Annotated in this window: 54 protein-coding genes and 2 pseudogenes (2 of these 56 only partly in view); 28 read left to right on the forward strand and 28 right to left on the reverse strand. The window is 59.5% G+C overall.

The window, feature by feature from the left end:
* Together IPJ12_13130 and IPJ12_13135 are read left to right on the forward strand one after the other, a co-directional pair.
* Positions 1-1,409, forward strand: a pseudogene (locus IPJ12_13130) (IS21 family transposase); it begins 96 nt to the left of the window's first position.
* The gene (locus IPJ12_13135; protein ID MBK7648066.1) at positions 1,399-2,142 is read left to right on the forward strand and encodes an ATP-binding protein; all 744 of its coding nucleotides are present in this window, start codon (positions 1,399-1,401) and stop codon (positions 2,140-2,142) included. Before IPJ12_13130 ends, IPJ12_13135 begins: the two are co-directional and overlap by 11 nt.
* Before the next feature lie 274 nt (positions 2,143-2,416).
* Here IPJ12_13135 and IPJ12_13140 read toward each other — a convergent pair whose 3' ends face one another.
* Positions 2,417-2,770 (reverse strand): hypothetical protein, encoded by a 354-nt coding sequence (locus IPJ12_13140; GenBank protein ID MBK7648067.1) that lies wholly within the window; start codon positions 2,768-2,770, stop codon positions 2,417-2,419.
* 542 nt (positions 2,771-3,312) lie between these two features.
* Positions 3,313-3,882: an OmpA family protein gene (locus IPJ12_13145; protein MBK7648068.1), complete on the reverse strand. Its 570-nt coding sequence runs from the start codon at positions 3,880-3,882 to the stop codon at positions 3,313-3,315.
* 175 nt (positions 3,883-4,057) lie between these two features.
* Here IPJ12_13145 and IPJ12_13150 point away from each other — a divergent pair, with 175 nt between their 5' ends.
* From IPJ12_13150 to grxD, 9 genes are all read left to right on the forward strand, one after another.
* Positions 4,058-5,056, forward strand: a complete 999-nt coding sequence (locus IPJ12_13150) for a sulfate ABC transporter substrate-binding protein (protein MBK7648069.1) — start codon at positions 4,058-4,060, stop codon at positions 5,054-5,056.
* Between the two features lie 98 nt (positions 5,057-5,154).
* Positions 5,155-6,030: a sulfate ABC transporter permease subunit CysT gene (cysT, locus tag IPJ12_13155; GenBank protein MBK7648070.1), complete on the forward strand. Its 876-nt coding sequence runs from the start codon at positions 5,155-5,157 to the stop codon at positions 6,028-6,030.
* Positions 6,027-6,890: a sulfate ABC transporter permease subunit CysW gene (cysW, locus tag IPJ12_13160; GenBank protein ID MBK7648071.1), complete on the forward strand. Its 864-nt coding sequence runs from the start codon at positions 6,027-6,029 to the stop codon at positions 6,888-6,890. The genes cysT and cysW overlap by 4 nt, the downstream gene beginning before the upstream one ends.
* The gene (locus IPJ12_13165) at positions 6,890-7,957 is read left to right on the forward strand and encodes a sulfate ABC transporter ATP-binding protein (protein ID MBK7648072.1); all 1,068 of its coding nucleotides are present in this window, start codon (positions 6,890-6,892) and stop codon (positions 7,955-7,957) included. Before cysW ends, IPJ12_13165 begins: the two co-directional genes overlap by 1 nt.
* Before the next feature lie 72 nt (positions 7,958-8,029).
* A complete protein-coding gene (locus IPJ12_13170) occupies positions 8,030-9,280 on the forward strand; it encodes a glutamyl-tRNA reductase (GenBank protein MBK7648073.1) in 1,251 nt (416 codons plus the stop codon).
* 42 nt (positions 9,281-9,322) lie between these two features.
* Entirely contained in the window at positions 9,323-10,405 is a 1,083-nt protein-coding gene (gene prfA / locus IPJ12_13175; GenBank protein MBK7648074.1) for a peptide chain release factor 1, read from the forward strand.
* Between the two features lie 331 nt (positions 10,406-10,736).
* The gene (locus IPJ12_13180) at positions 10,737-11,423 is read left to right on the forward strand and encodes a winged helix-turn-helix domain-containing protein (protein ID MBK7648075.1); all 687 of its coding nucleotides are present in this window, start codon (positions 10,737-10,739) and stop codon (positions 11,421-11,423) included.
* A gap of 101 nt (positions 11,424-11,524) precedes the next feature.
* A complete protein-coding gene (prmC, locus tag IPJ12_13185; protein MBK7648076.1) occupies positions 11,525-12,370 on the forward strand; it encodes a peptide chain release factor N(5)-glutamine methyltransferase in 846 nt (281 codons plus the stop codon).
* Between the two features lie 12 nt (positions 12,371-12,382).
* Positions 12,383-12,703, forward strand: a complete 321-nt coding sequence (gene grxD, locus IPJ12_13190) for a Grx4 family monothiol glutaredoxin (protein MBK7648077.1) — start codon at positions 12,383-12,385, stop codon at positions 12,701-12,703.
* Between the two features lie 67 nt (positions 12,704-12,770).
* On the opposite strand, the gene IPJ12_13195 is transcribed toward grxD, so the two are convergent.
* Positions 12,771-13,148 (reverse strand): OsmC family protein, encoded by a 378-nt coding sequence (locus IPJ12_13195; protein MBK7648078.1) that lies wholly within the window; start codon positions 13,146-13,148, stop codon positions 12,771-12,773.
* A gap of 139 nt (positions 13,149-13,287) precedes the next feature.
* Positions 13,288-14,676, reverse strand: a complete 1,389-nt coding sequence (gene argH, locus IPJ12_13200) for an argininosuccinate lyase (protein MBK7648079.1) — start codon at positions 14,674-14,676, stop codon at positions 13,288-13,290.
* Between the two features lie 44 nt (positions 14,677-14,720).
* On the opposite strand from argH, the gene IPJ12_13205 reads away from it, so the two are divergent.
* On the forward strand, positions 14,721-15,746 hold the full coding sequence (locus tag IPJ12_13205; protein MBK7648080.1) for a histidine kinase: 1,026 nt from the start codon (positions 14,721-14,723) through the stop codon (positions 15,744-15,746).
* Complete coding sequence (locus IPJ12_13210; protein MBK7648081.1) at positions 15,713-16,498, forward strand: response regulator transcription factor; 786 nt, start codon at positions 15,713-15,715, stop codon at positions 16,496-16,498. Before IPJ12_13205 ends, IPJ12_13210 begins: the two co-directional genes overlap by 34 nt.
* An 18-nt stretch (positions 16,499-16,516) precedes the next feature.
* Here IPJ12_13210 and IPJ12_13215 read toward each other — a convergent pair whose 3' ends face one another.
* On the reverse strand, positions 16,517-17,188 hold the full coding sequence (locus tag IPJ12_13215; GenBank protein ID MBK7648082.1) for a mechanosensitive ion channel family protein: 672 nt from the start codon (positions 17,186-17,188) through the stop codon (positions 16,517-16,519).
* A gap of 387 nt (positions 17,189-17,575) precedes the next feature.
* On the opposite strand from IPJ12_13215, the gene ggpS reads away from it, so the two are divergent.
* Both ggpS and IPJ12_13225 read left to right on the forward strand, forming a co-directional pair.
* Positions 17,576-19,813: a glucosylglycerol-phosphate synthase gene (gene ggpS / locus IPJ12_13220; protein MBK7648083.1), complete on the forward strand. Its 2,238-nt coding sequence runs from the start codon at positions 17,576-17,578 to the stop codon at positions 19,811-19,813.
* A 211-nt stretch (positions 19,814-20,024) separates the two neighbouring features.
* A complete protein-coding gene (locus tag IPJ12_13225) occupies positions 20,025-20,543 on the forward strand; it encodes a glutaredoxin family protein (protein ID MBK7648084.1) in 519 nt (172 codons plus the stop codon).
* A gap of 96 nt (positions 20,544-20,639) precedes the next feature.
* On the opposite strand, the gene IPJ12_13230 is transcribed toward IPJ12_13225, so the two are convergent.
* From IPJ12_13230 to IPJ12_13260, 7 genes are all read right to left on the reverse strand, one after another.
* A complete protein-coding gene (locus tag IPJ12_13230) occupies positions 20,640-20,738 on the reverse strand; it encodes a PEP-CTERM sorting domain-containing protein (GenBank protein ID MBK7648085.1) in 99 nt (32 codons plus the stop codon).
* A 624-nt stretch (positions 20,739-21,362) separates the two neighbouring features.
* Positions 21,363-23,957, reverse strand: a complete 2,595-nt coding sequence (gene pepN / locus IPJ12_13235; GenBank protein ID MBK7648086.1) for an aminopeptidase N — start codon at positions 23,955-23,957, stop codon at positions 21,363-21,365.
* A gap of 102 nt (positions 23,958-24,059) precedes the next feature.
* The gene (locus IPJ12_13240) at positions 24,060-25,814 is read right to left on the reverse strand and encodes a ubiquinone biosynthesis protein UbiB (protein ID MBK7648087.1); all 1,755 of its coding nucleotides are present in this window, start codon (positions 25,812-25,814) and stop codon (positions 24,060-24,062) included.
* Entirely contained in the window at positions 25,814-26,506 is a 693-nt protein-coding gene (locus IPJ12_13245) for a hypothetical protein (GenBank protein MBK7648088.1), read from the reverse strand. Before IPJ12_13245 ends, IPJ12_13240 begins: the two co-directional genes overlap by 1 nt.
* Positions 26,507-26,815: 309 nt before the next feature.
* The gene (locus IPJ12_13250) at positions 26,816-27,334 is read right to left on the reverse strand and encodes a hypothetical protein (protein MBK7648089.1); all 519 of its coding nucleotides are present in this window, start codon (positions 27,332-27,334) and stop codon (positions 26,816-26,818) included.
* Between the two features lie 111 nt (positions 27,335-27,445).
* A complete protein-coding gene (locus tag IPJ12_13255; GenBank protein ID MBK7648090.1) occupies positions 27,446-28,051 on the reverse strand; it encodes a methyltransferase domain-containing protein in 606 nt (201 codons plus the stop codon).
* The gene (locus IPJ12_13260; protein MBK7648091.1) at positions 28,048-28,530 is read right to left on the reverse strand and encodes a thioredoxin family protein; all 483 of its coding nucleotides are present in this window, start codon (positions 28,528-28,530) and stop codon (positions 28,048-28,050) included. Before IPJ12_13260 ends, IPJ12_13255 begins: the two co-directional genes overlap by 4 nt.
* Here IPJ12_13260 and hemC point away from each other — a divergent pair.
* From hemC to IPJ12_13280, 4 genes are read left to right on the forward strand one after another with little or no spacing between them, the layout of a single operon-like run.
* Entirely contained in the window at positions 28,529-29,464 is a 936-nt protein-coding gene (gene hemC, locus IPJ12_13265) for a hydroxymethylbilane synthase (GenBank protein ID MBK7648092.1), read from the forward strand. The genes IPJ12_13260 and hemC overlap by 2 nt on opposite strands.
* On the forward strand, positions 29,461-30,243 hold the full coding sequence (locus IPJ12_13270) for a uroporphyrinogen-III synthase (GenBank protein MBK7648093.1): 783 nt from the start codon (positions 29,461-29,463) through the stop codon (positions 30,241-30,243). The genes hemC and IPJ12_13270 overlap by 4 nt, the downstream gene beginning before the upstream one ends.
* Complete coding sequence (locus tag IPJ12_13275) at positions 30,240-31,283, forward strand: uroporphyrinogen-III C-methyltransferase (GenBank protein MBK7648094.1); 1,044 nt, start codon at positions 30,240-30,242, stop codon at positions 31,281-31,283. The genes IPJ12_13270 and IPJ12_13275 overlap by 4 nt, the downstream gene beginning before the upstream one ends.
* Positions 31,280-32,464, forward strand: a complete 1,185-nt coding sequence (locus IPJ12_13280) for a heme biosynthesis protein HemY (protein ID MBK7648095.1) — start codon at positions 31,280-31,282, stop codon at positions 32,462-32,464. The genes IPJ12_13275 and IPJ12_13280 overlap by 4 nt, the downstream gene beginning before the upstream one ends.
* Positions 32,465-32,488: 24 nt before the next feature.
* On the opposite strand, the gene hemF is transcribed toward IPJ12_13280, so the two are convergent.
* From hemF to IPJ12_13335, 11 genes are all read right to left on the reverse strand, one after another.
* Complete coding sequence (gene hemF, locus IPJ12_13285) at positions 32,489-33,385, reverse strand: oxygen-dependent coproporphyrinogen oxidase (protein ID MBK7648096.1); 897 nt, start codon at positions 33,383-33,385, stop codon at positions 32,489-32,491.
* 15 nt (positions 33,386-33,400) lie between these two features.
* Positions 33,401-35,035 carry a GGDEF domain-containing protein gene (locus IPJ12_13290; GenBank protein ID MBK7648097.1) on the reverse strand — a complete coding sequence of 545 codons (1,635 nt, stop codon included), beginning with the start codon at positions 35,033-35,035 and terminating at the stop codon, positions 33,401-33,403.
* Between the two features lie 12 nt (positions 35,036-35,047).
* Positions 35,048-36,325 carry a phosphoribosylamine--glycine ligase gene (purD, locus tag IPJ12_13295; GenBank protein ID MBK7648098.1) on the reverse strand — a complete coding sequence of 426 codons (1,278 nt, stop codon included), beginning with the start codon at positions 36,323-36,325 and terminating at the stop codon, positions 35,048-35,050.
* Between the two features lie 26 nt (positions 36,326-36,351).
* Positions 36,352-37,944, reverse strand: a complete 1,593-nt coding sequence (gene purH / locus IPJ12_13300; protein MBK7648099.1) for a bifunctional phosphoribosylaminoimidazolecarboxamide formyltransferase/IMP cyclohydrolase — start codon at positions 37,942-37,944, stop codon at positions 36,352-36,354.
* 5 nt (positions 37,945-37,949) lie between these two features.
* Positions 37,950-38,183 (reverse strand): Fis family transcriptional regulator, encoded by a 234-nt coding sequence (locus IPJ12_13305; protein ID MBK7648100.1) that lies wholly within the window; start codon positions 38,181-38,183, stop codon positions 37,950-37,952.
* Positions 38,180-39,193, reverse strand: a complete 1,014-nt coding sequence (gene dusB, locus IPJ12_13310; protein ID MBK7648101.1) for a tRNA dihydrouridine synthase DusB — start codon at positions 39,191-39,193, stop codon at positions 38,180-38,182. Before dusB ends, IPJ12_13305 begins: the two co-directional genes overlap by 4 nt.
* 69 nt (positions 39,194-39,262) lie before the next feature.
* Complete coding sequence (locus IPJ12_13315; protein MBK7648102.1) at positions 39,263-40,135, reverse strand: 1,4-dihydroxy-2-naphthoate polyprenyltransferase; 873 nt, start codon at positions 40,133-40,135, stop codon at positions 39,263-39,265.
* 81 nt (positions 40,136-40,216) lie between these two features.
* Complete coding sequence (locus tag IPJ12_13320) at positions 40,217-41,362, reverse strand: FAD-dependent monooxygenase (GenBank protein MBK7648103.1); 1,146 nt, start codon at positions 41,360-41,362, stop codon at positions 40,217-40,219.
* A complete protein-coding gene (locus IPJ12_13325; GenBank protein MBK7648104.1) occupies positions 41,355-42,653 on the reverse strand; it encodes an aminopeptidase P N-terminal domain-containing protein in 1,299 nt (432 codons plus the stop codon). The genes IPJ12_13320 and IPJ12_13325 overlap by 8 nt, the downstream gene beginning before the upstream one ends.
* Positions 42,650-43,333, reverse strand: a complete 684-nt coding sequence (locus tag IPJ12_13330; GenBank protein ID MBK7648105.1) for a nucleotidyltransferase family protein — start codon at positions 43,331-43,333, stop codon at positions 42,650-42,652. The genes IPJ12_13325 and IPJ12_13330 overlap by 4 nt, the downstream gene beginning before the upstream one ends.
* On the reverse strand, positions 43,334-44,356 hold the full coding sequence (locus IPJ12_13335) for a phosphotransferase (GenBank protein ID MBK7648106.1): 1,023 nt from the start codon (positions 44,354-44,356) through the stop codon (positions 43,334-43,336).
* Between the two features lie 91 nt (positions 44,357-44,447).
* Here IPJ12_13335 and IPJ12_13340 point away from each other — a divergent pair, with 91 nt between their 5' ends.
* Genes IPJ12_13340 through rsmA form a run of 4 tightly spaced genes read left to right on the forward strand, consistent with a single transcriptional unit; the run spans position 44,448 to position 50,048 of the window.
* Positions 44,448-46,979, forward strand: a complete 2,532-nt coding sequence (locus IPJ12_13340) for an LPS-assembly protein LptD (GenBank protein ID MBK7648107.1) — start codon at positions 44,448-44,450, stop codon at positions 46,977-46,979.
* Complete coding sequence (locus tag IPJ12_13345; GenBank protein ID MBK7648108.1) at positions 46,976-48,292, forward strand: peptidylprolyl isomerase; 1,317 nt, start codon at positions 46,976-46,978, stop codon at positions 48,290-48,292. The genes IPJ12_13340 and IPJ12_13345 overlap by 4 nt, the downstream gene beginning before the upstream one ends.
* Positions 48,292-49,281: a 4-hydroxythreonine-4-phosphate dehydrogenase PdxA gene (pdxA, locus tag IPJ12_13350; protein MBK7648109.1), complete on the forward strand. Its 990-nt coding sequence runs from the start codon at positions 48,292-48,294 to the stop codon at positions 49,279-49,281. Before IPJ12_13345 ends, pdxA begins: the two co-directional genes overlap by 1 nt.
* Positions 49,278-50,048 carry a 16S rRNA (adenine(1518)-N(6)/adenine(1519)-N(6))-dimethyltransferase RsmA gene (gene rsmA / locus IPJ12_13355; GenBank protein ID MBK7648110.1) on the forward strand — a complete coding sequence of 257 codons (771 nt, stop codon included), beginning with the start codon at positions 49,278-49,280 and terminating at the stop codon, positions 50,046-50,048. Before pdxA ends, rsmA begins: the two co-directional genes overlap by 4 nt.
* A gap of 134 nt (positions 50,049-50,182) precedes the next feature.
* Here rsmA and IPJ12_13360 read toward each other — a convergent pair whose 3' ends face one another.
* The 4 genes from IPJ12_13360 to IPJ12_13375 all read right to left on the reverse strand — a co-directional run bounded on the left by IPJ12_13360 (position 50,183) and on the right by IPJ12_13375 (position 52,093).
* A complete protein-coding gene (locus IPJ12_13360; protein MBK7648111.1) occupies positions 50,183-50,374 on the reverse strand; it encodes a DUF2892 domain-containing protein in 192 nt (63 codons plus the stop codon).
* A gap of 72 nt (positions 50,375-50,446) precedes the next feature.
* Complete coding sequence (locus tag IPJ12_13365) at positions 50,447-51,115, reverse strand: Crp/Fnr family transcriptional regulator (protein MBK7648112.1); 669 nt, start codon at positions 51,113-51,115, stop codon at positions 50,447-50,449.
* 25 nt (positions 51,116-51,140) lie between these two features.
* Positions 51,141-51,905, reverse strand: a complete 765-nt coding sequence (xth, locus tag IPJ12_13370; protein ID MBK7648113.1) for an exodeoxyribonuclease III — start codon at positions 51,903-51,905, stop codon at positions 51,141-51,143.
* The gene (locus IPJ12_13375) at positions 51,902-52,093 is read right to left on the reverse strand and encodes a hypothetical protein (GenBank protein ID MBK7648114.1); all 192 of its coding nucleotides are present in this window, start codon (positions 52,091-52,093) and stop codon (positions 51,902-51,904) included. The genes xth and IPJ12_13375 overlap by 4 nt, the downstream gene beginning before the upstream one ends.
* Positions 52,094-52,166: 73 nt before the next feature.
* Between IPJ12_13375 and IPJ12_13380 the strand changes: the two genes are divergently transcribed.
* Positions 52,167-52,355 carry a hypothetical protein gene (locus tag IPJ12_13380; protein MBK7648115.1) on the forward strand — a complete coding sequence of 63 codons (189 nt, stop codon included), beginning with the start codon at positions 52,167-52,169 and terminating at the stop codon, positions 52,353-52,355.
* Between the two features lie 69 nt (positions 52,356-52,424).
* Here IPJ12_13380 and IPJ12_13385 read toward each other — a convergent pair.
* Positions 52,425-52,949: pseudogene (locus tag IPJ12_13385) on the reverse strand (endonuclease/exonuclease/phosphatase family protein).
* A gap of 397 nt (positions 52,950-53,346) precedes the next feature.
* On the opposite strand from IPJ12_13385, the gene IPJ12_13390 reads away from it, so the two are divergent.
* The 4 genes from IPJ12_13390 to IPJ12_13405 form a co-directional block, all read left to right on the forward strand.
* Positions 53,347-53,577, forward strand: a complete 231-nt coding sequence (locus tag IPJ12_13390; GenBank protein ID MBK7648116.1) for a transcriptional regulator — start codon at positions 53,347-53,349, stop codon at positions 53,575-53,577.
* A gap of 112 nt (positions 53,578-53,689) precedes the next feature.
* Positions 53,690-54,271: a hypothetical protein gene (locus IPJ12_13395; GenBank protein ID MBK7648117.1), complete on the forward strand. Its 582-nt coding sequence runs from the start codon at positions 53,690-53,692 to the stop codon at positions 54,269-54,271.
* The gene (locus tag IPJ12_13400) at positions 54,261-55,775 is read left to right on the forward strand and encodes a DEAD/DEAH box helicase (protein MBK7648118.1); all 1,515 of its coding nucleotides are present in this window, start codon (positions 54,261-54,263) and stop codon (positions 55,773-55,775) included. The genes IPJ12_13395 and IPJ12_13400 overlap by 11 nt, the downstream gene beginning before the upstream one ends.
* Positions 55,762-56,318, forward strand: the 5' portion of a protein-coding gene (locus IPJ12_13405) for a toprim domain-containing protein (protein MBK7648119.1). The gene runs 376 nt beyond the window's last position; 557 of the gene's 933 nt are visible here — the first part of the coding sequence; the start codon lies at positions 55,762-55,764; the stop codon falls past the right edge of the window. Before IPJ12_13400 ends, IPJ12_13405 begins: the two co-directional genes overlap by 14 nt.

The raw sequence follows: 56,318 nt of genomic DNA on the forward strand, positions 1-56,318 counted from the left end.
CCGACGGTGCGCAAGCACCTGGCTACCGAGGTCGAACCGGTCTACGTTCGTCAGCAACAAGCAGCCCCGAAACTGGGTGCATTCCAATCGGTACTGGAAAGCTGGCTGGTCACCGAGCGCCACCTTCCGAAGGGGCAACGGCGCACCGCCCAGCGACTCTTTGAAGGCTTGCAGACCGAGGGGTATCGCGGCGCCTACGACAGCGTTCAGCGCTTCGTAAAGCAGTGGAAGTCGGCACAAACGAGGCCGACGATCAAGGAAGCCTTCGTCCCGCTGGTCTTTGCCCCCGGTGACGCCTGCCAGTTTGACTGGAGCCAGGAACACGTCGAGATCGGCGGCGCTGCGCTGACCATCAAGGTCGCGCACTTCCGGCTCGCCTACAGCCGACAGATGTTTGTTGCCGCCTATCCCTGCGAAACACAGGAAATGGTCCTTGATGCCCACAACCGCGCCTTTGCCTTCTTCGGTGGCGTGCCCAATCGCCTGATTTACGACAATCTGAAGACGGTGGTCGACACCATTCTGGTCGGCAAGGATAGGCACTTCAATCGCCGCTTCATGGCGCTGGCCAACCACTACCTGTTCGAACCGGTGGCCTGCACGCCAGCCTCCGGCTGGGAGAAAGGACAAATCGAGAACCAGGTCGGCAACGTGCGTGAATGGCTATTCACGCCGAAAGCCCGCTTCGAGAGCTTTGCAGCGCTGAACGACTGGCTGGCCACCCGCTGCCGGGAATTGGCGGAACGCAAGCATCCGGTCGAAACGACCCGCACCATTGCTGACTGCTTTCTTAGGAAGGCCCCAGCCTGCGGGCTATCACCAGCACCTTCGATGGCTACGTCGAACAGATGATGCGCGTTTCCAGCACCTGCCTGGTCCGCGTTGAGCGAAATCGCTACAGCGTGCCGGCCGACTTTGCTGGCAAGGTAGTCTCGGTGCGTTTATACGCCGACAAGGTACGGATCGTTGCGGAGAGCAAAGTCATTGCCGACCATGAACGGCGATTCGGGCGTGATCAACTGATCTGCGACCCCTGGCATTACCTGCCGGTACTTGAGAAGAAGCCGGGGTCGCTGCGTAATGGTGCCCCATTTATCGGCTGGGATTTGCCGGTGCCGATTCAGTTGGTGCGAGATCGTGTGCTGAAGCAGCCGAAAGGTGATCGGGCCTTTGTAGAACTGCTACTGGCTGCTCGCGAAGTCGGGCTGGAAGCCCTGCAAGTGGCGTGCGAATTGACACTGGATGGCGGCGTGATTACCGCGGCCGTCGTCATGAATGAACTGAGGCGGCTGACCGCGCCACCGCAGCCCAAGGCGATCAGTTTGCCGGAACAACTGCGTTTGCAGGTCGAACCGCAGGCTGATTGCAGTCGTTATGACCGTCTGCGCGGAGGCCAGTATGTCCATTGACCGACTGGCCCAACTGAAATCCCTGCACCTCTACGGCATGGCAGCCGCGTGGTCCGAGTTGCTGGCAGAAGGCACACGCCGGCCGATGCAGCCGGAAGCCTGGCTGGATCGCTTGATTGACGCTGAACAGGCGGATCGGCAAGTACGCAGCCTGCGCTACCAGATGAAAGCAGCACGCTTCCCGATTCATCGCGATCTCACGGGCATCGACTGGACAGAGACGCCACTGCCGCAGGCGCAGATTGAGCAACTGGCGACTGCCACCTTCATGGAGAGCGCCCACAACCTGATTCTGGTCGGTGGCACAGGGACGGGGAAGACCCACCTGGCAACTGCGCTCGGTGTTGCAGCCATCCATCAGCGAAAACGGGTGCGTTTCTTCAATGCGGTGGATCTGGTAAAACCAACTCGAGCGGGAAAACTACTGGGAAAGAGCGGCACCTTGGCCAAACAGTTGGTGCTGTTTGATGCGGTCATTCTCGATGAGCTTGGCTATTTGCCGTTCCCGGTGTCGGGTGGGGCGCTGCTGTTTCATCTGATCAGCCAGCTCTATGAGAAGACCTCGCTGATCATCACAACCAACCTGTCATTCGGTGAATGGGTGACCGTGTTCGGCGATCCAAAAATGACCACGGCCTTGCTCGACCGCATCACGCATCACTGCGAAATCCTCGAAACCGGCAACGATTCCTACCGCTTCAAACAGCGGAAAAAATCAGTCAAATCAGACTGAGCAACTGGGAAAATTTGGACGCTGACAACTGGAAACTATTGGACGCTGATTGACAGCGGCCTTCATTGAATTCTCTGATGCGTTCGACCACATCAGGTTTATTGGCTGCATTCACAGAACGCTCCGCCGAGCCTTCGTGAATTCGGCTCGGCCATTTCGACAGGCGATTACCAGCATTCAGGTCGATCTCGCTGCTCGCAGGCTGCGAGCGTGGCGGCGGCAGAGAGGATAGTGAAATTTTGCTTGAACATCATCAATCGAGTCCGAGAGGTTTTCAGTCTGATGAAAGGTTCTGGGCGCTGCCGGGTGCAGCTTCCGACCAGAGCGCCTTGCCGAACGCTTTCCAGGCTGCACCGCCGTGGCTTTCAAAACCATAGTCAGCGCTCTCGGCCATGGTCTTGAGCATGATGCCGGCGAGCCCGAACAGGTTGATTTTGGCGCGTAGCCGGTAATCGCCCGGGTTGGATGCAGCTAACTTCAAGTCGTCCTGCAGGTGGCTCAGCGCTTCTCGGGCGAGTGAGCGTACCTGATGCTCATCGGACCAGTCGATACCGAGAACAACGCCCATGCGTTCAATTTCATGTTCGATTTCTTGGGTGCTCGCACTGTAGTTTTCATACCCTGCCATCGGAAGTCTCTTTGAATTGAAGGCCTGCCTCCGGTGTTCCAGGAGGCATGTCCAGTGGGGTTAAAGGATAGGTTTAGATCAAGTATCTTCCGCCTGAGGCGGGGGTTCAACTGCGTATTTGTATCGATTCGTAACCCCGCCCCAATGGTCAAATTTTTCAAGTCGCATGCGGTGCCAGCCCTTACCGTGCGATCTGACGCGAGGCGTGATTTTCTTCACTGAACGAATATTTGTGATTTGATAACTTTGTTTCGCATCAGGGTGGTTCCCATCGGTGGGTGCGAAGAAAAGGTAGGCGATGCATAGGAAAATCGGAACGCGTGCGGGTGAAGATCGCCGTTCAGCAGACAAAGGGCCGCCAAACGGTTGGGCGGAGCGTCGAAAGGCGGTGGAAAGGCGCCTCCCGGAGGTGTCCGAAGTTCCCTTTTCAGAGTGGTTGGCATATCGAACCGTCAAGGAATTGGTGGATCGTAAATCCTGATTTGCCGATGCATCAGAAAGCCCTGCGAGATCGTGGGGCTTTTGCTATCTACAACGCACACTTAATTTTCTTGTTCGTAAACGACATCAGACCGCCGGTTTTCTGCCCAGGATGTTTCGTCGTGGCCTTTCAGCTTCGGATGGCCGGCGCCCAGTGACTTGATGCTGATCTGCTTTTCTGTCGCGCCATTGGCAAGCAGGGTCGAGCGCACATTATTGGCACGTTGCTGGCCGAGGCGATGGTTGTGCTCGGTGCTGCCACGTTCGTCGGCGTTGCCTTCAATCCGGACGCGCGCTTCTGGATGATCGGCCAGGTAGCGGGCATGGGCATGCAGCGCGGGTTCGTACTCTGCCTTGATGGTGGCGCTGTTGAGATCAAAATAGACGCTGCGCTGGGTGCGCAGGCCGACCGGGTCCATCTTGATCTGCGGGTCGATAAGGATTGTCTCTGCACTCGGGGCGGCGGTGGTGTCCGCTTGCAGTTCGGCGGGCACTGGCTGGCCGAGCAGGCCGGGGTGGATTTTCAGTACGCCACTTTGTGGAATGTGGGTGCCGGGGGGGATGTCGCCTTTCGTGGTGCAAGCGGCGACCATCGTGGTGAGCACGAAGGTTATGGCGAGGTGGATGCGCATTGGGGGAGGCTACATGAGGAATGCCGCATCATACCCTCGTCGCAGTCAGGAGTAGGGGCAACGGAAAGTTGGCCATTTATATTCCTTATGAAGATAAATAAATTCGCAAATTGTCTTTGTTGTTATAAGTGCGTCGATTAAATTACGCGCTGATTCTTTTGCGAGGACTATCGCCATGACCCGAATTCGCCTGTCCATTTCCGCCATAATGCTTTCCCTGGTGGCCAGTGCCGCACTGGCTGACGTTACGTTGCTCAATACGTCTTATGACGTGGCGCGTGATGTTTACAAGGATTACAACCCGATGTTTCAGAAATACTGGAAAGCAAAATCCGGCGAAAGCATCGAGGTGAAGCAGTCTCATGGCGGCTCGACCAAACAGGTGCGTGCCGTTGCCGATGGGCTGGAGGCGGATGTGGTGACCATGAATCAGGCGAACGATATCGAGTTCCTGGCGGAAAGGGGCCTGGTAGCGAAGGATTGGGCAAAGAAATTCCCGAACAACGCCTCGCCTTATACCTCGACGATGGTATTTATCGTGCGCAAGGGAAATCCCAAGCAAATCAAGGATTGGCCGGATATCGCAGCGCCGGGCATCCAGATGATCATCCCCCACCCCAAAAATACCGGCAATGGGCGTAACACCTATTTGTCGGCGTGGGCCTGGGCGCTCAAGCAGCCGGGCGGCAACGACAAGAGCGCACAGGCGTTTGTCGGCAAGTTGCTGAAGAATGCACCTCTGTTTGCGGCCGGTGGCCGTGATGCGACGACGACCTTCATGCAACGAAAAATGGGCGACGTGCTGATTACCTTCGAGTCCGAGGCCGAGATGATCGCCAAGGAATTTGGCAAAGGGGAATTCGAAGTCATTTACCCCAGCCTGACCATGCAGACCGAGTTCCCTGTTGCGCTGGTCGAGAAGGTGGTGGACAAGAAGGGTACGCGGGTCCAGGCCAAGGCTTATCTCGATTACCTGTGGTCGAAGGACGGGCAGGAGAATGCCGCCCAGAATTATCTGCGCCCGCGCGATCCCGAGCTGCAGAAAAAGTACGCATCCTCTTTCCCGGCGGTGAAGACCTTTACGGTGGATGAGGTGTTTGGCGGTCCCGGCAAGGCGTTCGTCACCCACTTCAAGGATGGCGGCAGCTTCGACCAGCTTTATTCCGCCAAGTAGGCAGTCAGGCAAGTCGCCGGGATCGCGGAAAAGCCGGGCAATGCCCGGTGTCGTCCTTGCTGCGGTCAACCGGAATTTTTGGCAAAAAACAAAAAATCATGTCCGCAAAAACTCGCCGTGTGTTGCCCGGCTTCGGTCTGTCTCTCGGCTATACGCTGGTCTATCTTTCGCTGTTGATCCTGCTGCCACTGGGCGGCATGATCTTGAAGGCCTCCGAACTTGGCTTTGGGCAGATTCTCGATATCGCGCTGGGTGAACGTTCGCTGGCGGCGTTTCGCGTCACGTTTGGTGCGTCCTTTCTGGCGGCTGCGATCAACGCCTTTTTTGGCTTGATTGTCGCGTGGATACTGGTGCGTTACCCCTTCCCCGGCAAACGTTTTGTGGATGCCCTGGTCGATTTGCCGTTTGCCTTGCCAACGGCGGTGGCCGGTATCACGCTGGCGACCCTGTATGCCGGGAATGGCTGGCTTGGGCAGTACCTGGAGCCGCTGGGTATCAAGGTGGCCTACACACCGCTGGGTATTGTCGTGGCGCTGACGTTTATCACCCTGCCGTTTGTCGTCCGCACCTTGCAACCCGTGATTGAGGATATTGAGACGGAAGTGGAGGAGGCTGCCGCATCGCTCGGCGCATCGCGCTGGCAGACGTTTGTCAAAGTGATATTCCCGGCCATTTTCCCGGCGCTGCTCACCGGCTTCGCCCTCGCTTTCGCCCGCGCTGTGGGCGAGTATGGTTCGGTTATTTTTATTGCCGGCAACTTGCCGCTGATTTCTGAAATTACGCCCTTGCTGATCATTTCGAAGCTGGAGCAGTACGACGTACTCGGCGCCACGGCGCTGGCGGTCGTCATGCTGGCATTGTCTTTCATCATGCTGCTGGCGGTGAATATGCTGCAATGGTGGACGGCCAATCGCCACAAGAACAGCGTGCCGTTTGAAGTATTGGCAGCCAAGGCCAGCGGGGTGCCCGCATGAAGTCCACCCATGCCACGCAGGAGCCAGCCTGGGTACGCTACTCTTTACTGACTGTTGGCCTCGGCTTCCTGTTTTTCTTCCTTGGCCTGCCCTTGGTCGCGGTCTTCGTCGAAGCACTGGCGCAGGGTGTGCCGGTCTATATCGAGGCGTTGAAAGAGCCGGAAACCCGTTCCGCAATCGGCTTGACCATCGGTATTGCACTGGCCGTGCTGCCCTTCAATATCGTTTTTGGTGTGGCCGCTGCCTGGGCCATCGCCAAGTTCGACTTCAAGGGCAAAAGCTTGTTGATTACCTTGATCGACCTGCCGTTTGCCGTCAGCCCGGTGGTTGCCGGCCTGGTCTTCATCATGTTGTTCGGGGCGCAGGGTACGTTCGGGGCCTGGCTATCCGAGCACGACATAAAAATCGTATTTGCCGTGCCGGGAATGATCCTGGCGACGATGTTCATCACCTTTCCATTCATCGCTCGCGAATTGATCCCGTTGATGCAGTCGCAAGGCAAGGATGAGGAGGAGGCTGCGGTATCGCTGGGCGCATCGGGTTGGCAGATGTTCTGGCGGGTAACGTTGCCGAACATCAAGTGGGGCCTGCTTTACGGCGTGATCCTGTCCAATGCCCGGGCGATGGGCGAGTTCGGTGCAGTCTCGGTGGTCTCCGGTCACATCCGGGGCGAAACCAACACTTTGCCGCTGCACGTCGAAATTCTCTACAACGAATACAACGCCATCGGCGCCTTTGCCGCCGCGTCCATTCTGGCCCTTCTGGCGCTGGTCACGCTGGTCGCCAAGACCGTCGTCGAATGGCGAATGAAACAAGAAACCGAAATGCTGAATGCGGTGCTGGCACCGGAGAAAACCTGATGAGTATCGAAATCCGCAATATCTCCAAGCGCTTCGGCAATTTCGTCGCGCTCGACAATATCAATCTCGACATCCCGACCGGCGAACTGGTTGCCCTGCTCGGTCCGTCCGGTTGTGGCAAGACGACCTTGCTGCGGATCATTGCCGGCATGGAAACGGCCGACGAAGGCGAGATTCTGTTTTCTGGTGCCGAGGCAACGCATTTGCACGCCCGCGACCGCAACGTCGGTTTCGTCTTCCAGCACTACGCACTCTTCCGCCATATGACCGTGTTCGAAAACGTCGCCTTTGGCCTGCGCGTCAAGCCGCGCAAGGAACGCCCATCCGACGCCGAGATCAAGCGCCGGGTCCTGGAGTTGCTGGGCCTCGTTCAGCTCGACTGGCTGGCTGACCGCTATCCATCGCAACTGTCGGGCGGCCAGCGCCAGCGGATTGCGCTGGCTCGTGCCTTGGCCGTCGAGCCGAAAGTTCTGTTGCTTGACGAGCCGTTTGGTGCGCTCGACACCAAGGTGCGCAAGGAGCTGCGTCGCTGGCTGCGTCGTCTGCACGACGACATGCACATTTCCAGCGTATTTGTGACCCACGATCAGGAAGAGGCGCTGGAAGTGGCCGACCGCGTGGTGGTGATGAACCAGGGCAGGATCGAGCAGATCGGTTCGCCGGACGACGTCTATTCGAGTCCCGCGTCGCCGTTCGTCTATCAGTTCCTCGGTAACGTGAATGTCTTTCACAGCCGGGTGCAGGGTTCCTATGCCGAGGTCGAGCGCTGTGAAGCCTCAGAGAAAGCGACTGCCTTTGTCCGTCCGCACGATATCGACATTGCACACCAGCCGAGTGAGGAAGCCTTGCAGGCAACGGTTCAGCACGTCCATCCGATTGGTCCTGTGGTTCGCATCGAATTGCTGCACGGTAGTGAAATCGTGGAGGTTGAACTGTCGCGTGAGCGCCATGAATCACTGCAACTGGCGGTTGGCCAGGCCGTCTGGTTCCGTCCTCGTCAGATGAAAGTCTTCGGCGCCGATTCGTTACCACGGTCAACCCCGGAAAAGCAGGCATTTTTGTTCTGATCGAACTCGGGGAAGGGCGTCGTGGGCGGATGTTATAATCAGCGCCCGTTTCGACCGCCCCCGCCCAACCCGGTGATCTTTACCCTCGGCATCAACCACCATTCTGCGCCGCTCGCCATTCGCGAGCGCGTGGCGTTTGGCGCCGACAAATTGCCGCATGCGCTGGCCGATCTGACCCGCGAGCGGCCGGTGCGTGAGGTGGCGATCCTCTCAACGTGCAACCGAACCGAGATCTATTGCTCGGCCGAGTCGCCGGATGTGGTGATCGAGTGGTTGGCGCATTACCATCAGGTCGAGCGCCACGAAATCGCCCCGTACCTTTACACGCATGATCAGCCGGAAGCGATTCGCCATGCCTTCCGTGTTGCCAGCGGCCTCGATTCGATGGTCATCGGTGAGCCGCAGATTCTTGGCCAGATGAAGGATGCGGTGCGCGCCGCTGAAGAAAACGGGACGCTGGGTACGCAGTTGCACAAGCTCTTTCAGCGATCGTTTTCGGTCGCCAAGGAAGTGCGCAGTACGACGGCAATCGGCGCTAACATCGTGTCGATGGCGGCGGCCGGCGTGCATCTGGCCGAGCGAATTTTCGAGTCAATCGCCGGCCAGCGCATCCTGTTCATCGGCGCTGGCGAAATGATTGAGCTGTGCGCCGCTCATTTTTGCGCCGGCAAGCCAAAGCAGGTCACCATCGCCAACCGCACGCTGGAGCGTGGCCGAGCGCTGGCCGAGCAATACGGTGGCACGGCCATTCGCCTGGATGAACTGGGCGAGCACCTGGCGGCGCACGATATTGTCGTTTCCTGCACGGCCAGCCCGCTGCCGATCATCGGCCTTGGCATGGTCGAACGTGCCATCAAGGCACGTCGCCACCGTCCCATCTTCATGGTCGATCTGGCTGTGCCGCGCGACATTGAAGAAGAAGTCGGCAAGCTGGACGATGTCTTTCTCTATACCGTCGACGATCTGGCGCAGGTCGTCGAGAGCGGTTTGGAATCGCGCCAGGCCGCGGTGGTCGATGCCGAAGCGATCATCGCCAACCGGGTGCAGGACTTTCTCGGCTGGTTGCAGTCGCGCGATACGGTGCCGGTCATTCGCTCGCTGCGTGACTCCGCCGAGCGCATGCGTCGGCATGAGATGGAGCACGCGATCAAACTGCTAGCCAAGGGCGAAGCGCCGGAAAAGGTGCTCGAACACTTGTCGCAGCGCCTGACCAACAAATTCCTGCATGCACCAACGCAGGCCTTGAACCAGGCCGATGGCGCCGAGCGCACCGAATTGCAGGCGCTTGCCTCGCGTCTCTTTCACCTCCATTCCGGCGAGTAGCGGCCTTTTGGCCGCTGCCGCTTGTGTATTCCTGAGTCCCCCATGAAGCCATCCATCCGCCAGAAACTCGACCTGCTGGTCGACCGCCTCGATGAAATCGACCGCATGTTGTCGGCGCCGAGTACGGCCAACGATATGGATCAGTTCCGCAAGTTGTCGCGTGAACGCTCTGAAATCGAGCCGGTGATAGCCCAGTTCAACGCCTTTCGCCAGGCCGAAAGCGATCTGGCCGAAGCAGAGGCGATGCGCAGCGATCCCGAAATGCGCGACTTTGCCGAAGAGGAAATCGCCGCCGCCAAAGGTCGCCTGCCTGAACTCGAGGTTGAGCTGCAGAAGTTGCTGCTGCCAAAAGACCCGAATGATGAACGCAGCGTGCTGCTTGAAATCCGTGCGGGAACCGGCGGCGACGAATCAGCCCTGTTTGCCGGCAGTCTCTTTCGCATGTATTCGCGCTACGCCGAACGCCAGCGCTGGCAGGTTGAAGTGCTGTCAGCCAATGAGTCAGAGTTGGGTGGATACCGCGAAATCATATGCCGAATCGCCGGCAATGGTGCCTATTCACGTCTGAAATTCGAATCCGGTGGCCATCGCGTCCAGCGTGTGCCGGAAACTGAAACCCAGGGCCGCATTCATACCTCGGCCTGCACCGTGGCGGTGATGCCGGAAGTGGACGAGGTCGAAGATGTCAATCTGAATCCGGCGGACCTGCGTATCGACACCTTCCGCGCCTCCGGGGCGGGCGGTCAGCACATCAACAAGACGGACTCGGCCGTGCGTATTACGCACCTCCCGACCGGTATCGTTGCCGAGTGTCAGGATGGCCGTTCGCAACATGCCAACAAGGCCTCGGCCATGAAGGTGCTGGCGGCGCGTATCAAGGACGTTCAGGTGCGTGCCCAGCAGGCGCATATTTCCAGCACACGCAAGAGCCTGATCGGCTCCGGTGACCGTTCCGAACGCATCCGTACCTACAATTTTCCGCAGGGCCGCATCACCGATCACCGCATCAACCTGACGCTGTACAAGATCGCTGCGATCATGGACGGCGACATGGATGAGTTGCTCGGTGCGCTGGCAGCCGAACATCAGGCAGATTTGCTGGCAGAGCTGGCCGAGGCGGGTTGAAACGCTGAATCCACCGGGTTTGGGGGCGCTGGTCCGCTTGCTGCGGTCAACCGGAAAAAAAGCCGAAATTCGGAATATTTGCGTCGACGCTTACTTGCCCGCCAGGTTGTATCGGGCGCATAAACCAACAATAATGTTTATTGTCTTTTGATCGAAATAACCAGCTTGCTGGTGCCAGAAATTTTCTGATTTATCGGGGATTTCGGCAGTGTATTTCTGGCTAACACATCGGAAGGGTCGCTAATTACCGTGGTGAGAACAGGCCAAAGCCATACGAAATCGGATGAAACCGCAAAACTGTCCCGATGAACAGTTGCCTGCAGAGCACCAGATGATCACGAGGATGCTCGTTGTGGGTCAGGATGAGAGCACCCGGAAGCTACTGGAAACCCATCTTGTACCGGCGGGATTCATGATCGAGTTCGTCGATAGTGCCGAGCAGGCTGAGTCAATCATTCGTTCTGCCCTGCCGGATATGCTGATTCTGGACTGGGCCTTGCCTGCGCAATCCGGCTTGGCGCTGCTCGAGAAGATTCGCGGCACACCGCGCACACACGATATTCCGATTGTCATGTTGAGTGATCGCGGGGCTGATGCCGATCAGGTTCAGGGACTGAATACCGGTGCCGACGATTATGTGACCAAGCCATTTTCTCCCGTCGTCTTGCAGGCCAGGCTCCGCGCCGTATTGCGCCGACGGACGCCGCATCTGGCCGGTGAAGCCGTAGGGGGCGGCACGATTACGTTGAATCCGGCGACGCATCGCGCTGCCGCCGGGGGCCAGCCGATCAATCTGGGGCCCACGGAGTTTCGCCTGCTGACCTTTCTGATGACGCATCCGGAACGCCTCTATACCCGGCGCCAACTACTTGATGGGGTCTGGGGGGATCATATCTACGTCAGCGAACGGACGGTGGACGTGCACGTTCGCCGCTTGCGTGTAGCGCTTCAAGCGTCCGGCAATCACGATCGACTGGAAACCGTGCGGGGTGGTGGCTATCGGTTTCGGGGTGAATGAGCAAGGCAGCTACCCTTTGCTGTCAGTTGTGATGCAAATGGATGAATTTGCCCCTGTGTATAATGCCGCGCTCGCCTCTGCGGCTTTTTTGACGTTCAGGAATGATTTTGGTGCAGTCTCTGGGAGAAAACTGGCGCAGTGGACAGGCATTCCTGGCGGGCGCAGGTATTGAATCGGCTCGGCTGGAGGTGAGGTTGCTGCTGGAGCATGTTGCTGCGTGCCGATATGCCGATCTGTTGATGTCACCTGAAAGACTGTTGGCGTCGCCGGCTCAGTATGTTTTTGACACGCTATTGGCGCGCCGGGCGACCGGGGAGCCGCTGGCCTATCTCCTGGGTGAGGCTGAGTTTCGGGGGCGTTTGTTCCAGGTATCACCCGCCGTGTTGATCCCGCGCCCGGAAACCGAAGTGCTGATTGAGTTGGCGCTGGAAAAGTTGCAGGGGCTCAGTGCGCCGAGGGTGCTTGACCTTGGCACGGGCTCCGGCATTGTTGCCATCTCATTGGCGCTTGAATGTTCATCGGCGTCGGTGTTCGCCATCGACCTGTCGCCAGACGCACTCGCGGTTGCTCGCAACAATTCAGGTCGGCTCGGTGCCAAGGTCGAATTTCTTCAAGGCGACTGGTTCTCCCCTGTGGCTGGGGAATGCTTCGATATCATTGTCTCCAATCCGCCCTATGTGGCTGACGGCGACCCGCATCTGGCGCTTAACGGGTTGCCGTTTGAGCCGCAAATGGCATTGACCGATGGGGCTGATGGTTTGGCCTGTATTCGGCGCATTGTGGCCGACGCCGCGCATCATCTGACGCCGGGTGGCTGGTTGTTTTTTGAGCACGGCTACGATCAGGGCGATGCAAGCAGGAACTTATTGGCTGCAGCGGGGTTCAAAGCGGCAGTTACCTTTCCCGACCTGGCCGGCATAGACCGAGTTTCAGGCGCTTATCTTTAATCAGGAGTAATTATGTCTGACGTTCAGCAACGCATTCACGCTACCGTGACCGGCAACCCGGTCGTTCTTTACATGAAGGGCGATGCCCGTTTTCCGCAGTGCGGTTTTTCGGCGACCGTCGTGCAGATCCTGAAGGTCTGCGGTGTTGAAGACTTCGTGACGGTGAACGTGCTGGCGGATGAAGAAATCCGCAACGGCGTCAAGGAATACGCCAACTGGCCGACCATTCCGCAGCTTTATATCAAGGGCGAATTCATTGGTGGCTGCGACATCGTCAAGGAGATGTACCAGACCGGCGAATTGCAGCAGATGCTTGAAGGCATCACTGCCTGATTGGTTTGTGAGGCAACAAAAAACCGGGGCATGTCCCCGGTTTTTTGTTGCTTGTTTATTCAATGGCTTAGATTTCGACTACCTGAAAGTCGATGGCTGCCCCGGCAACAACGATGTCCTTGACGGCGCAATGGGTGATGCTGTCGAGAATTGCGCTTTTCTGATCAGCGGTGAATTCCTCGGGGAAGCGGACTTCAGTCTTGAACTTGGCCAACGTTAGCGGGCCGCTGGGGCCGGCAAAGGGCTTGCAACTGATTTCGATCCCGCCAGCCTTGATACCAAGTCCCTTGCAGGCCTTCTTGGCATAGACGGCAGCACAGGCGGCCAGCGATGCATAAAAGGCTTCCAATGGGTTCATCAACGAGCCATCGAGCGAGTAATTGGCTTCGTGTTTGCCACCGATCACTTTGATGAGCGGCGTATTGTCTACGGTGGTTGAGTACATGCTGATCTACCTTGGGTGAGTTATTGATTGCGTTGACAGTTAAATATTAACGTTCGCTTATATATTAAACCTCAAAGCCTTTTGGCGCAAAAAAAGCCGTTGGCAATTACCAACGGCTTTTGCTGTTTGCCTGCGCCAATCAGCCCAAATGCTTGCGGGCGCGGACAATGGCAGCCTTGACCTGCTCGGGGGCGGTGCCACCGATATGGTTGCGGCTGGCGAGGGAGCCTTCCACGGTCAACACGACATAAACGTCATTTTCGATCAGTGGCGAAAACTGCTGCAGTTCATCCAGCGTCAGGCCGGGCAGGTCGACGCTCTTGAACTCGGCGGCCTTGACGGCCAGACCGACGGCTTCGTGCGCATCGCGGAAGGGCAGGCCTTTCTTGGTCAGGTAGTCGGCGAGATCGGTCGCGGTAGCGAAGCCCTGGGTCAGCGCGGCCTTCATCGCTTCCGGCTTGACCGTGATGCCGCCGGCCATGTCGGCGAATATGCGCAGGGTATCGGTCACGGTGTCGACGGCGTCGAACAGGGGTTCCTTGTCTTCCTGATTGTCCTTGTTGTAGGCCAGTGGCTGCGACTTCATCAGGGTCAGCAGGCTCATCAGTTGGCCATAGACGCGACCGGTCTTGCCGCGTGCCAGTTCAGGTACGTCCGGATTCTTCTTCTGCGGCATGATCGACGAGCCGGTGCAGAAGCGGTCGGCGATCTGGATGAACCCGATGCGCGGGCTCATCCACATGACCAGTTCTTCCGACAGACGGCTGATGTGCATCATCAGCACAGCGCAGGCAGCGGTGAATTCAATGGCGAAGTCGCGGTCGGAAACGGCATCCAGTGAATTTTCGCAGACGCCTTCGAAGCCCAGTTGCTCGGCGACAAATTCGCGGTCGATCGGGTAGGTCGTTCCGGCCAGCGCGGCCGCACCAAGCGGCAGGCGACTGACGCGCTTGCGGCAATCGACGAAGCGCTCGGCATCGCGACCGAACATTTCAAAGTAGGCCAGCATGTGATGGCCGAAGGTTACCGGCTGGGCGACCTGCAGATGCGTGAAGCCGGGCATTGCGGTGGCGGCTTCCTTTTCGGCCAGGTCAACCAGCGCGCTGCGGAAAGCCTTGATCAGGGCCAGAATGTCGTCGATCGAATCGCGCAGATAGAGGCGGATGTCGGTCGCGACCTGGTCGTTGCGCGAGCGCCCTGTATGCAAGCGCTTGCCGGCGTCGCCGACGAGGGCGGTCAGGCGCTTTTCGATATTGAGGTGTACGTCTTCCAGGTCGAGCGACCAGTCGAACTTGCCCGATTCGATTTCTTCCGTGACGATCGCCATGCCGCGCTCGATGTCGGCCAGGTCGGCGGCGGCGATGATGCCCTGTTTGGACAGCATGCGGGCGTGGGCCAGTGAGCCGCGGATGTCTTGGCGCCACATGCGCTGGTCGAAGTCGACCGAGGCGGTATAGCGTTTGACGAGATCGGAAACCGGCTCGGAGAAGCGTCCGGCCCAAGTGTATTGATTGGCGTTGGAGGTCATGTCTTTGGTCTAGAATCGGGAAATCAAGCGCAAACGCTCAGAGAATGACAAGTATACGGCACTTTCCCGCGACTCACCCCTTGCCTGACTGGCGCAATTTCGGCGTCATGCTGCGTGTTTTGCTAGGCATCAATGCGCTGGCCATACTCGCGGCACTGGTGCGAGCGCCTGTGCTGACCGATTGGGCTGGCCAATACATTGAATTGGCGGCGATGGTCGAGCCCTTGTTATTGATCAATCTTGGTCTGCTCTCTTTGCTGCGCGATTTTTTGTGGCGCATGCCCTTGCGTGTCGGGCAGTGGCTGGTCATGTTGCAGGTCAGTGCAGTGGCGGCGGCGCTTTTTATCTATGTCGCCACGCTGGGACTGCTCGATTACGCGGGCATCCTGCGTGCCGTGTTGCTGACTGCCTCGGCGACTGCGCTGTTGCTCGGTTATTTTGACCTGCGCTCGCGCGCGTTTTTCCCGGCCCAGAGCGAGGCGCGACTGGCGGCCCTCAATGCCCGTATCCGTCCGCATTTTCTCTTCAATTCGCTGAATGCGGTGCTGTCGCTGATTCGCGCCCGGCCGCAGGAGGCCGAGGCGGCGCTTGAGGCCTTGTCCGATCTCTTTCGTGCCGCCATGCGCGATCCGGGGGAGTTAGTCAGTCTGGCTGACGAGATAGCGCTCGGCCGGCAATATCTTGAGCTGGAAAAGCTGCGTCTCGGTGAGCGTCTTGCGGTCGACTGGAAAATCGGGGCGATTTCAATGGATCTGCCGATTCCGCCGCTGATGCTGCAGCCACTGCTGGAAAACGCTGTCTATCACGGGATCGAGCCAGCTCAGGAAGGTGGGCTGGTCACCGTCGAGATTGAACAAAAGGGCGAAGAACTGCGCATTGCCATCGCCAATCCGACCGTTGGTCAGGCCCAGCATGCCGCCGGCAACCAGATCGCTGTTGCCAACATCCGCGAACGGCTGGCGCTGTATTACGATCTTGAAGCCCGTCTCGAAACCGAGGTGGGTGACAATCGCTACGAGGTCCGCATTATCCTGCCATGCCAACGCCGTCATCCTCCGCCGCTCCGTTGAAAGTCCTGATCGTCGATGACGAGCCGCTGGCGCGCGACCGCCTGCGGACGTTGTTGTCCGACATCGCTGCACAATTCGCCAGCATCGTAGTCGGCGAGGCTGCCAATGGCCTCGCCGCGCTTGAAGTGCTGCGTGACCAGGCGGTGGATGTCGTGCTCGCCGATATCCGCATGCCGGGCATGGATGGCATTGAGCTTGCGTCTCATCTTGGGCGGCTGGAAAAGCCGCCCAGCGTCATTTTTACCACGGCCTACGACAACTATGCCGTGCAGGCCTTTGACCTGAACGCCGTGGACTATCTGCTCAAGCCGGTGCGTACCCAGCGCTTGCTTGCGGCCTTGCAAAAGGTCCCGGCGCAGCATCCTGATGCGGCAGTGCTTGCCGGGATCGGCCAGGAGGTTCGCGGTGGCGGGCGCACGCATCTCTCCTGCCATGAACGCGGGCGTCTGCTGCTGGTGCCCGTTGGCGAAGTGCTCTATTTCAAGGCTGATCTCAAATACGTCTCCGCCCGCACGGTCGAGCGGGAATACTTGCTCGACGAGGCGCTGACGCATCTGGAAAACGAATTCTCCGAACGTTTCATGCGCCTGCACCGTTCCGTGCTGGTGGCCAAGACGGCATTGGCCGGCTTTGAAAAAGCAGCCGGAGATGATGCCGAAGCTTACGGCTGGGCGTTGCTGCGCGGTGTGCCGGAAAAGCTGCCGGTCAGTCGCCGGCAATGGGCGCCGGCCAAGGCGGCCATGGTCGCCTGATCGCTTTGAGGGCTGCTTTCAGGGTGTAACGAGTTTGACGTGGGGGAAGGGTATTTCAATTCCCTCGCGGTCGAAGCGCTGCTTGGCGCGCCGCAGGTATTCACGTCGCACGCCCCATTGCGAATTTGGAATGACGCGAAAACGACAGCGAATAATGACCGAGGAATCAGCCCACTGCTCGACGCCGGCAATTTCCAGTGCTTCGAGAATCTGTGGCGCAAATTCTTCATCCCGGCGTAATTCTTCACCGATCGTGCGCATCTCGACCATCACCCGGTCGACGTCTTCGCCATAGCCGACACCGAGGTCGATGACCGCATAAGCGTGACCCAGACTCATGTTGGTGACAATCGTGATCTGGCCGTTCGGCACGTAGTGCACGTTGCCGGCGTAGTCGCGCAGGCGAAGGTAGCGCAAGGTCAGTTCTTCGACGACCCCTGTTTTTCCGCCAGCTTCGATGACATCACCAAGGCGGATCTGGTTTTCCAGTAGCAGGAAAAATCCTGTGAAGTAGTCCTTGACCAGGCTTTGCGCACCGAAGCCGATGGCAATTCCTGCCACCCCGGCAGCACCCAGGAGCGGGGCGACCGAGATCCCGAATTCGCCAAGAATGAGCAGAACGGTGATGACGCTGACCGCGACGGTCAGCGCGTAGCGCACGACGCGCGAAAGAGTGCGGACCCGCTGCATGCCTTCCAGCGATTCCTGCTGGCTGGCAATGGCTTCACGCAGGCGTGGCAAGAGTTTTGTAATGAGACTTTGGGCCCCTGCTGCTAGCGCAATGATCAATGCGATACGCAGGGGGGTGGCGAATTGAAGCAAGGTATCTGGTATGGATGCAGTATTGATATCTAATGTCCTCTGAGCTAAAAATACATTGAATTATAATTTAAATTGCACTCATAAAAATTCAGAAATGTAAACATTAAGGGGTAAAATCAATATTCTGGTTCGATTAAGTTATTTAATCGCTTATAAAATACATTGTTTACAAATCTAATTTAGGGCCTTCCCCTGATGGATCGACATCCCCTCGGCAAACAGAGTCCGGTGTAAGTGGTGTCAAGGAGTCTCCCCATGTTGTTAGCAACCGATCTCGATGGCACTTTTCTGGGCGGTCTGGCCGAGCATCGCCAGAGCCTGTATCAACTGATATCCGACAGTCAGGATATTCAACTTGTCTTTGTCACCGGCCGGGGGCTGGAGGCTGTGATGCCGCTGCTGTCCGACCCTGCAGTGCCGGTGCCGGATTTCATTTGCGATGTGGGCGGGACGGTCGTAGAGGGCGGGACCTTGCAACCCGTGCAACCGCTGCAGGCGGGGATTGATCGGCGCTGGCCCGGTGAGCATGTAGTGGCGGAGGCAATGAGGCAGTTTTCCGTGCTGGAGCGTCAGGAGGTGCCGCAACAGCGGCGCTGCTCCTATTTTTGTCACAGCGATGCGGTGACGCCGGCACTGGCCAGTGTGGCTAAAGGCCTGAATTGCGACGTGCTCTATTCGGACAGCCGCTATCTCGACATCCTGCCGAGCGGCGTCAACAAGGGCAGCACGCTTAGCGCGCTGCTTAAGCATCTTGGTGTTGAGCGAGATCAGGTGCTGGTGGCGGGAGATACCCTGAACGATTTGTCGATGCTTGAAGTCGGCTTCAGTGGTGTTTGCGTCGGTGAGTCGGAGGCGGCGTTGCTTGAGGCGACCCACGAACTGAGTCATGTGCTGCGGGCCAGCGATGCCGGATGTGGCGGTATTTTGCAGGCCATTGTGCATTTCGGCTTGCTCGCCCAGGACTATGTGCCGCGTTCGGGCGACGCGGCGGAGGTGGGGCGTGCGGATTTGGTGATGGTTTACCACCGCTTGCCTTATGAAGAGCAACGCATTGGCGGTCGTATTGTTCAGCGCCGTCCAAAGTCGCCAAACGGCATCATCCCGACCCTGCTATCGTTTTTCGGTGCTGGACAGCGTGGCTCGTGGGTGGCGTGGAGCGTGCACGATGCCGCCAACGATCCACCGTTTGAAATCCACACCAAAGTGGATGCCAAAGCCTATCCGGGGTTGGTGGCTGCACGGGTAGCCCTGTCCGCCGAGGAAGTGGATGTTTTTTACAAGCGTTTCTCGAAAGAGGCCTTCTGGCCAACCTTGCATACCTTTTGGGAGCGGGCAATTTTCCGCGAAGAGGATTGGAAGGTGTTTCTTGCGGTCAACCGGAAATTTGCCGAAAGAACGGCTGCCGAAGCTGCACAGGGCGCGACTGTATGGCTGCACGACTACAACCTGTGGATGGTTCCGGCGGCGCTGCGCGAACTGCGGCCCGATCTGAAGATTGCCTTCTTCCATCACACTTATTTTCCCTCGGCCGATGCCTTCAACGTGCTGCCCTGGCGACGTGAAATTGTCGGCAGCCTGCTCCAGTGCGATTACATCGGCTTCCATATTCCCCGCCAGGCCGAGAATTTCGTGGATGTGGCCGGTGGCGTCGCCTCGATCCATGTCGTCGAGCGCAAGGCCTGCGCCCCGCGCTTCCTGAGCTACGGTTGTGCGGTCGGGCTGGAAACGATGACCACCCAGATTGAGGTGCATGGCCGCCGCATCGGGCTGGGCGCGCATCCGGTCGGGCTGGATCTGGGGCGGGTTCAACAGGCTTTGAGCCATCCCAGGACAGCCGGACGCCGGCAGGCGATCCGCAACGAATTTGCCGGCAAACGCATCGTGATTTCGGTCGAACGCCTGGATTACACCAAGGGTACGCTGGAGAAAGTCCGCGCTTTTGGTGATCTGCTGGCAACCACGCCAGCCTTGCGCGGCAAGGTGTCGCTGGTGGTTGTCTGTGTGCCGGCGGCCAAGGAAATGACGATTTACGACGAATTGCAGGGGCAGATCGAGCAGGCCGTTGGCCGAGTCAATGGCCAGTTCAATGAAGTGGGCTGGTCGCCCATCCGCTTCTTCTTCCGCCCCTTGCCCTTCGAAGAGGTGGTCGCTTGGTATGCCGAATCCGATATCTGCTGGATTACTCCGCTACGCGACGGCCTGAATCTGGTGTGTAAGGAGTATGTGGCGACGCAGGGGCAGACGGACGGCAGTGGTGTGCTGGTATTGTCCGAGTTTGCGGGTGCCGCCGCCGAGTTACACGGTGCCGTACTGACCAACCCGCATGATCCGGCTGATCTGCGCGAAAGGTTGCGTCAGGCGCTTGACATGGATGCCGGCGAACGCGATTCCCGGCTGCGCGGCTTGTACGACATCGTTTGCCATAACGATATCGATCGCTGGGGGCGGGAGTTTCTGGCGGCTGTGGCGGCTGTGCCGGCCAGCGCTGGGTAATATCTGTCCGGAGTTGGCCGCCAGGGGCGATTCCTGCGGTCAACCGGAAAAATCGGCGGATTTTGAAAATTGTTGGGGCAGCCAAAATGTCGTTTCCGCAGGCCAGGCGGATACCAGCCAGCGCTGACTCCCGTTAAAATGCGCGGGCGATGTTCGCCTGGCGCCACGATGTTTGGCCGGGTGTTGATCAACCCTACCCGAGCCGTTTCCCTTGAGCCAAATCTGCCCTCATTGCAACTATGCCCGCAAGGCCGACGATACCGCGCCGGACTGGCAATGCCCGTCCTGCGAAAAAGCCTACGTCAAGGCTGGTGGATCGCTGCCGCCCGAGGGGCTGGTGCAGTATGGGACGGCGCGACCCGAGCGCCGCAGCGGGGGCGCCAAATGGTTGGTGTTGCTGCTCGTATTTGGCGCGGCGTTCTGGTTTGGTCGCCCGTTGCTGCAGGGGCGACCGCTCCCGACAGCCGTGGTGCAGTCATCCTCCGAGCAGCCCGCCGTCGTCCTTTACGCCACCAGCTGGTGCGGCTACTGCAAGATGACCCGCGAATTTTTTGCGGCCAATGGCATCCGTTACACCGAGCACGATATCGAGCAAAGCTCGGTGGCGTACAAGGAGCACAGGAATCTGGGCGGCAATGGCGTGCCGTTGATCGTGGTCGGTGACGACGTCATCAAGGGCTGGAACGAACAGGCGCTGCGGCAACTGCTGGGGCCTTGGCTGAAGAGTTGAGACGCCTGAAGCGACCATGAAAAACGGCCAATTGATATTGGCCGTTTTTTTGTCTGTCACCCGCCGGGACGGGCGGTTTTCCTGCGGTCGCTGCGTTCAGATCGCCAGCGAACGGCGGCGTTTGACGATGACGCCCATCAGACCCAGACCGGCGATCAGCATGGCAGAGGAAGCCGGTTCGTCGACCATGGTCATCGGCTGGATGCCAGCGGTTTGGGCGAGTGGGGAAAGCGGAATGGCCGGGTCGCCGAGCGCAATGGCGCCCCTGACCTGGGTGATTTGATAAGGACCTTTGCCGGCACTGTAGTTGGCCTGGTAGCCGAAGCCACTCAAGGTATTTCCGACCAGAATGCTGGTGCTGGTGGAGTCGGCCGTCCAGATAATTGTCTTGGTGCCGTTGCCGAGATTGAACAGGTCGTTTGCCGCAACTTGCGATGACCAACCGGTAGGCGAGGCAATCGCGCTGATGCCGGCATCGGTGAAGAAGGGCAGGGCGAATTGGCTGATGCTGGTCAGCTCACCGTACCAGGTGCCGGCGTCGCAAGTCAGATAGCAGTCAGTGGTGTTGGTGACGGTGTAGCTGTAGTTCCAGCTTGAAGCACTGCCGGTGACCGAGTCCACGATATTGGCGCTGGGCTCTGCCCAGGCGATGAGAGCATGGCTGGAAGCAGAAGCGAGGGCCAGCGTGGTGGCGATGATCAGTTGGCGAATTTTGGTGTGGGGTGTCATTGAAATTCCGGATACTTGAAAAAATGCATTCGGCACAGTTTAGTGGACTGTGCCGAATGCTTCCGTGAGGAAGTTCCGGTTTTAGCGCGATCAGCCCAGGGCGCGGGAGACGACCTCAAAGACATCGGGAGACAGGCCGGCGTGGTTGCGGATGCTTTCCAGCGCGGCTCTGGCATGACGCTGACGTTCGTCGTCGAATTTTTTCCAGCGGTCAAAGGCACGCGCCAGGCGGGAGGCGATTTGCGGATTCAGCGCATCGACTGCCCGGACCTGTTCAGCCATGTAGGCGTAGCCCTCGGCGTTGTGGAAGTGCGCGAGATTGGCGCCCAGCGTGCGGAAGACGGCGTAAACCTTGTTGGGTTTGGCCAGGTCGAAAGCCGGGTGCGCCGTCAGTGCCTTGATGGCGGCCATTGTGCTCGGGCGGCGGCTGCCGGACTGGACTGCAAACCACTTGTCGACGACCAGTGCTTCGTTTTGCCAGTGCTCGTAGAACTCGGCCAGTGCCGTGTCACGCTCGGCGCAGTCTTCAGCTTCCACGTTGGCCAGTGAGGTCAGCGCGGCGAACTGGTCGGTCATGTTGTCGGCCGTCTTGAACTGCTGGAAGGCGAGTTGACGGGTGGCCGGGGTGTCGAGTTCCAGCAGGTAGCCGAGGCACAGGTTGCGCAGGGCGCGGCGGCCGGCTTCTTCGCTGCTCGGTGTGTAGGCCTGGGTCGGGGCGAGGGCGGCGTAGATGCCGGCAAGCTCGTCTTCGAGCTGCTCGGCGATGTGGCGGCGCAGGCCGTTGCGGGCAGCGCGCAGGGCGACCGGGTCGACGACTTCCAGTGCTTCTGCCAGCGTCGATTCGCCGGGCAGGCTGAGGGCTTCGGCGACGAAGGCGGCGCCGCGCTGGGCATGGGTTTGCAACAGGCGGCGGGCGGCGTCGATAAAGCTGGCCGGCCAGATGGGCGACTGACCGGCGGCGATGGCCGCTGTGGCGTCGAGGATCAGGTTCGAGGCGAGGCGCTGGCCGGCTTCCCAGGCGTTGAAATAGTCGGGTTCATGGGCCAGCAGCAGCGTCAACGCGTCGGGGCGATAGTCAAACTCAAGAATGACCGGGGCCGAGAAGTCGCGCAGCAGTGACGGGATTGGTTCGCTCTCGATAGCGTCGAACTGGAATGCCTGCTCATTTTGCGTCAGCAGCAGGGTTTTTTCGGTGCCGTTGATCAACTGGCCGGCGTTATCGAACAGGGCGACGCGGATCGGGATCAGGTAGGGCTGCGTGTCGCTGGCCAGTGCGTTGCTCTGCTGGCAGCGTAGCGTGTAGGTTTTCGTTTTAGGGTCAAAATTGCCGTTGACCGCAACATGTGGCGTACCGGGCTGCTGGTACCAGCGCATGAACTGCGTGAAGTCGAAACCGGAGGCGGCCGCCATGGCGGCGACGAAATCCTCACAGGTCACGGCCTGGCCATCGTGGCGGCGGAAATATTCGTCCATGCCGAGGCGGAATCCGTCGCGGCCGATCAGGGTCTGGATCATGCGGACGACTTCGGCGCCCTTTTCATAGACGGTTGACGTGTAGAAATTGCTGATTTCCATGTACGACGACGGCCGCACCGGGTGCGCCATCGGCCCGCCATCTTCGGGGAACTGGGCGGCGCGCAGGCCGCGCACGTCGCTGATGCGGGCGACGGACGGGTCGTGCTCGTCGAAGCCGAACTCCTGGTCGCGGAAGACGGTCAGGCCCTCCTTGAGCGAGAGCTGGAACCAGTCGCGGCAGGTGACGCGGTTGCCGGTCCAGTTGTGGAAATATTCGTGGGCGACGACACGGTCGATGTTCTCGAAATCGACGTCGGTGGCGACGTCGCCGCGGGCCAGCACGTATTTCGTGCTGAAAATGTTGAGGCCCTTGTTCTCCATGGCGCCGGCATTGAAGTCGCCAACGGCGACGATCATGTACTGGTCAAGGTCGCATTCCAGGCCGAAACGTTCTTCATCCCAGCGCATCGATTTTTTCAGCGCGGCCATGGCGTGCGGCGCCTGATCGAGCTTGCCCGGCTCGACGTAAAGAGCAAGCTTGACGGCGCGGCCGGAGGCGGTGGTGAAGCTGTCGAACAGGCCATCAAGCTTGGCGGCGACCACGGCGAACAGGTAGCTCGGCTTGCGGAAGGGATCGACCCAGCGTGCCCAGTGGCGGCCATCGGCTTTATCGCCGGCACTATCGAGATTGCCGTTGCCAAGCAGGACGGGCAGCGCGGCCTTGTCGGCGTGCAGCGTAACGGTGTACGTCGACATCACGTCCGGCCGATCAAGGAACCAGGTGATTCGGCGGAAACCCTGTGCCTCACATTGGGTGAAATAGCCGTCGTTGGAGAGGAAGAGGCCGAGCAGTTTGGTGTTGCGGTCGGGATCGATGCGGACGACGGTTTCCAGCGTGAAGGCGTCGGGCAGATCGGCTATCGTCAGCGTGCTGGAAGTTTCCGAAAATGGCACTTTTTTCCGGTTGACCGTGACACTGATGGTTTTCAGCTCGTCGCCATCAAGTAATAGCGGCTGGGTGGCAACGGCGGGGTTGCGGCGCATGGCTAGCGTGGCGCTGACAGTGGTGCCGCCAGCTTCGATGTTGAAGTCGAGATCAACGGTATCGATCAGGTAGGCGGGGGCGGTGTAGTTCTCGAGATAGACGGTCTGGGGTGTTTCGGTTTTCATTGTTGGGCTGTGATCGTAAATTAACCTGTCGATAATACGTCAAACCTTCGGTCGAAATCGCATGCGGATGGCAATCGAGACGGATAGTCGCCGGACGAGGCCTCAATCCTGATCGGCCCGGGCGCTTTTGGCGATCGAGCGAAGCAGCCAGATGCTGCCCAACGCTGCGCCGATGTAGCCGAGCAGGCCGAAGAGTGGCAGGCCGAGCAGGGTCGGGCCGCCCGGTACGGTCATCACGATGGACGACCCGACGATCAGCGCGGCGACGACGATGCCGATGGTCATTCGGTTGGCGGCGCTGTCGATCTGGTTGCCGACGCGTTTCAGATGCGTGACGTCGATGCGAATATCCAGTTGGCCGCGGCGTGCCGCACGCAGCAGGCGGGAAATATCCTGTGGCAGGCCGGTGAGCAGGCCGAGCATCTCGGTCGCCGTCTGCCAGCCGCGTCTGGCCAATGCGCGAGGCCGGTAGCGGGCGCGCATGGCAGCTTCCAGCAGCGGCATGGCTTCGCCGGCCATGTCGAAATTCGGGTCCAGTTCGCGGCCCATGCCCTCCAGCGAGATGAAGGCCTTGACCAGCAAGGTGAGATCGGCCGGCAGCGAGATCCTGTGTTGGCGAAGGATGGCGATCAGGTCGGAAAGCATGGCGCCAAGACTGAGTTGCTTGAGCGGAACGCCATGATACTGATCGACGAAGGCCTCGATTTCGAGCAGCAATTCGTCCTCATTGACCGGCGTCTCGCCCATCCAGTCGAACAGCACTTCGACGACCCGCCGTGGCTCGTGCTTGACCAGGCCGAGCAGCAACTGCACCAACTGCGCCTGCCGTGTTTCGGTCAGGCGGCCAATCATGCCGAAATCGATGAAACCGATACGATTGCCCGGCAGATAGAACACATTGCCGGGGTGTGGATCGGCGTGGAAAAGGCCGTCCTCGACGATCATTTTCAGCACGGCATGGGCGCCGCGTCGGGCGAGAATCCGGCGATTCAGGCCGGCATGCTCGATGGCCGCCAGTTGTCGGCCGGAAATCCCGTTGATGAATTCCTGCACGCAAACGCGCTCGCCCGTCCATTGCCAATAGACCTTGGGGATAACGATGACCGGGAGCGCTTCGCTCGTCGCCTGTGGCGCCTTGCCCGGGAGCGGTGGTGCCGCTGTATCGAGGTCTACGTAGCCGGCGAAGTTGGCGGCGATGCGTTCGGCGCTACGGCATTCGGCAGAAAAATCCAGTTCGCGGCGCAGTGAATGGGTGAATTGGCTGACCACTTCGCTGGGACGAAACAGTCGCAACTCCGGATATTCGCCTTCGGCAATTTCGGCCAGCCGGTGCAGCCAGCGCAGGTCGGCCTCGATGACCGGCCGGATATTCGGCCGTCGCACCTTGACCACCACCTCGCTGCCATCGCCGAGGCGGGCCCGATAGACCTGGGCGATCGACGCAGCCGCCAGCGGTTCCGGGTCGAAGGCGGCAAAGACGTCGGCCGGCGCAGCGCCGAGATCCTCGGTCAGTTGCTGGCAGACGCTCTCCCACGGGGCCGGCGGGGCGCTATCCTGCAGCTTACCGAATTCGGCAATCCATTCCGGCTCAAAAAGATCCACCCGCGTCGCCAGCATCTGGCCCAGCTTGACGAAGGTCGGGCCCAAGTCTTCCAGCGCCCTACGAGCCCGGGCCGGTGGCGGCAGGTGGGCCAGTTCGTCGGCTTCGCGCCAGTGCAGCGCGTGGCCGGCGCGTTCCAAGGCGTTGGCCAGTCCCATGCGCCGCGCCAGGTCACCAAACCCATAGCGAATCAGGATCGAGGCAATATCGTGCAATCGCCCTAGGTCACGCACAGCCAGTGCGGCCTGCCAGAGCATCAGTTTTCCTTGTCGCGGCGCTCGCCCGGCTTGATGCGATCGGCCAGCCCGCTGAGCATCCCCGCTGCGAACTGGCGAACCAGATCTGTCGTGGCGTGGGCCAGATGCAGGCCGACCTCGACCTGGGTGCGCCCGGCTTCTTCCAGCTTCTGGGTCATCACGGACAGCGTGTCCTTGATCTGGTGGCCCACAGATGAGCCATGAATGCGCGAATGCTCGGCAATGTCCGTGAGGATGTCGCCAACGACATTTTTGGTGGCCGACGCGGATTTTTGCAGAGTTTCGACAAACATCGTTTCAAGGGCGGCAAAGTCGTTTCGAGCACGGGTCAGGTCTTCCCGAGAAAAGGACTGCGCCTTGCTGGTCGCTTCTTCCAGCGCCAGCTTCGATGCTTCGGCACATTGCGCCAGTGCCGCATCCAGCCCGCTGACCGCTTGCTTCAGATGGGTCCGGGTGGCCTCGATACTGGCCGCTGATTTCTGCAACTGAGCTTCCGCCCCGGCGCGGGCGCCGTGCAGAACGGTGCTTGCCACCTGGCGCAGCGATTCCAGGTCAAGTTTTCGCTCGCTGATCTGGCGCAGCGTCAGTTGGCGGATTGCCTCCTGAATATCCTTGCCGGCCTCAAATGCCTCGCGGACCTGCGTTTCGAATGTACCAGCCGTGTTTGGCTTGTCGTCTGTTTCGTTCTTCATGATGCGGAACCCCCAGGTCTGGATTAGAAAGCCCGGCAAATTGACGTGATCTTCCTGAGTTCAACGCGCCAAGTTGCCGCCTGATGCATGCGGGCCAAGGCTTGGCCATCGGGCCGCGATGCCCTGAACGCCATGCTAAAAAAATTGTAGCCCTTGTGTGCCGTTTTCGCTGCCTGTCTGAAAAGAATAAAGCGCACAGGTTAGAGGCGGCGTTTGGATTGCTCACCGGCGCGACGGTAGCAAGCCATATGGCGGGGCAGGGGGGCCGCCACCCAGTGGTGGCGGTTTTCGGCTCAGCGCTTGCTTGGCTTAGCGGTCGTGATCATGACCATGACCGTGGCCGTGGCCCCGGTCATCGCCGCGATAATCGCGGCGGTCGTCCCCTCGGTCATAGCGACGCTCATCGCGTCGATAGTCACGCCTTTCCTCTCTGCGCTCTTCGCGGTCGAAGTGACGCCGCTCTTCGCCACGATACTCGTTGCGGTATCCGCCACGGCGCTCCTGGTAGCGCGGGGCATATTCCTGCTGATACCAGTTGTCCTGCACGAAAAAGACGCGTTCGCCACAGGCGTTATAGCGATGACAGTATTTTCGCCAGTTTCGCGAATGCCCGGGTGGGACGCGCAGATAAAGTGGCGGGCGGCCAACCGGCACGCGTTCAATCATCATGGGCTGCGGGAAAAGCAGAGGCGGCGCCGGGAAGCCGCCAATATCGAGGCGACCATAAAATCCGGGTTGGCCAATGCTGACCGAGACCTGGGCGGCAGCCGGGACGCTCGCACTCAGTGCGGCAGCGGCTAGGGTTGCCGCGATCAAAAAACGTTTCATGTACGGAGTTTCCTTGAAGAGTAGTGCCTGAATAACGCGCACTATCAATGCGTCGATGACATTGTGGCGTGAAACAAATTGTAAGTCCGTGTCAGCATGTGTCGGGGATATTTAGCGGCGCCGCCAGATTTGCCAGCGTTCGCGGCCGGCAAAGACCGGGATGGAGTCACTGACGGCCTTGTCTTCGATGCATTCGAAATTGGTTTGCAGCAGGGCATCGAGCTCTGCGGCCTGAATGCCGAAAGGGGGGCCTTTCGGTTGCTCACAAATGAAAAAGAAGCCGGCGAGCAGGGCGCCGGATGGCAGCAATTCGGCGACGCGCCGGCCCCAGTCAGTCCAGAGTTTGCGCGGCAGCGCGCAGAGAAAGGCGCGTTCGTAAATCAGTGCATAAGGCGAGTCCGGCGTGAAGGTAAAAAAGTCGGCACAAAGCAGATTGACCTTGGCCCCAGCCAATACCTCCCTGGCCTTCTCAATGGCCACCGGCGAGAAATCCAGTGCGGTCACCGGCCAGCCGATTTCGGCCAAGTGTGCCGCTTCCCAAGCGCTGCCGCAGCCCGGAATCAGTGTGTTCAACGGTGTTGCATGGGTGGCGATAAAGTCACCCAAGGCAGACGGAACTTTGCCGGCATCCCAGGGCGTAACGCCCTCGCCGAAGCGTTTGCACCAGAACTCCGGATGTTCCGGACGTTGCTCTGGTGATTTGATCGATTCTGTCATGGCGCTTTCAATGCACGAGCCGATTGTTCGACCGCGTCTTCAAGATAGGTTTGATAAAAATCGGGCAGTCGGGCGCCAACGATGGGCTCGGCCAGTTTGCGGCCATTCGGTCCATAAAAGGCAACGACCGGGACCAGCTTGATCTTTTCTGCGCTGGTGACGCTGGCGTGGGTGCTCGGCTGGCCCTTGAAATCGATGAGTGCCTGGCTGTCGCCATCCTGATTGATCTGACGGATCACGACACGATCACGGTAGCGCGGGTTGGCGGCCATTGGTTTCAGGTAATCGCGTTTAACGGCTTCACAGTATTTGCAGTCCTCTCGGCTGAAAATGATGATCAGCGGCCCGCCAGCCCTGGCCGCCTGTTGCGCTTCGGAACGCAGGTCAACAGCAAGGGGCAGGTCGGTAGCAGCCAAGGCGGGAGCGGCCTGCCATGCTAGAATCAGCCCTCCCAAAAGCCCTGCCCATAGCCTGCTCATGTCCTGTCCTTCCAAGATTGTCATTGCCTCCCGCGAATCCCGTCTGGCCATGTGGCAGGCGGTGCACGTCAGAGAACGCTTATCGAGTTTAAATCCCGGCAGCGAAGTTGTCATTCTCGGCATGACGACCAAGGGTGACCAGATTCTTGACAGGCCGCTGGCCGAAATTGGCGGCAAGGGCCTGTTCATCAAGGAACTCGAAGTCGCGATGCAGGAAGGCAAGGCCCACCTTGCCGTGCATTCGATGAAGGATGTACCGATGGTGATGCCCGAAGGCTTTGTGCTGGCCGCCATTTCGGCCCGCGAAAATCCGCGTGATGCCTTTGTCTCGAACAAGTTCGAGGCGCTGGATGACCTGCCGGCGGGGGCGGTCGTCGGCACTTCCAGTCTGCGTCGGGAATCCATCCTGCGCGCCAAATATCCGCAACTGGTGATCAAGAGCTTGCGCGGCAATCTCGATACGCGCCTGAAAAAACTCGATGCCGGCGAATACGACGCGATCATCCTCGCCGCCGCTGGTTTGATTCGTCTGGGTTTGGAAAATCGCATCAAATCCGTGTTGACCGCCGAGCAATCGCTGCCGGCGCCAGGGCAGGGCGCACTGGGCATCGAACTGATCGATGGCGCGGCCGACATGGCTGACGTCGTTGAGCCGCTCAATGATCCGGAAACTGCTCATTGCGTCAAGGCCGAACGCGCCTTTTCCCGTGCCTTGGGTGGTAGCTGCCAGGTGCCGCTTGGCGGCTACGCGATCATCGAAAACGGTCAGCTCTGGCTGCGCGGCTTCGTGGCGACGGCAGACGGCAAGGAGGTGGTCAGCGCCGAACTGCGTGGTAATCCCGCAGATGACGAAGCGCTTGGTCTGCAACTGGCGACCGAGCTTCGTGCCAAAGGCGCCGACGCCATTCTGGAAAAGCTCGCGCATTGCAAATGACTGATCACGGCCCGTTGTCTGGCCGAACCATTGTCGTGACCCGGCCGCGAGCGCAGGCAGCGCCGCTGGCTGAGGCGATTGCCGCAGCAGGTGGCAAACCGCTTATTTTTCCCCTGCTCGACATTTCGCCGGCCAATGATCTGCAGCCGCTGGCAGAGACCGTCGCTAGATTGGCGGACTATTCGCTGGCTGTCTTCATCAGCCCGAATGCGGTTGAATACGCCTTGCCAGCCATTTTGGCGCACGGTACGTGGCCGAAGCAGCTGAAGCCGGTCGCGATTGGGCAGGGAACGGTGAAGGCATTGGCTGTACACAGCATTAGCGGTTGCGTCGCGCCGAGCGAACGTTTCGATTCCGAGGCCTTGTTGGCGCTACCTGAGTTGGCGGCCGATAAAGTTCGAGACAAGCGCATCGCGATTTTTCGCGGAGACGGTGGCCGCGAATTACTGGCCGATACGCTGCGCGAACGAGGGGCAATGGTCGATTGCATTACTTGCTATCGCCGCGCCGGTCCAGCAGCCGGCGTGGGGCCGCTGATCTCGGCTTGGCGTGCCGGTCAGCTTGATGCACTGGCGGTATCGAGCAGCGAAGGTCTGCGCTATTTTTGCGATCTGCTCGATAGCGAAGGCCGTGCCTTTCTGCAAAAAACACCGATTTTCGTCCCGCATGCCCGCATTGCCGAAAATGCACGGGCTTTGGGGTTAAGCAAAATTCTCCTCACGGAGGCAGCAGACGCTGGCATTCTTGCTGGCTTAGTTGCTTATAATTGGTCGGCATGATGCCTGAAAACGAAACTATCCCCTCTTCGTCGAGCATGACTTACATCCAGGCGCCGCGTGCCAGGCGGCAAGGTCTTTGGTTGCTGGTGGCGATTGTCGCGCTGGCACTGGCCGGCTGGCAGTGGTTCGACACCCGGCAGAAGCTGATCGACCTGCAGCAGGAGGTCAGCCGCAAGCTGGCTGACTTCGACACGGCCCACAAGGAAGATCACGGCGCCCAGAAGCAGACGCGTGAGCAGATCGATGCCCTGCAGAACCGGTTGGGCGCGCTCGATGGAAAGCTCGCCGAATTCCAGGGGCAGTCGACCACGCTGCAGACCTTGTATCAGGATATCGCTCGCAGTCGCGAGGAGGTGGCCTTGCTGGAGGTGGAGCAGTCGGTCACGCTGGCCGGGCAGCAATTGCAACTGGCCGGCAACGTGCCGGTTGCCACGTTGGCCCTGCAATCTGCCGATGCGCAACTCGCCCGCCTGGATCGCCCACAGTACCTGCCCCTGCGCAAGGCGCTTGCCAACGACCTGGCGCGCCTGAATGCATTGCCTTTTGTCGATACGGCCGGCCTCAGCCTGCGTCTGGAGCAGATCGTTCTGGTGATCGACAAGCTGCCGCTGGCTTCCTATGGTCGACCGGAAAAAACACCCGAAAATCAAAAAACGCCGGACACCTTGCCGTGGTGGCAAGTGACCGGCACGGCAATGTGGCAGGAAATCAAGGATCTGATTCGCATCCAGCGGTTTGACCGCGAAGACGCCGCCCTGCTGGCACCCGGCCAAGCCTATTTTCTGCGTGAAAATCTTAAATTGCGCCTGCTCAACGCACGTCTGGCCCTGTTCTCGCGCGACCAGTGGACGTTTCGCAATGAGTTGAAAGTCTCTCAGGAGTTGCTGGCCGCCAACTTTGACGCCAACGACAAGTCAGTACAGACCGCACAATCAACGCTGCGCCAGATGACGGCGACCGACATCAATGTCGAGCTGCCCACCCTGAAAGACAGTCAGGCGGCCTTGCGTGGCTTGCGCCAAGGCAAGGAAAAGCGGTGAAAGGGCTCTTCTGGATCATCGTCCTGTCTTGCGCGGCGGTTGCCGTCGCGCTTGGTGCACGGTTGAACGACGGCTATGTTCTGCTGGTCTTCCCGCCCTGGCGGGCTGAGGTCTCGCTGAATCTCTTCATACTTGCGCTGCTGGGGGTGGTGGTTGTGCTGTATCTCTGCATCCGTGCCTTGTCGGTGACTTTTGGCCTGCCGAAGCGCGTGCGCGAATATCGGGCTCAGCGCCAGCGCGAAAATGCTGGGCTGGTTTTTCAGGATGCGGTTCGCCTGCTGTTTGAGGGGCGTTTTGGGCAGGCGCTGAAGAAGGCGATTGAAGCGCATGGAGCCGGTACCGCTCCCGGCCTCTCAGCGCTGATCGCCGCCCGCGCTGCCCAGCGCATGCGCGAGCCGGAAAAACAGCAATTCTGGCTGGAGCATGCCAAGACCGACGATCCGCGTACCGAATCGGCCACCTTGATGCTTGATGCCGAAATGGCCAATGAGGAGCGTCGTTTCGATGAAGCGCTGGCCGCCCTTGAAAAACTGCAGGGCAAACAGGGCCGTCACATCGCAGCGCTACGCCTTGAAATGCGCGCCCGGCAAGGTCTGGGGGACTGGGACGGCGTGCTCAAGTTGGTGCGCCAACTCGTCAAGCGTGATGCGCTGCCGCCTGAAGTGGTACGCGAAGTTCGCACGCAGGCGCATCTGGGCAATATCGCCAAGTGTGTGGCCGATCAGGGCAAACTGACCGCGTATTTGCGCTCCGTGCCAGAGGAGGAGCTTGGCCGCCGCGTCGTTCTGGCCGCCGCCAGAGCGCTGGTGGCGCAAGGCGGCGAGGCCCCCGCGCAGAAACTGATCGAGTCGGTGCTTGATGCGCTGGAGAACAAGGAATGGCAGCCTGAATTGCTGGTGATCTACGGTCGTTTGACCGGGGGGGAGCAGACTGCACGGATCGCCAAGGCTGAGGCCTGGTTGCGTCGCCATCCGGAAGATGCCCGTCTGCTTGAGGCACTGGGCAGAATGTGTCTGCGCCAGCGACTGTGGGGCAAGGCACAAAGTTATCTTGAGGCGGCCTTGGCGGTCGATCCGTCGCAACAAGGGCACCTTGAGCTGGCCAGACTTTTCGACCAGTTGCAACGAGCGGACGAAGCCAACAAGCACTACCGGGCCAGCGCCCTGCTGGATGCCCGTTAGGCGCTGCCGGCGTCCGGCTTTTGGCTACACCCAGTCCTGCGGCTTGAGGAAAGCGTCGTAAAGCTCGGCTTCCGGCGTGCCGGCTTCCGGTTGCCAGTCGTAGCGCCATTTGACGATGGGGGGCAGCGACATCAGGATCGACTCGGTGCGCCCTCCGGATTGCAGGCCGAATAGCGTGCCGCGGTCCCAAACCAGATTGAATTCGACATAACGGCCGCGGCGATAGGCCTGGAAATCGCGCTCGCGTTCGCCGAACGGGACGTCACGGCATCGGGCCAGTATCGGCAAATAGGCTTGACTGAAAGCATTGCCGACGGATTGGGTTAGATTGAAGCAGCGCTCGAAGCCGCCTTCGTTCAAGTCGTCGAAAAACACTCCACCGACACCGCGTGGCTCGTTGCGGTGTTTCAGGAAAAAATATTCATCGCACCATTTCGTGTATTTCGAATAAACCTCGTCGCCGAAAGGTGCCAGTGCATCCTTGCAGGTCTGGTGAAAATGGATCACATCGTCGCGTTGAGCGTAGTAAGGGGTCATGTCCATGCCGCCGCCGAACCACCAGACGTCCTCCTCGCCATCCTTGGTGGCGACGAAACAGCGGACGTTCATATGCGCCGTCGGGCAGTAAGGATTGCGCGGATGAAGCACCAGAGAAACACCCATGGCCTCCCACGCGCGCCCAGCCAATTGCGGACGAACGGCGGTGGCCGAGGCGGGTAGTGATTTGCCGGTGACGTGAGAGAAGTTGACACCACCGCGCTCGAAGAAATTGCCTTCTTCGATCAGTCGTGAAATGCCGCCGCCACCTTCCGGACGATCCCAACTGTCGGTGCGAAAGGCTTGACCGTCAAAGGCTTCGAGTTCGCCGACGATAGCGGCTTGCAAGCCGGTGAAATAGGTTTTCAGGAGCGCTGTATTTATCGTCATTTAGGCGGATTATGAATTCGTGGTTGAGGGCGGTGTGGCGTGCAGCATGTAACGATTGCGGCCTTCAGCCTTGGCGCGATACATGGCCTGATCGGCCCGGTTGACCAATTGCTTGACCGATGTTGTCTCGGCCTGTGGTCCGCTGCAGGTCGAAATACCGATCGAGACGCCGATCTGAATCACCAGGTTATTGATGCCGATGGGCATGGAAAGGGCGTCAATGCATTTTTGAGCCACCCGTTCGGCGGCTTCACGCGGCATTTCGGTATCGTTGAGCAGGATCAGGAACTCGTCGCCGCCCAGGCGGGCCACCATATCGACATCGCGAATGACGATACGCAGGCGCCAGGCAATTTCCGCCAGCACCAGATCGCCAATTTGATGGCCGTGGGCATCGTTGACTGGCTTGAAACCATCGATGTCGAGGAACAGAAGTGCCAGTCCCCGGCCGCTGCGCTGTATCCGGCGTAACTCGCTTTCAAGTTGCTCGTCGATCAGTCGGCGGTTGGGCAGGCCGGTCAGCGGGTCGTGATGAGCCATTGCTTCCAGTCGCTGCTCCTGCTCCAGAAGGCGGCTTTGCAAGCGGTTGAAGCTGTGCGCGACATCTGCAACTTCGTCGGCAGTATGGGTCTCTACCGGCTGCATCGGACGCGTGCCTTCGGCCATGTCGTGCAATTCCTTGGCCAGCAGATTGATCGGCTTGAGCAGATGGCTGAGAACCGCGAAGAGAAGGACAATGCTGGGCAACGAGAGCAATGCGGTGATCAGAAGAGTATTTTTGAGGGTGTTCGAAACCGGTTGGAAGGCATCGCCAGTGGCTTGCCTGGCCACCAGTAGCCATTGAGCGCTCGGGATATCGGCGATGGCGACCAGTTCATCGGCATTCTTCGCATTACGCAGTGTCGTGATGCCGCGCTGGCCACTCATGGCGGCATCCAGCACGGGGTCCTGCCCATGGAGGGGCAGTGGAGTGACTGACAGCTTCATTTCCGAGGCCAGCACGAAAAGGCGGTGTTGCGGAGAAATCAGTTCGTAGATGCCGTTTTTTCCGGGGGCCGCATCAAGGATCAGGTCGAGAAAGCCGGGCGCTGTCATCGGCGTGACGCCGGCGAGAATGCCGAGAAGCTTTTGCTCGTGATCGAATACCGGAATCGCAATGACCAGCGCCGGCTGACCGGTGGCGCGAGCGATCAGCGGTTTGCTGACGAAGGGTTGCCCGGTTTTTGTTGCGCCAACATACCAGTCGCGGTCGGTAAAGGATTTCGGGCGAGTTTTAAGGCGCGGCGCATCGCCGATGGTCGGTCCGCCGTCGGGCGGAACCGCCATCAGACCAATGGGGAAAAGCGTGTGAATGGCCTTGCGGTCTTCCAGCCACCGCTGCATCGCCGGTGGGTCGCTGAACAGTGAGGGTGGCATGTTCAGCGCAACACGTTTCAGGCTTTCCAGGCGCAACGTAACCTTGGCGTCTATGTCGCGAGCGATGTAGCTGGTCGTCGTCAGCTGTTGCTTGGAGAGCACATCCTGCATGTCGTCATGAAGGATGCGGGTGACGAAGAAGATAATGAGGCTGATGCCAGCCAGGAATAGAAGGACGGATACGGCAGCAATCCGTATTTTCAGACTGCTGCCGAAACGCCGCTTCATGGTCTGGATGTCTTAGCGGCTGATGGCGCGAAAGCCGATGTCTTTGCGGAACTGCATCCCGTCCCAGCTGATCTGGACTGCAGCTTCGTAGGCGCGTTTCTGGGCAAGCTTGACGTTTTCACCCAATGCCGTAACGCAGAGCACGCGGCCACCGTTAGTTACCACTTTGCTGTCCTGGTTGGCCGTGCCAGCATGGAAAACGTGGGCATCCTCGCCGAAACTGTTGCCGGCCGGCAGGCCCTGGATGATATCGCCCTTCTTCGGTGTGTCCGGGTAGTTGGCTGCTGCCAGCACGACACCCAGCGCAATGCGGCGGTCCCATTCGGCTTCGACCTGATCCAGTGTGCCATCAATGCCGTGTTCCAGCAGATCGACGAAGTCGGACTTGAGGCGCATCAGGATCGGCTGGGTCTCAGGGTCACCCATACGGCAGTTGAATTCCAGGGTCTTGACCGAGCCATCCTTGGCGATCATCAGGCCGGCGTAGAGGAAGCCGGTGAACGGGATGCCGTCGGCCGCCATACCACGCACGGTGGGCAGGATGATCTCGCGCATCGCCTTGGCGTGCACTTCCGGCGTCACGCACGGGGCGGGGGAGTACGCGCCCATGCCACCGGTATTCGGGCCGGTGTCACCGTCGCCGACGCGCTTGTGGTCCTGGCTGGAAGCCAGGGCAAGCACATTCTTGCCATCGACCATAACGATGAAACTGGCCTCCTCGCCGTCGAGGAAATCTTCGATGACGACACGGGCACCGGCATCGCCCAGCTTGTTGCCGGACAGCATGTCATCGATTGCGGCATGCGCTTCTTCAAGCGTCATGGCGACCACGACGCCCTTGCCAGCCGCCAGGCCATCGGCCTTGATGACGATGGGGGCGCCGTGCTTGTCGATATAGGCATGTGCTGCGGTCGACTCGGAAAAAGTCTCAAAACCGGCAGTCGGAATGTTGTGGCGGGCCATGAAACGCTTGGCGAAATCCTTGGAGGATTCAAGCTGGGCGGCTTCCTTGGTTGGCCCGAAAATCTTCAGGCCGCGGGCGCGGAAAACGTTGACCACGCCGGTCGCCAGTGGCGCTTCCGGACCGACGACGGTGAGCTGAACCTTGTTCTGCTCGGCGAAATCAGCCAACGCTTCCGGATCGGTGATATTGACGTTTTCCAACTCGTGCTCGCGCGCCGTGCCGGCGTTACCGGGGGCAACGAACACCTTCTGCATGCCTGCGGTCTTGGCCAGACGCCAAGCCATGGCGTGCTCGCGGCCGCCGGAACCGATTACCAATAGTTTCATGGCTGATCTCTGTTGAGGATTTGTTATTAGTGACGGAAGTGGCGGGCGCCGGTGAACACCATGGCCAGACCATGTTCGTCGGCAGCAGCGATGACTTCCTCGTCGCGCATCGATCCCCCCGGCTGTATGACGGCCTTGGCACCGGCCGCGGCCAGCACATCGACGCCGTCACGGAACGGGAAGAAGGCATCGGAGGCGACGACCGAACCGTTGAGGTCGAGTCCGGCATGCTGTGCCTTGATACTGGCGATCTTGGTCGAATCGACGCGGCTCATCTGGCCGGCGCCGACACCCAGCGTCATGCCACCACCGCAGAAGACGATGGCGTTGGACTTGACGAACTTGGCGACGCGCTCGGCGAACAGCAGGTCTTCGATCTGCTGGGCAGTCGGCTGCACCTTGGTGACGATCTTCAGGCCGGATGCCTGCGCGGTAAAGTCGTCGGGCGTCTGGACCAGCAGGCCACCACCGATACGCTTGAATTCAAGCGCGTTCAGTTGGCGCGAGATCGGCACGACCAGTACGCGCAGATTCTGCTTGGCGGCCAATGCGGCCTTGGCTTCGGCGGTGAAAGACGGGGCAATCAGCACTTCGACGAAGTGCTTGCGATCATTCATGGCATTGACCACATCAATGCCGACTTCGCCGTTGAAGGCGATGATGCCGCCGAAGGCAGAAGTGGAATCGGTCTTGAACGACTTTTCATAGGCGCCAAGCAGGCTGCCATCGATGGCCACGCCGCATGGGTTGGCATGCTTGACGATGACGCAGGCCGGTACATCGAAGGATTTGACGCATTCCCAGGCTGCATCGGAGTCGGCGATATTGTTGTAAGACAGTTCCTTGCCCTGCAACTGGGTGTAGGCGGCAATGCTGCCGGCGAGCGGGTTGGGTTCGCGGTAGAAGGCGGCGCTTTGGTGCGAGTTTTCGCCATAGCGCAGGATTTCAGTGCGGTCGAAGGCCAGTTGCAACTTGGCAGGGAAAATGGCCGGGGTCGGCGCGACGGCTTCTGGTTGGGCTTCGGCACCTTCGTCGAGACCGGTCAGCCAGTTGGCAATCATGCCGTCGTAGCGGGCGGTGTGGGTAAAGGCCTTTTTGGCCAGATTGAAGCGGGTGCCCAGTTGCAGGGCACCAGCGTTGGCCTGCATTTCGGCGAGTAGCGGGGCGTAGTCTTCCGGATCGGTGACGATGGCGACGCCCGCGTAATTTTTGGCTGAGGAACGGACCATGGCCGGGCCGCCGATGTCGATATTCTCGATGGCGTCGGCCAGCGTTACGCCGTCCTTGGCGATGGTTGCGGCGAACGGGTAAAGATTGACGCAGACCAGGTCGATCATCGGAATGCCGTGGGCGGCGATGGTCGCCATGTGCTCCGGCAGGTCGCGACGGGCCAGGATCCCGCCGTGCACCTTCGGATGCAGGGTCTTGACGCGGCCGTCGAGCATTTCCGGGAAGCCGGTGTAATCACCGATTTCGGTGACCGTCAGTCCGGCATCGCGCAACATCTTGGCGGTACCGCCGGTGGAGAGAAGATTGACCCCCTGGGCGGCAAGGCCCTGGGCGAATTCGAGGACGCCTCGCTTGTCGGAGACGGAAATCAGCGCTTGCTTGATGGTCATGGCGATTACAGTAGTTGGTGTTCGGTCAGTTTCTTGCGCAGGGTATTGCGGTTGATGCCCAGCATTTCGGACGCCAGTGTCTGGTTGCCGCCGGCTTTGGCGAGCACGATTTCCAGCATTGGCCGTTCAACGCTTTTGAGTACCATGTCATAGATTGCGCAGGGTTTTTCGCCATCGAGATCGCGAAAATATTGCTCGAGTGCCTCCTGCACGCAAGCGGATATGTCCTGTTGGCTCATGCTGCCAACGCCTCCTCTGTATATTTTAAATGAGCATGCTCTTCCGCTAGACGGAAGAAAAAATCGTTCACCGCCTGCATCTGTTGGTCGATGCTGGGCAGGACGTTCATTTCCTTACGGAAGGCCGCCGAACCAACCAATCCCTTGGTGTACCAGGAGATATGCTTGCGGGCGACCTTGAAACCCGTTTCCGGGCCGTAGAAAGCGTAAAGATCATGGAGGTGTTCGAGCAGAATGCTGTGGATTTCCATGACCTCGGCCGGCGGCAAGTGCTCGCCGGTCTTCAGGTAATGCTCTATCTCGCGGAACAGCCAGGGACGGCCCTGAGCGGCGCGGCCAATCATCACACCGTCGGCGCCGGTCACGTCGAGCACGTGCTTGGCTTTTTCCGGTGTCGTGATGTCACCATTGGCAATGACCGGAATGTTGATCAAGGTCTTGACCATGGCAATGGTGTCGTATTCGGCTTCGCCGGTGTATTGCTGGCAGCGCGTGCGGCCGTGGATGGCGACGGCACGAACGCCGGCTGATTCGGCGATGCGGGCGATGGTCGGTGCGTTCTTGTTGGCGATGTTCCAGCCGGTGCGGAACTTCAGGGTTACCGGGGTGTTCGGTACAGCGCCGACCACGGCATCGAGAATCTTGCCAACTAGTTCTTCGTCCTGCATCAAGGCCGAACCGGCCATCACGTTGCAGACTTTTTTGGCCGGGCAGCCCATATTGATGTCGATGATCTGGGCGCCGTTGTCCACGTTGTGCCGGGCAGCCTCGGCCATCATCTTTGGATCGGCCCCGGCGATCTGCACCGAAATCGGCGCAACTTCACCCGTGTGATTGGCGCGGCGCAGCGTCTTGGCGCTACCGTAAAGCAGCGAGTTGGAGGTCACCATCTCTGACACGGCCAAGCCGGCGCCCATTTTTTTGCATAGCTGGCGGAACGGGCGATCGGTGACCCCGGCCATGGGCGCGACGAATAGATTGTTGCGAAGCTGAAAACCGGCGAATTCCATGGGCGTGCGTGGGGTCTGGGTAAAGCGGGGAAGCCGCGTATTTTACCCGAATTGGCGCCTAAAAAATAGTCAAATTGTAAAGGCGACGGAAAGCAAAAGTGCGAACGCGAACTGCAACCCGGCGGTAGCGGCAAGTATCTTGTTGAAGAACGGGCCGGGCGCTTCATGGCTAAACTGCCGGATCAACCTGAGGGCGAGCGGTAGCGAGAGCAGCGGCAGGGCAGCCTGCCAGCCAAGCCCGGAAAGCAGTGGCAGAAAAGCATATGGGGCAAGCATCTGGGCGGTATAGATGCGTTTTGTCGCTGCTCGGCCAAGGCGAACTGCCAAGGTGTTCTTGCCGCATTTTGCATCGCCATCAAGATCACGGTAATTGTTGACCGTGATCACGGCGGCGGCGTGGATGCCGACCAGCGAGGCGGCGAGCAGTGCAGAGAAAGACAGGCTCAGTGTCTGTAGATAGTAACTGCCGCCGACGGCCACCAGGCCGAAGAACAGGAAGACGAAGAGTTCGCCCAGTGGGCCGTAGGCAATCGGCTTGGCGCCGCCGGTATAGGCCCAGCCGGCGCTGAGCGACGCCAGCCCGATGGCGACAATCGGCCAGCCGCCATGCCAGACAAGGTAAATTCCGCACAGGAAGGCCAGGACAAAGCTGAACCAGGCGCCGGCCTGAACTTTGCCCGGGGTCAGCCAGCCTTCGGCGGTGGCGCGTCGCGGGCCAAGACGTTCGGGCGTGTCGGTGCCGCGCAGGAAATCGCCGACGTCGTTGAACAGGTTGGTGCCGATCTGAATGAAAGCAGCGCCCAGTATCGCGGCGAGGAATGGTTGCCAGAGTACCTGATGGCTGTCGTGCCAAGCGACCGCCGTGCCGACCAGGACCGGCGACACGGATACGGAGAGCGTTTTCGGGCGGCAGGCGAGGAGCCAGGCGGTACTGGCTTTCATGCGACGGTTATTCATTGGTTATCGGCTGGATGGCGGCACGGCAATTTAACCGATAGCAGGCACGTTCGCCTTTGGTCTGGATCAAGGCCAGGCGCGGGCGCCCCAGATCATGCGCTTGGCGACGAAGTGACGGGCTGGCGGGAAAATGTCCAGCGCAAAGAGGCCGAGGCCGCGAGCCAGTTTGAGCGGTCCGAAGTCGTTGGAAAAAGCGCGGACGATCTGATCCGTGAAAAACGCGCCACCGTGACGGTCGAGTCGGCGGCTGGTGGCGTAACTGGCCAGACTGCTGCGGTCAACGCCGTTTTTAAGCAAAATTTCAGAAAGTTGCCAGGCATCGCGGAGGCCGAGATTGAAGCCCTGACCGGAGACCGGGTGCAGGGTCTGGGCGGTGTTGCCGATCCACACTTCGTTGTCCTTGGCCAGTGTGTCGCGCATGCGCAGCGCAAGCGGGAAGCGGCTGCGGGGGCCGGGATTGGCAAAGGCCATCCGTTTGCCGAACCGGGTTTGCAGGGTGGCCGTGAATGTTTCGTCATTCATGGCCATCACGGCGTCAGCTTTGGCGGGGGGCAGCGTCAGGACAATGGAGTATTGGTCGCCAAGCGGCAACAGGGCGAGGGGGCCATCCGGGGTGAAGCGTTCCCAGGCGCGCTGGTTGTGGCCGGGCGTTGGGGTGACTTCGCAGATCACCGCGTGCTGATCGTAATCGCTGACCTTGACGGCCGAATCATCGCCGGGCGTGCCTTCGGCGTGAACCACAACCCGGCTCCGGAAGGTGCGCGATTGGCCGGCGTGGTGGAGCGCAACCGTGACGTGTTGATCGCCCGGAGTGATGTCGAGGATTTCAGCCCCCGACAGAACGGCATCCGGGGCAAGGTTGGCGGCCAGCGCAGTCACCAGGTCGCGGTAGCGGACGACGTAGCCGAGGGCTGGCAGGTCGTAGTCGGCGCGGTCGATCAGGGTGCGGCCAAAGCCATCCTTCTGCGAGACGTGGATGGTTTCGATCGGCGTGGCGACGCGGTTTGGCCAGGCGTGGATCTGCTCGAGCAACTGGCGGGCGCCGTGTGACAAGGCGAGGGCGCGGGGGTCGGCTTGCTGGGCATCCGCCGAACGGCGATCCAGTAACACGGACTTCACGCCGCCGGCAGCCAGTGCAAGATGCAGCGTCATGCCAACCGGCCCGGCGCCGATGATCAGGACGTCAACGTGTTCAAGCGCAGTGTCAGTCATGGCGCATGACTTCCTCGATGTCAGCGACGGTCTTCGGCGCCGTGGTGAAGATGTCGCAGCCGGCTTCGGTGACACGGACATCGTCTTCGATGCGAATGCCAATGCCGGCCAGTGCTGGTGGAATATCGGCGCCGGGACGAATGTAGAGGCCCGGTTCGACGGTCAATGTCATGCCGGGGGCCAGCTTGGTCCACTCGTCGCCAAACTTGTATTCGCCGGCATCATGCACGTCCAGGCCCAGCCAGTGGCCGGTACGGTGCATGTAGAAGCGGCGAAAATCGCCTTTTTCAATCAGGTTGTCGATATCGCCTTGCAGCAGCTTGAGGTCGATCAGCCCCTGGGTCAGTACGCGTACGGCGGCGTCGTGGCCTTCCATGAAGTGGCGACCGGGGGCGGTGACGGCAAAGGCAGCGCCCTGCGCAGCGAGAACGATTTCGTAGACATCCTTCTGTGCCGCATTGAAACGACCATTGACCGGAAAAGTGCGGGTGATGTCGGCTGCGTAACCGTTGACTTCACAACCGGCGTCAATCAGGACCAGGGTGTGATCGTTGAGCAGCTTGTTGTTCTCGACATAGTGCAACACGCATGCATTGGCGCCGCCTGCAACGATGGGCGTGTAGGCGTGGGCATCGGCGCCGCGTTTGCGGAATTCATAGGTTAATTCCGCTTCCAGTTCGTATTCGGCCATGCCGGGGCGACAGGCGCGCATGGCGCGGGCGTGACCGGCGCTGGCAATGTCGGCTGAACGCTGCTGGATGCCGGCTTCGGCGGCGTCCTTGACCAGGCGCATGCGATCAAGTTCGACGCGCAGGTCGTGGATGGCGCGCGGGGCGCGTTTGCCGGCCCTGGTCTGGGCGCGGACTTCGTTGAGTGCCTTGGCGATGCGTGTGTCCCACTTGGTATCGTGCCCGATGGCGTGCCACAGCGTGTCGCGGTCGACGAGGAATTCGGCCAGTTTTTTGTCGAGTTGCTCGATCGGGTAGGCGGCATCGAAGCCAAAGGCGACCTTGGCGGCCTTGGGACCATAGCGGTAGCCGTCCCAGATTTCTCGCTCTTCGTGCTTCTCACGGCAGAAGAGGATGGATTTCGGCTTTTTGCCGCCGATCAGCACGACGACCGCTTCCGGCTCGGGAAAGCCGGTCAGGTACCAGAAGTAGCTGTCAAATCGGTAGAGATGGTGGGCATCGCTGTTGCGGATGACTTCGGGCGCCGTCGGCACGATGGCGACACCATCGCCGATGGTTTTCAGCAGGCGCTTGCGGCGGGCGAGAAAGTGGGCGTGGGTCATGCGTTCCTCAATTCGGCATCCAGTTCCGCAAGGCGCTGCGGCGTTCCTACATCGACCCAGCGGCCGGTGAAGCGTTCCCCGGTCAAGCTGCCAGTGGCGATGGCTGCGTCGAGCAGCGGGCGCAGTTTCATGATGGTACCGGGTTTGACCTCGGCGAAAAAAGCCGGCGAAAAAACTCCAATGCCGGCGTAGGTGAAGGTTGCTTCACCCTTGGCGTAAACGACGCGTTCGCCGTCCAGGCTGAAGTCGCCGCCGGTGTGGTGGGCCGGATTCGCCACCATGACCAGATGGGCTAGCGGTTTCCAGCCTTCCACGGTCAACCGGAAAAAACGGCCAAAATCGAAATCGCAATAAACGTCGCCATTGACCACCAGGAAGGGCTGGTCGCCGATCATTGGCAGCGCGGTGGCGATGCCGCCGGCAGTTTCCAGTGCGCCCGGCGGTTCAGGTGAGTACTGGATTTTGAGGCCCCAACGTGAACCGTTACCCAGCGTCTGCTCGATCAGTGAGCCGAGGTGGGCGTAGTTGATGACAATTTCCTTTAACCCCGCCGCCGCCAGTCGCTCCAGGTGCCAGACGATCAGTGGCTTGCCGCCGGCCACGAGCAGCGGCTTGGGCGTATGGTCAGTCAGCGGCCGCATGCGTTCGCCGCGGCCGGCGGCGAGGATAAAGGCTTTCATCTAGCGGCGGTAGCCGATCTGCTCGGTGTTGCCTTCCAGCTTGTCGAGCAGGTTGAGCAGCGGCTTGAGCTGGACGTAGCGGTGGGCTGTCTTGCGCGCATAGTTCATGAAGCGTGGCAGGTCTTCGCTGTATTTTTCCTTGCCGTCGCGGTATTTGAGGCGACAGAAGATGCCGAGCACCTTGAGGTGGCGTTGCAAGCCCATCAATTCGTAGTCGCGCCAGAAGGCACCGAAGTCTTCGCGTACCGGCAGGCCGGCGGCGCGGGCTTTTTCCCAGTAGCGGATGACCCAGTCGATTTCCTGTTCTTCTTCCCAAGAGATGAAGGCGTCGCGGAACAGCGAAACGACGTCATAGGTGATCGGGCCGTAAACCGCGTCCTGAAAGTCAATGATGCCCGGCGTCAGGCGCTCGGCACTTTCAACAAGCATCAGGTTCCGCGGCATGAAATCGCGATGGACGAAGACCTTGGGCTGGGATAGCGCCGAGTTGATCAGGAATTTGAAGGTCCGATCAAGCATCCCTTTTTCGTTGTCGTCCAGCTCAACGCCAAGGTGGCGGCTGACGAACCATTCGGGGAAGAGGTCGAGTTCGCGGCGCAGCAATGTGGCGTCGTAAGGCGGCAGGGTGGCAGGGGTGGACGAGAGTTGCCATTTGACCAGCACGTCCAGCACGGGGCGAATCAGCATGTCGGCCAGCGAAAGATCCGCGTTCAGCGCATCGAGATAGCCGATGCGGCCGAGGTCGGTCAGCACCAGAAAACCGTTGTCGAGATCCTTGTCGAGGATGCGCGGGGCAGCCAGATCAGCCTTGGCGAGTAAGCCGGCGACGTGGATGAAGGGCTTGCAGTCTTCTTTTTCCGGCGGAGCATCCATCAGAATGCGCGTACTGCCGTCCTGCCAAGTCAATCGGAAATAGCGGCGGAAGCTGGCATCGGCCGAAGCCGGAGTGATCTGGACGGATTGATCCGGGAAGCGACTGGCGACCCAGTCTGTAACAAGTTGATCGCGCGGCGTGGGTTGCATAAGCGGGCTAGGGTCTGTTCGTTGTAAAATGTTCGGATTTTAACACTCGGGTACCGGCCATTCTGGTGTCGCCCCTCAACTGATCGCCCTGATGACCGGTTTTACGCGCCGTCCGCTTGCTGTTTTCGTCTGTTGCCTGTTTGCCGGGCTACAGACGGGCCATGCCGCCGCCGATGAGCAGCGACTCGCCCTGCCGCCAGGGACACCGGGGTCGGCTCCGATGGTGCCGTCCATCGTGGAAATTGATGACGATGTGCAGCTACGTTTGCGCACTGAGCAAAAATTCAACGTGATGGGCAAGCAAAAAGCGTCAACATTCTCGGTGGTCGGTGTCGATACACCCTCTGTCCTGAAAAAGGACGACGCTTATCCGATTTTTGTCGTTGCTGATCAAATTGAAGGTCAGGCCGAAGAATTAACCGTGGCCAAGGGCAATGTCGAGATGCGCAAGGTTGGTTCGCAGATATTGGCTGACCGTCTAACCTACCGTGTTCTTGAGGATGAGGTCGAGGCCTCCGGTTCGGTGCGGGTGCTTCAGGATGGCGCCGAAATCGATACGCCGCATCTACGTTTGAAGCTCAATGCGCAGGTTGGCTCCGCCGAGGATGTGAAGTATCACATCCTCAAGGAGACGCCGAGCCGCTTCTACAGTCCGACGCAAACGGTGGTGACGGTGGCGAGCAGCAATGCTGCGACTTCTGGTGCGCCGATGATGCTCAATGTGGCGAATAGCTACGGCCTGCCGACCAAGTCGCCGGCTCAGCGACCCGTCGAAGCGAACGGTCGGGCCGAGCGCGTTGATTTCGAGGGCGAGAACCAATTCACGTTTTTTTCGAATACGTTTTCGACCTGCAAGCCGGATCGTGAGGACTGGTACATGCAGGCGTCGGAGACGCATCTCGACTACGACCGCAATGAAGGTACAGCCAGCCATGCCTCCATGTGGTTTGGCGGTGTGCCATTTTTCTATACGCCCATGGCATCGTTCTCGCTCAATGGCCAGCGTCGATCAGGTGTCCTGCATCCGCACTTTTCGACCTCGACGCGCAGCGGTATCGACTTCACGGTGCCCTACTACTGGAACATCGCGCCGAACTATGACCTGACGCTGTTCCCCCGTTACATGAGCAAACGAGGCTTCCAGCTTGGCGCCGAGGCGCGCTACCTCGACTACAACTACCAAGGTATGACGCGGGTCGAGTATCTACCGAATGATGAAATGGCCAATCGTCAGCGCTATGGCTACCGGATCGAGCACCAGCATATTCTTGGTCAGGGCGTTTCAGCGTCGGTTAACTGGAATGGCGTTTCGGATGACTTCTATTGGCAGGATCTGTCGTCGCGCCTGTTGCAGACTTCGCAGACGCAGTTGCCCAAGCAGGTTGCGCTGAATTATGTGCCGTCACCATGGCTGCAGACCAACCTTCAGGTCCTGCGCTATCAGACACTGCAACTGGATCCGGCCAATCCAATCGCGCGTCCCTATTTTCTCGAGCCGCAACTGAACGTCATGGCCTTTCGGCCGAATCTGCTGAAGATGGACTTCAGCATGATCGGGCAATACTCGCGCTTTACCCATGTCGACGCCGGGAAGGTGCAGGGCAACCGCTTTGTGCTCTACCCTCAGCTTTCGCTGCCGATTGTTAATCCTGCCTTCCAGATCACGCCCAAGGTCGGTCTACACATGAGCCAGTATTCACTGGACAACCAGGCCATCGGCCAGCCGGACAGTGTCAGCCGTGTCCTGCCGACCTTTTCGCTGGATTCTACGGTGACTTTCGAGCGAGAAGGTGACTGGTTTGGCAAAGGTTATATCCAGACACTGGAACCGCGTCTTTACTACGTGAATATCCCGTACAAGGATCAGAGCCGGATTCCACTCTTCGATACTGGTCTGGCCGACTTCAACTTTGCCCAGATTTTTGCTGAGAACCGTTACAGCGGCCTGGACCGGATCAACGATGCCAACCAGCTGACGGCAGCGCTAACGACTCGTCTGCTGGATGGCGACACGGGGGTCGAACGTTTCAAGGCCATGATTGGCCAGCGTTACTACTTCAAGAAGCAGCAGGTATTGATTGCCGGCGAAGCAGTTCGCCAAGACGATTTTTCCAATATGGTGGCTGCGGTCAATGGTCTGGTGGCGCCCAAGACCTATATGGATCTGGCCTGGGAATACAACTACCGGGACAATGTCAGCGAACGTTTCTCCGCAGGCGTCCGCTTTCAGCCGGAGCTCGGCAAGGTGCTGTCCGCCAGCTACCGCTACACGCGTGACCCTTTGACGACGCTTTCAACGGTTGATCAGATCGATATTGCCGGCCAGTGGCCGTTGACGTCAAAGTTTTACGCGGTTGGCCGTTACAACTACTCGATGCGTGACAAACAAGCGCTTGAATCGATTGCCGGCTTGGAGTACAACGCGGGTTGCTGGGCGGTGCGACTGGTTGGTCAGCGGCTGGCAGCTATATCCGGCAAGCCTAACGACACCCTGTTTTTCCAGCTTGAACTGAATGACTTCGGCAGTATCGGTTCCAACCCGATCGGCCTGCTGCGCCGCAGCATCCCCGGTTACGGCAAAATCAACGAACTGCCCGACAGCAGCCTGCTTACTTCCCAATGAAGACCATGAACAAACTTATTCGTCACCTGATTGTCCTGATCTGCTGTCTCGGCGGCCTGCTGGTACACCCCGTCTCCGCTGCGCCGGAGCGGGTGATTGAGGCCGATCGCATCGTGGCCGTTGTCGGCGATGATGTCATCACATATTTCGATCTGCGCACCCGCCTGGCCGCTGCCCTCAAGCAGTTGCAGAAGCAGGGGACACCGCTGCCGCCGCAGGATGAACTGGAGCGCCAGATGCTGGAGCGCCTGATCATGGAACGGACTCAGCTGCAATATGCCCGAGAATCTGGTCTGAAGATCGACGATACCCAGTTGGACCAGGCTATCGGGCGAATTGCCGCCGGCAACAAGATGACCCCCCAGCAGTTCCGGACAGCACTCGAAAAGGATGGCGTGCAGTACGCACAGTTCCGCGAGGAAATCCGTAATGAGATGGTTACTGTCCGTTTGCGTGAGCGCGAAGTCGACAGCAAACTGATCGTCTCCGATGGCGAAATCGACAACTATCTGGCCGACCAGGCGGCCAAGGGCGGTGGCGAAGAATATCAGCTTGCCCACATTCTCCTGCGTGCACCGGAGTCGGCCAGCCCTGAACAACTGCAAAAGCTACGTTTGCGTGGTGAGCAAGCCTTGAAGCGGGCTCAGGCCGGCGAAAATTTTGCCGAATTGACGGCAACCTTCTCCGATGCGCCGGATGCCCTGAAGGGCGGCGATCTTGGCTGGCGTCCGCTGGATCGACTGCCGGCACTCTATGCCGAAGTCAGCGCCCGCCTGCAACCCGGACAGGTCAGCGAGCTGCTGCGTTCTTCGGCAGGCTTCCATATTGTCAAACTGATTAACAAACGTGGTGGCAGCATGCCGGCTTCGGTACAACAGACCCATGCGCGCCATATTCTGGTTCGCATCAACGAGGTCGTTTCTGAAGCGGAAGCCCGGCACAAACTTGAAAGCGTTCGCGAACGCATCGTCAATGGCGTCGATTTCGCCGAACAGGCCCGCCTCTATTCGCAGGATGGCTCGGCCGCCAAAGGAGGTGACCTCGGTTGGCTTTCTCCAGGGGACACGGTTCCGGAATTCGAGCGTGCGATGGATGCGCTCAAGGTCAATGAAATCAGCCCGGTGATACAGACTCCCTTCGGTATGCACCTGATCCAGGTGCGAGAGCGCCGTGAGCAGGATGTCTCGGCCGAGCGCAAGCGCGGTGCTGCCCGACAGGCCCTGCGTGAACGCAAGCTGGACGACGCTTATCAGGACTGGCTGCGCCAGTTGCGCGACCGCACCTACGTCGAAAACCGACTCGAAGAAAAGTGATGTTGCCGGTCATTGCCGTGACCAGTGGCGAGCCCGCTGGTATCGGTCCGGAGCTCTGTCTGTGTCTGGCTGGCTATGAGGGCGACGCGCAGTCGGTCATTCTGGGTGATCGCAATCTGCTTCAGGCGCGTGCAGACCAACTTGCTCTGGCCGTGAAATTTCGCGATTTTTGCCCCGAAAATCCGGTTGACCGCAGCAAACTGGATGTCCTGCACATTCCGCTCGCCGTGCCGTCGCAAGCCGGCACGCTCGATGCCGCCAACGGCGCTTACGTGCTGGCCTTGCTGGATCGGGCGCTGGCCGGGTGCCAGTCCGGCGAATTTGCCGCGATGGCCACGGCGCCGGTGCATAAAGGCGTGATCAACGATGCCGGCGTGCACTTTACCGGCCACACCGAATACCTTGCCGAGAAAACCGCTACGCCGCTCGTCGTCATGATGCTGGCCGGCGATACCGAGCGCGGTCCGTTGCGCGTGGCGCTGACGACGACCCATCTACCGCTGAAGGATGTGTCAGCAGCCATCACGGCCGATGTGCTGGAAACAACGCTGCGCATTCTGCACGCCGACTTGCGCAGTAAATACGGTTTGGCTGAGCCGCGCATTCTGGTTGCCGGTCTCAACCCGCATGCCGGCGAAGGCGGTTATCTCGGTATGGAAGAAATTGAAGTCATTACCCCTGTGCTGGAAAAACTGCGCGCCGAAGGCATGCAACTGTCCGGTCCCTATCCGGCTGACACGATGTTTACCCCACCCATTCTCGCCCAGGGTGACGCCGTGCTCGCCATGTATCACGACCAGGGGCTGACCGCACTGAAGTACGCCACCTTCGGCAAAGGCATCAACGTCACGCTGGGCCTGCCTATCATCCGCACCTCGGTGGATCATGGTACGGCACTGGAACTGTCCGGCACCGGCAAGGCTGATCCGGGCAGTCTGTTCCAAGCAGTCGCTGAAGCCGCACGCATGGCATCAAGGAAAAAACAATGAAGGGTCACGTCGCCCGCAAACGTTTTGGCCAGAATTTTCTGGTTGATCCCGGCATCATCGCCGCCATCGTCTCGGCCGTGGACCCCAAGCGCAATGAAACCGTCGTCGAAATCGGTCCTGGTCTGGGGGCGATTACCGAGCCGCTGATGACGCGTGTCGATCATCTGCATGTTGTTGAAATCGACCGCGACCTGATCGCCCGGCTCAAGAAGCAGCACGCTCCGGAACGCATGACCGTCCATGAAGGCGATGCGCTGGCCTTCGATTTCGCCAGTATCGGCAAGGATCTGCGGCTGGTTGGCAACCTGCCCTACAATATTTCGACGCCGCTGCTGTTTCATCTGGCCGAATACGTCGACGTCGTGCACGACATGCACTTCATGCTGCAAAAGGAAGTTGTCGAGCGCATGGTTGCCGAGCCGGGGACAGCCGATTTCGGCCGCATGTCGGTGATGCTGCAATACCGCTTTTATCTGGAGTGGCTGATTGATGTGCCACCGGAGAGTTTCGATCCGCCGCCCAAGGTCCAGTCGGCGGTCGTTCGCCTGATTCCCAAGCCCGTTTCGGAATTGACGGCGAAAAATCAGGAAAAGCTGTCGCAAGTCGTGCTGACAGCCTTTTCACAACGCCGCAAGATGCTGCGCAATACGATGAAGGCGTTGTTGAGCGATGCCGGCTTTGCCGAACTGGGTATCGCGCCTACCCTGCGTCCGGAAGATGTTTCAGTAGAGGATTACGTGCGTATCGCCAATTACCTATCGGCCTGACCGAGGCAGAAAGTGGACGAACACCGATGCAACGGCACTTCCCGCGGTCAACCGGAAATAAAGCCCGAAATTGAAATATTTTGGGGCGTAAAAAAACCTGCCGAGGCAGGTTTTTTTACGAGCGCCGAGCCGAGTTACTTCTTCATCGGGCAGGTATTCATGCCAAGCAGCGTATAGGCCGGGCACCAGCCCATCAAGCCGGTGGCCAGCGGCACGATGCCGATATAGCCCCAGACCGGCAGCATGCCGGCTGCGGTAGCGCCGATCAGGCCGGCGCCGGCAACGATACGCAGGATTTTGTCGATTCCGCCAACATTTGCAGCCATGGTGTTTTCTCCGTCAGGTTATGTGTACAACCCCAATGTAACGGTCTGGCTTGATGATGTATGTAACCTCGGTCACACAGCCGCAAGTTTCTGCAAACCTTCCCGATCAACGACCGTAAGCTGTTCGCGCCCCAGCGTGACCAGCCCTTGGGCGGCAAAGCCTTTCAGCAGTCGGCTGACGATTTCACGGACGCTGCCCAGTTCGTCGGCCAGTTGCTGGTGGGTGACGTTGAGCGTGGTTTCCTGGCGGGCCAGCAGCAACTTGGCCAGTCGTTGATCGAGACGGGCAAAGGCGACTTCTTCAACAAGCTGCATCAGTTCGCCGATACGGTCGGCAAACAGGTGAAAGACGAAGTCCCGAAAAGGTGCATGTTCGACCATCAGCTTGGCAAAGACACTGACCGGCAGGGCCAGCAGGGTGAGCGGCGTTTCGGCAATGCCGCGCGCGTTATAGTCGGAATGCCCAAGCAGGCAGCTGGATGAAATAATGCAGGAGCCGCCTGGCGTGACGCGGTAAAGCATCAGCTCGCGGCCGTTGGCGGCCAGCTTGATGACCTTGATGCTGCCTTCAAGTAAGAGCGGAAAGCCTTGGCAGGGCTGATGTTCGGCGAAAACCTGGGTGCCGGCTGGCAAGTGCATGATGGCACCGGGTGGCAGCAGCGCGGCGAGTTGGGCTGCCGGCAGGCTGGCGAGCGCCGGGTACAGATTGGCCAGTTTTTTCGGGTCGACCGCAGTGGTCATGTCAGGCGGCATGAAAACGACTTCATCAGCCCACGGTCGCCCAGACGGGGGCGTGGTCGGACGGCCGTTCTAGCTTGCGCGGCGCGCGGTCGATACCGGCGGCGGTGCATTGCTCGGCCAGCGGCGTTGACAGCAATACATGGTCAATGCGCAGCCCCTGGTTTTTCTGGAAGCCGAGCATCCGGTAATCCCACCAGGAAAAGGTCTTTTCCGGTTGCTCGAACAGCCGGAAGCTGTCGCTCAGACCGAGTCCGATGAAGCGCTGGAAGGCGGCGCGCTCGGGTTCAGAGCAGAGAATTTGTCCTGCCCAGGCCTTGGGATCGTGCACGTCACGATCGTCCGGTGCAATGTTGTAGTCGCCGCACAGCGCGAGTTTCGGGTACTTCTGGATTTCCTCGCCGAGCCAGATGGCCAGACCATCGAGCCAGCGCAATTTGTAGTCGTATTTCTCGCTGCCCACAGCCTGGCCATTTGGCATGTAGGCGCCGATGATGCGGGTGTCGCCCACGGTGCCGCTGATCAAGCGTTTTTGTTCATCGGGAAAATGCGGGTTGCCGCAGATAACGTCGTGGATTGGCTCACGGGCGAGCAGGGCGACGCCGTTGTACGTCTTCTGGCCGGAAAAGGCGACCTGATAGCCGGCCGCTTCGATTTCAGCACGAGGAAAGTTGTGGTCTTCGAGCTTCAATTCTTGAAGGCACAAGGCATCCGGCTGGGCGCTTGCCAGCCAGTCAAGCAGGTGCGGCAGGCGAACCTTCAGCGAATTGACGTTCCAGCTGGCAATTTTCACTTGCTGGCGCCGCCCGAAGGTTTGCTGCCCAGCGGTGCGCTCTTCGGGTAGCCGGCGAGTTCGAGCAGATTGTTGTAGGCCCCTGACTCGAAGCCGCGGAAGCGCGGTTTGCCGACTTTGACCGACGGGACGAAGACATCGCCCACCAGTTGCTTCAGCTCTTCGATTTCTTCCGGTTTTTGCAGCATTTTTCATGCAAAAGGTACGCCGCGGCCATTCAATAGTTCGCGCGCCTGCTTGCACTCGGTGATGCAGTCGGTGGTGGAACAGCACGACCGGAAACGCTTCGGCCGCCTTTTTGGTGGCGAACGACAGGCCGTCGCCGGCATCGGGATTGCCGCCCACCTTGACGACGCTCCTGGCTTTGCCTGGTGGTGGTGTATCGGTAACGACCGTTGGCCGTTGGTCTGTCCACCGATAGGTTTCCGCAGATGCGCCGACGCTGGTTAGCGCCAGGCAGATCACGAACAGATAACGCATGATTTTCTCCCTGATCCCCTATTAGGCAGCAATCATATGGAAGGCGGCGCGCTCGGGTTCAGAGCAGAGAATTTGTCCTGCCCAGGCCTTGGGATCGTGCACGTCACGATCGTCCGGTGCAATGTTGTAGTCGCCGCACAGCGCGAGTTTCGGGTACTTCTGGATTTCCTCGCCGAGCCAGATGGCCAGACCATCGAGCCAGCGCAATTTGTAGTCGTATTTCTCGCTGCCCACAGCCTGGCCATTTGGCATGTAGGCGCCGATGATGCGGGTGTCGCCCACGGTGCCGCTGATCAAGCGTTTTTGTTCATCGGGAAAATGCGGGTTGCCGCAGATAACGTCGTGGATTGGCTCACGGGCGAGCAGGGCGACGCCGTTGTACGTCTTCTGGCCGGAAAAGGCGACCTGATAGCCGGCCGCTTCGATTTCAGCACGAGGAAAGTTGTGGTCTTCGAGCTTCAATTCTTGAAGGCACAAGGCATCCGGCTGGGCGCTTGCCAGCCAGTCAAGCAGGTGCGGCAGGCGAACCTTCAGTGAATTGACGTTCCAGCTGGCAATCTTCATTGTTCTTGCAAAGCTCTGTGGTTGCGTTGTTTTGTCATGCTGACATTGAACTGGTGGGTCATTGGTGGGCCAAAATCGTGGTGCCGAATAGTCGGCGACACGAAATGATTGCACAGAAATGCAGAGCGTTGCGCCGTTCGTTGCAAGCATGGAATTCTGTACTTGCTGAGTTCGGTCGCGGTATGCCCTGCCGGTTGTAGAGGTATGACGTGATAAAACACAGGGGCAACAGGGTCATGTCGACAGAGTGACGGCCTTGGCGCAAGCGGTGGCAGTTGCATGCCATCTCGCCCCTCCCGCTTGATCGTTCTGGTAATGCCCCGAAATTAAATGTCTCGGGCAGCGAAAGACATCACCGCCCTACGCCTGTCAGCGTAGGGCGCGATGGAGTTCGCCCATGAGCAAGCAAAAATCGGCCACGACGGCCAAGCATTTCGATGACCTTCCCGGTTCAGCGCGTGTCGGTAGCGACGTTGCACGAGTCATCTTTGACGTAAAAGCACTGAGCACCCTCTGGCGCTGGGAAAAAGAGGGGCGTTTGCCTCCTTCTAAGAAGGTTGCTGGGTCACGGTTCAAGTCATGGAGTGCCGGGGAGTTGCGCGCTGTCCTGAATGGGGGCGTGAAATGACCGCCCGACAAGACGAAGCCCGCGTACAAGGCGGGCTCCATGGTGCAGCTTGGAAAGACGACAACCCGAATGCTGCCATGCTTTGGGCGCCGATCTTCGGTGGGGTGTGACCATGGCCCACTTCCGAAAGATTGATGTCCGCATTTGGAACGATGCCAAGTTCAACGAGCTTTCACACCTCGGCAAGCTGATCTTCATTTTCCTGATAACGCATCCCGGCATGACGATGTTGGGAGCCATGAGGGCGACACCGGCAGGGCTGGCCGAAGAACTGCAGGCCTCTCCCGAAGGCTTCCGGGAAGCCTTTGATGAAGTCTTGTTGAAAGGTCTGGCAAAGGTTGATCAGAAGGCATCGTGTATCTGGTTGCCGAACTTCCTGAAGTACCAATCTGCCGAGTCTCCAAACGTCCTCAGAAACTGGGCAAAACAGGTTGAATTCATACCCGAGTGCAGCCTTAAAACCCTTGCCGTTTCTGGCTTGAGAGACTATGCGGAAGCCTCTAGCGAACCCTTCCGTAAAGCCTTCCGCGAAGCCTTCGGCAAAGACTTCCCCGAATCAGTAAGCAGTAAGCAGTCAGCAGTAAGCAGTAACCCACCCCCCCTTTCCAAGGCGGGAGATGGTCATTTAGTGGACGTACACGGCGCAAACCCAAGCGGCATAAATTCCGGCAATGGGGGCGAAAATGACTTTTGAACTTCGCGCCTACCAACTCAACGCCGAACAAGAAACCCGCCTTGCCATGGCTAGGGGATTGAAGCGTATCTGCCTCTACCTGCCCACCGGTGGCGGCAAGACCCTGACGGCGACCAGCATCATTCAGAAGGCAGTTGCCAAGGGCCGCAAGGTGGTTTTCTTGGCGAACCGCAAGCAATTGATTCAGCAGACCAGCGCAGTCCTGAACCGCTACGGCATCGCCCACGGCATCCTGCAGTCTGACAACACGCGGAACCTTGATGCTCAGGTTTTGGTGGCCAGCATCGACACCGTTCATGTCCGTGGTCTGCCTGGCGATGTGGGATTGATCATCATTGATGAATGCCACGGTGTCGCCGGGTCTGAGAAGTACAGAAAGCTGCTGGCGAAATACAACGCCGTACCGGTGGTCGGCCTGACGGCTACCCCGTTCGCTGCTGGCATGGCCAAGGACTTTCAGGAGATTGGCGGCCGATTGTTCGAACACCTGGTGGTCGGGGCCACGATCAAGGATCTGATCGCCGAAAGCTATTTGGTCGATTGCGACATCTACGCGCCGTCTGAACCAGACTTGAAGGGCGTTAAAAGCTCCAAGGGCATCGATGGCGTGCTTGATTACAACCAGTCTGACCTTGAAGAGGCTGCCGACAAGCCGGAACTGATCGGCGATATCCTGACGCATTGGCGCAAGTTGGCCAACGGCAAGCAGACTGTCGTATTCGCCACCAGCATTGCGCACTCGAAGCACATCGTTGAACAGTTCACTGCTGCCGGTGTGGTTGCTGAGCACATCGACTATTGGGCTGACGATGACGAGCGCGCGGCCATCCTGGGGCGATTCGCACGCGGCGAAACGATGGTGCTGTCGAATGTGGCGCTGCTCTCGGAAGGTTGGGACTGCCCGGCCTGTGAGGTGATGGTTCTTGCCCGCCCGACGCGCAGCCTGATTCGTTTCATACAGATGGTTGGCCGTGTCCTGCGTCCGGCCTACGGGAAAACCAAGGCGCTGCTGCTTGATCACTCAGGCAGCACGGCACGCTTGGGCCATCCCTGCGACGACCTGCCACTAGAACTGGACGACGGCAAGCCCAAGACCGCGAAGGCCAAAACGGAAGAACGAGCGGAGCCATTGCCGAAGAAATGCCCGTCCTGCCACTTCATGAAACCGGCCAAGGTCCATGCCTGCCCGCAATGTGGTTTTGAGCCTGAGCGGCAGAGTGACGTTGTGGTTGGTGACGGCGAACTGGTGAAGATGGATCGCAAGAAGCCAGCGGCAAAGGACACCAAGCAACACGTCTTCAGCCAATTGCTTTTCATCGAAGAGAAACGCAGGTATCGGCACGGTTGGGCAGCCAATCAGTACCGCACCATTTTCGGTGTTTGGCCGCGTGGCCTGAACGAAGTGACGGCGACCCCGACCGACGAGATTTTGAACAAGGTCAAGGCAAACCAGATCGCGTATTCCAAGTCAGCAAAGCGTGGAGGCGACCATGCAGCGCCTTAACGTTCGAGATGTTGCAGCCGGCAAGTGGCCTGGCCTGCTACTCAATTTCGGCCTGACCGAGCGCCAGCTATCGGGCAAGCACTGCCCTTGTCCGGTCTGCGGCGGAGAGGATCGATTCAGGTTTGACGACAAGGACGGCCGCGGCACGTTCTTCTGCTCGAATTGCAAACCGGGTGACGGCGTTCAGTTGGTGATGGCGCTGAAGGGGTGGGATTTCCGGACTGCAGCCAAGGAAATCGAGCAGGCGGCCGGCGTTGTTCAGGTCGGTGCGATTCAGAAAGTTCAGGGCGAGGCCGAGAAGCTGGAAAAGTTGCGCCGTGTGTGGTCGGAGTCGAAGCCGCTGCAAGAAGGCGACGAGGCCACGCGCTACATGGCAGGGCGGGGGCTGACGCTGGCAACAATCCCGGATTGCCTACGCCTGCATCCGGCACTTCCGTACTACGACGGCGGCAAGTTGCTGGGGAAGTTCCCGGCGTTGATTGTCCGGGTGGTCGACGCATCCGGCCAGGGCCTGACGTTGCACCGCACCTACCTGACCAACGG

Source organism: Betaproteobacteria bacterium, assembly GCA_016709965.1.
GTDB lineage: Bacteria > Pseudomonadota > Gammaproteobacteria > Burkholderiales > Rhodocyclaceae > Azonexus > Azonexus amarohabitans.

Coding starts and splice junctions, on each gene's coding strand:
- IPJ12_13135 (MBK7648066.1), top strand. CDS start 1,399: ATGTCCATTGACCGACTGGCCCAACTGAAATCCCTGCACCTCTACGGC.
- IPJ12_13140 (MBK7648067.1), bottom strand. CDS start 2,770: ATGGCAGGGTATGAAAACTACAGTGCGAGCACCCAAGAAATCGAACAT.
- IPJ12_13145 (MBK7648068.1), bottom strand. CDS start 3,882: ATGCGCATCCACCTCGCCATAACCTTCGTGCTCACCACGATGGTCGCC.
- IPJ12_13150 (MBK7648069.1), top strand. CDS start 4,058: ATGACCCGAATTCGCCTGTCCATTTCCGCCATAATGCTTTCCCTGGTG.
- cysT (MBK7648070.1), top strand. CDS start 5,155: ATGTCCGCAAAAACTCGCCGTGTGTTGCCCGGCTTCGGTCTGTCTCTC.
- cysW (MBK7648071.1), top strand. CDS start 6,027: ATGAAGTCCACCCATGCCACGCAGGAGCCAGCCTGGGTACGCTACTCT.
- IPJ12_13165 (MBK7648072.1), top strand. CDS start 6,890: ATGAGTATCGAAATCCGCAATATCTCCAAGCGCTTCGGCAATTTCGTC.
- prfA (MBK7648074.1), top strand. CDS start 9,323: ATGAAGCCATCCATCCGCCAGAAACTCGACCTGCTGGTCGACCGCCTC.
- IPJ12_13180 (MBK7648075.1), top strand. CDS start 10,737: ATGATCACGAGGATGCTCGTTGTGGGTCAGGATGAGAGCACCCGGAAG.
- prmC (MBK7648076.1), top strand. CDS start 11,525: ATGATTTTGGTGCAGTCTCTGGGAGAAAACTGGCGCAGTGGACAGGCA.
- grxD (MBK7648077.1), top strand. CDS start 12,383: ATGTCTGACGTTCAGCAACGCATTCACGCTACCGTGACCGGCAACCCG.
- IPJ12_13195 (MBK7648078.1), bottom strand. CDS start 13,148: ATGTACTCAACCACCGTAGACAATACGCCGCTCATCAAAGTGATCGGT.
- argH (MBK7648079.1), bottom strand. CDS start 14,676: ATGACCTCCAACGCCAATCAATACACTTGGGCCGGACGCTTCTCCGAG.
- IPJ12_13205 (MBK7648080.1), top strand. CDS start 14,721: ATGACAAGTATACGGCACTTTCCCGCGACTCACCCCTTGCCTGACTGG.
- IPJ12_13210 (MBK7648081.1), top strand. CDS start 15,713: ATGCCAACGCCGTCATCCTCCGCCGCTCCGTTGAAAGTCCTGATCGTC.
- IPJ12_13215 (MBK7648082.1), bottom strand. CDS start 17,188: ATGCAGCGGGTCCGCACTCTTTCGCGCGTCGTGCGCTACGCGCTGACC.
- ggpS (MBK7648083.1), top strand. CDS start 17,576: ATGTTGTTAGCAACCGATCTCGATGGCACTTTTCTGGGCGGTCTGGCC.
- IPJ12_13230 (MBK7648085.1), bottom strand. CDS start 20,738: ATGACCATGGTCGACGAACCGGCTTCCTCTGCCATGCTGATCGCCGGT.
- pepN (MBK7648086.1), bottom strand. CDS start 23,957: ATGAAAACCGAAACACCCCAGACCGTCTATCTCGAGAACTACACCGCC.
- IPJ12_13240 (MBK7648087.1), bottom strand. CDS start 25,814: ATGCTCTGGCAGGCCGCACTGGCTGTGCGTGACCTAGGGCGATTGCAC.
- IPJ12_13245 (MBK7648088.1), bottom strand. CDS start 26,506: ATGAAGAACGAAACAGACGACAAGCCAAACACGGCTGGTACATTCGAA.
- IPJ12_13250 (MBK7648089.1), bottom strand. CDS start 27,334: ATGAAACGTTTTTTGATCGCGGCAACCCTAGCCGCTGCCGCACTGAGT.
- IPJ12_13255 (MBK7648090.1), bottom strand. CDS start 28,051: ATGACAGAATCGATCAAATCACCAGAGCAACGTCCGGAACATCCGGAG.
- hemC (MBK7648092.1), top strand. CDS start 28,529: ATGTCCTGTCCTTCCAAGATTGTCATTGCCTCCCGCGAATCCCGTCTG.
- IPJ12_13260 (MBK7648091.1), bottom strand. CDS start 28,530: ATGAGCAGGCTATGGGCAGGGCTTTTGGGAGGGCTGATTCTAGCATGG.
- IPJ12_13270 (MBK7648093.1), top strand. CDS start 29,461: ATGACTGATCACGGCCCGTTGTCTGGCCGAACCATTGTCGTGACCCGG.
- IPJ12_13275 (MBK7648094.1), top strand. CDS start 30,240: ATGATGCCTGAAAACGAAACTATCCCCTCTTCGTCGAGCATGACTTAC.
- IPJ12_13290 (MBK7648097.1), bottom strand. CDS start 35,035: ATGAAGCGGCGTTTCGGCAGCAGTCTGAAAATACGGATTGCTGCCGTA.
- purD (MBK7648098.1), bottom strand. CDS start 36,325: ATGAAACTATTGGTAATCGGTTCCGGCGGCCGCGAGCACGCCATGGCT.
- purH (MBK7648099.1), bottom strand. CDS start 37,944: ATGACCATCAAGCAAGCGCTGATTTCCGTCTCCGACAAGCGAGGCGTC.
- IPJ12_13305 (MBK7648100.1), bottom strand. CDS start 38,183: ATGAGCCAACAGGACATATCCGCTTGCGTGCAGGAGGCACTCGAGCAA.
- dusB (MBK7648101.1), bottom strand. CDS start 39,193: ATGGAATTCGCCGGTTTTCAGCTTCGCAACAATCTATTCGTCGCGCCC.
- IPJ12_13315 (MBK7648102.1), bottom strand. CDS start 40,135: ATGAAAGCCAGTACCGCCTGGCTCCTCGCCTGCCGCCCGAAAACGCTC.
- IPJ12_13320 (MBK7648103.1), bottom strand. CDS start 41,362: ATGACTGACACTGCGCTTGAACACGTTGACGTCCTGATCATCGGCGCC.
- IPJ12_13325 (MBK7648104.1), bottom strand. CDS start 42,653: ATGACCCACGCCCACTTTCTCGCCCGCCGCAAGCGCCTGCTGAAAACC.
- IPJ12_13330 (MBK7648105.1), bottom strand. CDS start 43,333: ATGAAAGCCTTTATCCTCGCCGCCGGCCGCGGCGAACGCATGCGGCCG.
- IPJ12_13335 (MBK7648106.1), bottom strand. CDS start 44,356: ATGCAACCCACGCCGCGCGATCAACTTGTTACAGACTGGGTCGCCAGT.
- IPJ12_13340 (MBK7648107.1), top strand. CDS start 44,448: ATGACCGGTTTTACGCGCCGTCCGCTTGCTGTTTTCGTCTGTTGCCTG.
- IPJ12_13345 (MBK7648108.1), top strand. CDS start 46,976: ATGAAGACCATGAACAAACTTATTCGTCACCTGATTGTCCTGATCTGC.
- pdxA (MBK7648109.1), top strand. CDS start 48,292: ATGTTGCCGGTCATTGCCGTGACCAGTGGCGAGCCCGCTGGTATCGGT.
- rsmA (MBK7648110.1), top strand. CDS start 49,278: ATGAAGGGTCACGTCGCCCGCAAACGTTTTGGCCAGAATTTTCTGGTT.
- IPJ12_13360 (MBK7648111.1), bottom strand. CDS start 50,374: ATGGCTGCAAATGTTGGCGGAATCGACAAAATCCTGCGTATCGTTGCC.
- IPJ12_13365 (MBK7648112.1), bottom strand. CDS start 51,115: ATGACCACTGCGGTCGACCCGAAAAAACTGGCCAATCTGTACCCGGCG.
- IPJ12_13375 (MBK7648114.1), bottom strand. CDS start 52,093: ATGCTGCAAAAACCGGAAGAAATCGAAGAGCTGAAGCAACTGGTGGGC.
- IPJ12_13390 (MBK7648116.1), top strand. CDS start 53,347: ATGAGCAAGCAAAAATCGGCCACGACGGCCAAGCATTTCGATGACCTT.
- IPJ12_13395 (MBK7648117.1), top strand. CDS start 53,690: ATGGCCCACTTCCGAAAGATTGATGTCCGCATTTGGAACGATGCCAAG.
- IPJ12_13400 (MBK7648118.1), top strand. CDS start 54,261: ATGACTTTTGAACTTCGCGCCTACCAACTCAACGCCGAACAAGAAACC.